The sequence below is a fragment of the Acetobacter tropicalis genome (assembly GCF_030644465.1).
In the GTDB taxonomy this organism is placed as follows: Bacteria; Pseudomonadota; Alphaproteobacteria; order Acetobacterales; family Acetobacteraceae; genus Acetobacter; species Acetobacter tropicalis.
The window spans coordinates 863,197-918,454 of sequence record NZ_JAUYUW010000001.1; the positions used below are offsets into that span (position 1 = coordinate 863,197).

At 56.1% G+C, this 55,258-nt stretch carries 62 protein-coding genes, 3 tRNA genes and 1 pseudogene (2 of these 66 running past the window's edge); 37 read left to right on the forward strand and 29 right to left on the reverse strand.

Annotation, left to right across the window (positions count from 1 at the left end):
- From QWU00_RS03820 to QWU00_RS03835, 4 genes are all read right to left on the reverse strand, one after another.
- On the reverse strand, positions 1-772 hold the 5' portion of the coding sequence (locus QWU00_RS03820) for a M3 family oligoendopeptidase (protein ID WP_035382280.1). 1,064 nt of this gene lie to the left of the window's left edge; the window shows 772 of its 1,836 coding nt (coding positions 1-772); it begins with the start codon at positions 770-772; its stop codon lies off the left edge, out of view.
- A 156-nt stretch (positions 773-928) separates the two neighbouring features.
- Positions 929-5,485 (reverse strand): glutamate synthase large subunit, encoded by a 4,557-nt coding sequence (gene gltB / locus QWU00_RS03825; RefSeq protein WP_035382281.1) that lies wholly within the window; start codon positions 5,483-5,485, stop codon positions 929-931.
- The gene (locus QWU00_RS03830; protein ID WP_035382282.1) at positions 5,485-6,933 is read right to left on the reverse strand and encodes an NAD(P)-dependent oxidoreductase; all 1,449 of its coding nucleotides are present in this window, start codon (positions 6,931-6,933) and stop codon (positions 5,485-5,487) included. The genes gltB and QWU00_RS03830 overlap by 1 nt, the downstream gene beginning before the upstream one ends.
- Before the next feature lie 195 nt (positions 6,934-7,128).
- Positions 7,129-8,082 carry a complex I NDUFA9 subunit family protein gene (locus QWU00_RS03835; RefSeq protein WP_035382329.1) on the reverse strand — a complete coding sequence of 318 codons (954 nt, stop codon included), beginning with the start codon at positions 8,080-8,082 and terminating at the stop codon, positions 7,129-7,131.
- A 294-nt stretch (positions 8,083-8,376) separates the two neighbouring features.
- On the opposite strand from QWU00_RS03835, the gene QWU00_RS03840 reads away from it, so the two are divergent.
- Both QWU00_RS03840 and QWU00_RS03845 read left to right on the forward strand, forming a co-directional pair.
- Positions 8,377-8,463, forward strand: a tRNA-Leu gene (locus tag QWU00_RS03840).
- Positions 8,464-9,141: 678 nt separating this feature from the next.
- On the forward strand, positions 9,142-10,233 hold the full coding sequence (locus tag QWU00_RS03845; protein WP_035382283.1) for a sensor histidine kinase: 1,092 nt from the start codon (positions 9,142-9,144) through the stop codon (positions 10,231-10,233).
- A gap of 226 nt (positions 10,234-10,459) precedes the next feature.
- Here the strand turns inward: QWU00_RS03845 and QWU00_RS03850 are convergent, their stop codons facing one another.
- The 7 genes from QWU00_RS03850 to QWU00_RS03880 form a co-directional block, all read right to left on the reverse strand.
- Positions 10,460-11,230 carry a hypothetical protein gene (locus QWU00_RS03850; RefSeq protein ID WP_035382284.1) on the reverse strand — a complete coding sequence of 257 codons (771 nt, stop codon included), beginning with the start codon at positions 11,228-11,230 and terminating at the stop codon, positions 10,460-10,462.
- Between the two features lie 175 nt (positions 11,231-11,405).
- Positions 11,406-11,528 carry a hypothetical protein gene (locus QWU00_RS03855; RefSeq protein ID WP_254906878.1) on the reverse strand — a complete coding sequence of 41 codons (123 nt, stop codon included), beginning with the start codon at positions 11,526-11,528 and terminating at the stop codon, positions 11,406-11,408.
- Positions 11,529-11,705: 177 nt separating this feature from the next.
- The gene (locus QWU00_RS03860; protein WP_052051546.1) at positions 11,706-12,272 is read right to left on the reverse strand and encodes a hypothetical protein; all 567 of its coding nucleotides are present in this window, start codon (positions 12,270-12,272) and stop codon (positions 11,706-11,708) included.
- A gap of 65 nt (positions 12,273-12,337) precedes the next feature.
- The gene (locus QWU00_RS03865; RefSeq protein WP_052051547.1) at positions 12,338-12,634 is read right to left on the reverse strand and encodes a hypothetical protein; all 297 of its coding nucleotides are present in this window, start codon (positions 12,632-12,634) and stop codon (positions 12,338-12,340) included.
- Entirely contained in the window at positions 12,631-13,047 is a 417-nt protein-coding gene (locus QWU00_RS03870) for a cell wall hydrolase (RefSeq protein ID WP_035382286.1), read from the reverse strand. Before QWU00_RS03870 ends, QWU00_RS03865 begins: the two co-directional genes overlap by 4 nt.
- Complete coding sequence (locus QWU00_RS03875; protein WP_035382287.1) at positions 13,044-13,436, reverse strand: hypothetical protein; 393 nt, start codon at positions 13,434-13,436, stop codon at positions 13,044-13,046. Before QWU00_RS03875 ends, QWU00_RS03870 begins: the two co-directional genes overlap by 4 nt.
- A 252-nt stretch (positions 13,437-13,688) precedes the next feature.
- A complete protein-coding gene (locus QWU00_RS03880; protein WP_035382288.1) occupies positions 13,689-16,007 on the reverse strand; it encodes a TonB-dependent receptor in 2,319 nt (772 codons plus the stop codon).
- Between the two features lie 129 nt (positions 16,008-16,136).
- Between QWU00_RS03880 and QWU00_RS03885 the strand changes: the two genes are divergently transcribed.
- Together QWU00_RS03885 and QWU00_RS03890 are read left to right on the forward strand one after the other, a co-directional pair.
- On the forward strand, positions 16,137-16,469 hold the full coding sequence (locus tag QWU00_RS03885; protein ID WP_035382289.1) for a hypothetical protein: 333 nt from the start codon (positions 16,137-16,139) through the stop codon (positions 16,467-16,469).
- 15 nt (positions 16,470-16,484) lie between these two features.
- Complete coding sequence (locus QWU00_RS03890) at positions 16,485-17,978, forward strand: PepSY-associated TM helix domain-containing protein (protein WP_035382290.1); 1,494 nt, start codon at positions 16,485-16,487, stop codon at positions 17,976-17,978.
- Between the two features lie 457 nt (positions 17,979-18,435).
- Here QWU00_RS03890 and QWU00_RS03895 read toward each other — a convergent pair whose 3' ends face one another.
- Together QWU00_RS03895 and QWU00_RS03900 are read right to left on the reverse strand one after the other, a co-directional pair.
- Positions 18,436-20,109 carry a S10 family peptidase gene (locus tag QWU00_RS03895; protein ID WP_081939149.1) on the reverse strand — a complete coding sequence of 558 codons (1,674 nt, stop codon included), beginning with the start codon at positions 20,107-20,109 and terminating at the stop codon, positions 18,436-18,438.
- Between the two features lie 105 nt (positions 20,110-20,214).
- Entirely contained in the window at positions 20,215-21,012 is a 798-nt protein-coding gene (locus QWU00_RS03900; RefSeq protein WP_231551918.1) for an N-acetylmuramoyl-L-alanine amidase family protein, read from the reverse strand.
- A gap of 817 nt (positions 21,013-21,829) precedes the next feature.
- On the opposite strand from QWU00_RS03900, the gene QWU00_RS03905 reads away from it, so the two are divergent.
- The 8 genes from QWU00_RS03905 (at position 21,830) to QWU00_RS03940 (ending at position 29,266) form a co-directional block, all read left to right on the forward strand.
- Positions 21,830-24,760: an Rne/Rng family ribonuclease gene (locus tag QWU00_RS03905; RefSeq protein WP_035382292.1), complete on the forward strand. Its 2,931-nt coding sequence runs from the start codon at positions 21,830-21,832 to the stop codon at positions 24,758-24,760.
- Between the two features lie 125 nt (positions 24,761-24,885).
- Complete coding sequence (gene hisG / locus QWU00_RS03910; RefSeq protein WP_006560086.1) at positions 24,886-25,635, forward strand: ATP phosphoribosyltransferase; 750 nt, start codon at positions 24,886-24,888, stop codon at positions 25,633-25,635.
- Positions 25,632-26,945 carry a histidinol dehydrogenase gene (gene hisD, locus QWU00_RS03915; protein ID WP_035382293.1) on the forward strand — a complete coding sequence of 438 codons (1,314 nt, stop codon included), beginning with the start codon at positions 25,632-25,634 and terminating at the stop codon, positions 26,943-26,945. Before hisG ends, hisD begins: the two co-directional genes overlap by 4 nt.
- Before the next feature lie 71 nt (positions 26,946-27,016).
- Positions 27,017-27,235, forward strand: a complete 219-nt coding sequence (gene infA / locus QWU00_RS03920; RefSeq protein WP_003622234.1) for a translation initiation factor IF-1 — start codon at positions 27,017-27,019, stop codon at positions 27,233-27,235.
- Between the two features lie 4 nt (positions 27,236-27,239).
- A complete protein-coding gene (locus QWU00_RS03925; protein WP_035382294.1) occupies positions 27,240-27,872 on the forward strand; it encodes a Maf family protein in 633 nt (210 codons plus the stop codon).
- Positions 27,869-28,960, forward strand: a complete 1,092-nt coding sequence (locus QWU00_RS03930; protein ID WP_035382295.1) for a ribonuclease E/G — start codon at positions 27,869-27,871, stop codon at positions 28,958-28,960. Before QWU00_RS03925 ends, QWU00_RS03930 begins: the two co-directional genes overlap by 4 nt.
- Positions 28,953-29,135 (forward strand): DNA gyrase inhibitor YacG, encoded by a 183-nt coding sequence (locus QWU00_RS03935; protein ID WP_006560082.1) that lies wholly within the window; start codon positions 28,953-28,955, stop codon positions 29,133-29,135. Before QWU00_RS03930 ends, QWU00_RS03935 begins: the two co-directional genes overlap by 8 nt.
- Before the next feature lie 55 nt (positions 29,136-29,190).
- Positions 29,191-29,266 (forward strand) — tRNA-Phe (locus QWU00_RS03940).
- A 1,487-nt stretch (positions 29,267-30,753) separates the two neighbouring features.
- On the opposite strand, the gene QWU00_RS03945 is transcribed toward QWU00_RS03940, so the two are convergent.
- Entirely contained in the window at positions 30,754-31,053 is a 300-nt protein-coding gene (locus tag QWU00_RS03945) for a YggT family protein (RefSeq protein ID WP_006558819.1), read from the reverse strand.
- A 116-nt stretch (positions 31,054-31,169) separates the two neighbouring features.
- On the opposite strand from QWU00_RS03945, the gene QWU00_RS03950 reads away from it, so the two are divergent.
- Positions 31,170-31,245, forward strand: a tRNA-Ala gene (locus tag QWU00_RS03950).
- Between the two features lie 69 nt (positions 31,246-31,314).
- On the opposite strand, the gene QWU00_RS03955 is transcribed toward QWU00_RS03950, so the two are convergent.
- From QWU00_RS03955 to QWU00_RS04000, 10 genes are all read right to left on the reverse strand, one after another.
- A complete protein-coding gene (locus QWU00_RS03955; protein WP_052051549.1) occupies positions 31,315-32,256 on the reverse strand; it encodes a tyrosine-type recombinase/integrase in 942 nt (313 codons plus the stop codon).
- A 122-nt stretch (positions 32,257-32,378) separates the two neighbouring features.
- The gene (locus tag QWU00_RS03960; protein ID WP_035382296.1) at positions 32,379-32,630 is read right to left on the reverse strand and encodes a helix-turn-helix transcriptional regulator; all 252 of its coding nucleotides are present in this window, start codon (positions 32,628-32,630) and stop codon (positions 32,379-32,381) included.
- Positions 32,627-33,040 (reverse strand): hypothetical protein, encoded by a 414-nt coding sequence (locus tag QWU00_RS03965; RefSeq protein ID WP_035382297.1) that lies wholly within the window; start codon positions 33,038-33,040, stop codon positions 32,627-32,629. The genes QWU00_RS03960 and QWU00_RS03965 overlap by 4 nt, the downstream gene beginning before the upstream one ends.
- Positions 33,037-33,270, reverse strand: coding sequence for a hypothetical protein (locus QWU00_RS03970; protein ID WP_035382298.1), 234 nt, complete (start codon positions 33,268-33,270; stop codon positions 33,037-33,039). Before QWU00_RS03970 ends, QWU00_RS03965 begins: the two co-directional genes overlap by 4 nt.
- Positions 33,267-33,551 (reverse strand): hypothetical protein, encoded by a 285-nt coding sequence (locus QWU00_RS03975; protein WP_035382299.1) that lies wholly within the window; start codon positions 33,549-33,551, stop codon positions 33,267-33,269. Before QWU00_RS03975 ends, QWU00_RS03970 begins: the two co-directional genes overlap by 4 nt.
- Entirely contained in the window at positions 33,548-34,219 is a 672-nt protein-coding gene (locus QWU00_RS03980; RefSeq protein ID WP_150395612.1) for a hypothetical protein, read from the reverse strand. The genes QWU00_RS03975 and QWU00_RS03980 overlap by 4 nt, the downstream gene beginning before the upstream one ends.
- Before the next feature lie 110 nt (positions 34,220-34,329).
- On the reverse strand, positions 34,330-34,854 hold the full coding sequence (locus QWU00_RS03985; RefSeq protein ID WP_035382301.1) for a hypothetical protein: 525 nt from the start codon (positions 34,852-34,854) through the stop codon (positions 34,330-34,332).
- A complete protein-coding gene (locus QWU00_RS03990; protein WP_035382302.1) occupies positions 34,851-35,192 on the reverse strand; it encodes a hypothetical protein in 342 nt (113 codons plus the stop codon). Before QWU00_RS03990 ends, QWU00_RS03985 begins: the two co-directional genes overlap by 4 nt.
- Complete coding sequence (locus QWU00_RS03995; protein WP_150395611.1) at positions 35,168-35,566, reverse strand: hypothetical protein; 399 nt, start codon at positions 35,564-35,566, stop codon at positions 35,168-35,170. The genes QWU00_RS03990 and QWU00_RS03995 overlap by 25 nt, the downstream gene beginning before the upstream one ends.
- A gap of 5 nt (positions 35,567-35,571) precedes the next feature.
- The gene (locus QWU00_RS04000) at positions 35,572-35,802 is read right to left on the reverse strand and encodes a hypothetical protein (RefSeq protein WP_035382304.1); all 231 of its coding nucleotides are present in this window, start codon (positions 35,800-35,802) and stop codon (positions 35,572-35,574) included.
- A gap of 110 nt (positions 35,803-35,912) precedes the next feature.
- Here QWU00_RS04000 and QWU00_RS04005 point away from each other — a divergent pair, with 110 nt between their 5' ends.
- Positions 35,913-36,134, forward strand: coding sequence for a hypothetical protein (locus tag QWU00_RS04005; RefSeq protein ID WP_150395610.1), 222 nt, complete (start codon positions 35,913-35,915; stop codon positions 36,132-36,134).
- Here QWU00_RS04005 and QWU00_RS04010 read toward each other — a convergent pair.
- Complete coding sequence (locus tag QWU00_RS04010; protein WP_035382305.1) at positions 36,112-36,363, reverse strand: hypothetical protein; 252 nt, start codon at positions 36,361-36,363, stop codon at positions 36,112-36,114. The genes QWU00_RS04005 and QWU00_RS04010 overlap by 23 nt on opposite strands.
- 87 nt (positions 36,364-36,450) lie before the next feature.
- Here QWU00_RS04010 and QWU00_RS04015 point away from each other — a divergent pair, with 87 nt between their 5' ends.
- Positions 36,451-36,684: a hypothetical protein gene (locus tag QWU00_RS04015; RefSeq protein WP_035382306.1), complete on the forward strand. Its 234-nt coding sequence runs from the start codon at positions 36,451-36,453 to the stop codon at positions 36,682-36,684.
- A 32-nt stretch (positions 36,685-36,716) separates the two neighbouring features.
- Here QWU00_RS04015 and QWU00_RS04020 read toward each other — a convergent pair whose 3' ends face one another.
- The 3 genes from QWU00_RS04020 to QWU00_RS04030 all read right to left on the reverse strand — a co-directional run bounded on the left by QWU00_RS04020 (position 36,717) and on the right by QWU00_RS04030 (position 38,991).
- A complete protein-coding gene (locus tag QWU00_RS04020; RefSeq protein ID WP_052051550.1) occupies positions 36,717-37,061 on the reverse strand; it encodes a hypothetical protein in 345 nt (114 codons plus the stop codon).
- A gap of 448 nt (positions 37,062-37,509) precedes the next feature.
- Positions 37,510-38,292: a LexA family protein gene (locus QWU00_RS04025; RefSeq protein WP_166443792.1), complete on the reverse strand. Its 783-nt coding sequence runs from the start codon at positions 38,290-38,292 to the stop codon at positions 37,510-37,512.
- A gap of 426 nt (positions 38,293-38,718) precedes the next feature.
- The gene (locus QWU00_RS04030) at positions 38,719-38,991 is read right to left on the reverse strand and encodes a hypothetical protein (protein WP_035382309.1); all 273 of its coding nucleotides are present in this window, start codon (positions 38,989-38,991) and stop codon (positions 38,719-38,721) included.
- A gap of 93 nt (positions 38,992-39,084) precedes the next feature.
- Here QWU00_RS04030 and QWU00_RS04035 point away from each other — a divergent pair, with 93 nt between their 5' ends.
- The 4 genes from QWU00_RS04035 (at position 39,085) to QWU00_RS04050 (ending at position 41,391) form a co-directional block, all read left to right on the forward strand.
- Positions 39,085-39,573, forward strand: coding sequence for a hypothetical protein (locus QWU00_RS04035; RefSeq protein WP_035382310.1), 489 nt, complete (start codon positions 39,085-39,087; stop codon positions 39,571-39,573).
- Positions 39,573-39,758 (forward strand): hypothetical protein, encoded by a 186-nt coding sequence (locus tag QWU00_RS04040; protein ID WP_035382311.1) that lies wholly within the window; start codon positions 39,573-39,575, stop codon positions 39,756-39,758. Before QWU00_RS04035 ends, QWU00_RS04040 begins: the two co-directional genes overlap by 1 nt.
- A 185-nt stretch (positions 39,759-39,943) precedes the next feature.
- Complete coding sequence (locus QWU00_RS04045; protein ID WP_035382313.1) at positions 39,944-40,366, forward strand: hypothetical protein; 423 nt, start codon at positions 39,944-39,946, stop codon at positions 40,364-40,366.
- Positions 40,363-41,391, forward strand: coding sequence for a DUF7146 domain-containing protein (locus QWU00_RS04050; RefSeq protein ID WP_231551914.1), 1,029 nt, complete (start codon positions 40,363-40,365; stop codon positions 41,389-41,391). Before QWU00_RS04045 ends, QWU00_RS04050 begins: the two co-directional genes overlap by 4 nt.
- Before the next feature lie 4 nt (positions 41,392-41,395).
- Here QWU00_RS04050 and QWU00_RS04055 read toward each other — a convergent pair whose 3' ends face one another.
- Positions 41,396-41,803, reverse strand: coding sequence for a hypothetical protein (locus QWU00_RS04055; RefSeq protein ID WP_187668689.1), 408 nt, complete (start codon positions 41,801-41,803; stop codon positions 41,396-41,398).
- 42 nt (positions 41,804-41,845) lie between these two features.
- Here QWU00_RS04055 and QWU00_RS04060 point away from each other — a divergent pair, with 42 nt between their 5' ends.
- The 18 genes and pseudogenes from QWU00_RS04060 to QWU00_RS04145 form a co-directional block, all read left to right on the forward strand.
- Positions 41,846-43,264, forward strand: a complete 1,419-nt coding sequence (locus QWU00_RS04060) for an ATP-binding protein (RefSeq protein ID WP_187668688.1) — start codon at positions 41,846-41,848, stop codon at positions 43,262-43,264.
- 234 nt (positions 43,265-43,498) lie between these two features.
- Positions 43,499-43,957 carry a DUF6362 family protein gene (locus QWU00_RS04065; RefSeq protein ID WP_231551915.1) on the forward strand — a complete coding sequence of 153 codons (459 nt, stop codon included), beginning with the start codon at positions 43,499-43,501 and terminating at the stop codon, positions 43,955-43,957.
- A gap of 110 nt (positions 43,958-44,067) precedes the next feature.
- The gene (locus tag QWU00_RS04070; RefSeq protein WP_035382339.1) at positions 44,068-44,391 is read left to right on the forward strand and encodes an HNH endonuclease signature motif containing protein; all 324 of its coding nucleotides are present in this window, start codon (positions 44,068-44,070) and stop codon (positions 44,389-44,391) included.
- 168 nt (positions 44,392-44,559) lie between these two features.
- Entirely contained in the window at positions 44,560-44,862 is a 303-nt protein-coding gene (locus QWU00_RS04075) for a hypothetical protein (RefSeq protein WP_035382315.1), read from the forward strand.
- Between the two features lies 1 nt (position 44,863).
- Complete coding sequence (locus tag QWU00_RS04080) at positions 44,864-46,576, forward strand: terminase large subunit (protein WP_035382316.1); 1,713 nt, start codon at positions 44,864-44,866, stop codon at positions 46,574-46,576.
- A gap of 31 nt (positions 46,577-46,607) precedes the next feature.
- On the forward strand, positions 46,608-47,855 hold the full coding sequence (locus QWU00_RS04085; protein WP_052051552.1) for a phage portal protein: 1,248 nt from the start codon (positions 46,608-46,610) through the stop codon (positions 47,853-47,855).
- Between the two features lie 22 nt (positions 47,856-47,877).
- Entirely contained in the window at positions 47,878-48,576 is a 699-nt protein-coding gene (locus QWU00_RS04090) for an HK97 family phage prohead protease (protein ID WP_052051553.1), read from the forward strand.
- A gap of 24 nt (positions 48,577-48,600) precedes the next feature.
- Entirely contained in the window at positions 48,601-49,902 is a 1,302-nt protein-coding gene (locus QWU00_RS04095) for a phage major capsid protein (protein ID WP_052051554.1), read from the forward strand.
- Positions 49,903-49,953: 51 nt separating this feature from the next.
- Positions 49,954-50,199: a hypothetical protein gene (locus QWU00_RS04100; protein ID WP_035382317.1), complete on the forward strand. Its 246-nt coding sequence runs from the start codon at positions 49,954-49,956 to the stop codon at positions 50,197-50,199.
- Positions 50,165-50,812: a head-tail connector protein gene (locus QWU00_RS04105; protein WP_150395608.1), complete on the forward strand. Its 648-nt coding sequence runs from the start codon at positions 50,165-50,167 to the stop codon at positions 50,810-50,812. Before QWU00_RS04100 ends, QWU00_RS04105 begins: the two co-directional genes overlap by 35 nt.
- Positions 50,809-51,126 (forward strand): hypothetical protein, encoded by a 318-nt coding sequence (locus QWU00_RS04110; RefSeq protein WP_035382318.1) that lies wholly within the window; start codon positions 50,809-50,811, stop codon positions 51,124-51,126. The genes QWU00_RS04105 and QWU00_RS04110 overlap by 4 nt, the downstream gene beginning before the upstream one ends.
- Positions 51,126-51,569 (forward strand): hypothetical protein, encoded by a 444-nt coding sequence (locus QWU00_RS04115; protein WP_035382319.1) that lies wholly within the window; start codon positions 51,126-51,128, stop codon positions 51,567-51,569. Before QWU00_RS04110 ends, QWU00_RS04115 begins: the two co-directional genes overlap by 1 nt.
- A complete protein-coding gene (locus tag QWU00_RS04120; RefSeq protein ID WP_035382320.1) occupies positions 51,566-51,991 on the forward strand; it encodes a hypothetical protein in 426 nt (141 codons plus the stop codon). The genes QWU00_RS04115 and QWU00_RS04120 overlap by 4 nt, the downstream gene beginning before the upstream one ends.
- Before the next feature lie 33 nt (positions 51,992-52,024).
- Positions 52,025-53,375 (forward strand): annotated as a pseudogene (locus QWU00_RS04125) (phage tail tube protein).
- Positions 53,376-53,456: 81 nt separating this feature from the next.
- Entirely contained in the window at positions 53,457-53,918 is a 462-nt protein-coding gene (locus QWU00_RS04130) for a hypothetical protein (protein ID WP_035380096.1), read from the forward strand.
- A complete protein-coding gene (locus tag QWU00_RS04135; RefSeq protein WP_052051342.1) occupies positions 53,918-54,292 on the forward strand; it encodes a hypothetical protein in 375 nt (124 codons plus the stop codon). Before QWU00_RS04130 ends, QWU00_RS04135 begins: the two co-directional genes overlap by 1 nt.
- A gap of 3 nt (positions 54,293-54,295) precedes the next feature.
- Positions 54,296-54,937: a hypothetical protein gene (locus QWU00_RS04140; RefSeq protein WP_052051343.1), complete on the forward strand. Its 642-nt coding sequence runs from the start codon at positions 54,296-54,298 to the stop codon at positions 54,935-54,937.
- A protein-coding gene (locus QWU00_RS04145) for a phage tail length tape measure family protein (RefSeq protein ID WP_304651024.1) crosses the window boundary here: on the forward strand, positions 54,937-55,258 show its 5' portion. The gene runs 5,138 nt beyond the window's last position; 322 of the gene's 5,460 nt are visible here — the first part of the coding sequence; its start codon is at positions 54,937-54,939; its stop codon lies off the right edge, out of view. Before QWU00_RS04140 ends, QWU00_RS04145 begins: the two co-directional genes overlap by 1 nt.

Below are 55,258 nucleotides of genomic sequence, written 5' to 3' on the forward strand. Positions count from 1 at the left end.
TAGCCTTATCCTTGGCCAGTGTGTTGGTAATCAGCGCAAACAGGCGAATATTAGCCCCGAACACGGCCCCAACGGCCTTGCCTGCGCGTTCACGCACACCGCGATCAGAATCGGAAAGCCGGTTCAGCGCATCGCCAACCGTCACCTCCTCGCCATCCAGCGTGACACGCAGGGCGGCAATGGTCTCATCAAACAGGCGGGACCAGGACTGCGCTCCGGTAACGGATTTTTCCAGCAGCACCTTTTCCACCTCATCAGAAAGCTGATGCGGGCGGAACAGGCGCGTGTCACGCAGGAAAGGCTTCCAGTGCGCCAGTGCGGGGTCCTGCAACTTCTGCTCCAGATCCGCATCTTCAATGCGGTTCAACTCCAAGGTGAAGAACAGCAGATGAGCAGAGATATCGGTCAGTTTTTCATTGATGGACTGACTGAACCGGCTAATGGCCGCATCGGATGAATTGGCGGCAAACAGCAGGGAGGCGTAGGAGCCTGCCTTGCCCAGAAGCTCCTCAATGGCTTCCCCTTCCGCAATGGCCTTGGCCAGATCCGCGCCGGACAGATCTGCCAGCTTGCCCTGATACTGGGCAGCAAAGGCTTTGGCCTGTTTTTCAGCCGTAGCCAAATCCTGCGTCAGGGCAGGATCATCCATCCCGGCATACAGCGCGGAAAGGTCCCACCGGGGGAGCGCCGGAGCCTCGGCAGAGGCGGGAGAAGACACAGCCGTTTCAGCGGCCAGAGCCGGAAACTGCTGAAAACGGGGGAGAAGCGTCATGTGTTGCATGGGGCCACTGTAACGCGCAATTTTGCTACGCGCGACCCCACAGAATGCAAGACGGATCACACTGCAAACAGAACGGGCGGGGAGAAGGCTTTCGCCCCCTGCCCCGCCCGTTTGCGGTTGACCTGTTCAGTGTGCCTTGCGGCCTGTTCAGGCAGACTGTTTCTGCGCTTCCTGCGGCACCTCAAAGCCGATAATCCGCGCATAATCCTGCGGGACAATCTGCCAGAAGCGCGGCAGAACCTCATCCCACTTGTGCAGCAGCATGGTGGCGTAGGGGGAGCCCGTTTCTTCAACGTGGCGTTCCACCAATGCTTTCAGTTTATCTGCCCATTCGCCCTGTGCAACGCGCGTCCAGAGCAGAGACTCCGGATTCACCTTGCGTTCAAAGCTGTTGTCATCATCCAGCACAAAGGCCATGCCGCCGGTAAAGCCCGCGCCAAAATTGTCACCAATAGGCCCAAGAATCACCACTGTGCCGCCTGTCATGTATTCACAGGCGTTAGACCCACAGCCTTCAATCACGGCAACCGCGCCAGAGTTACGCACGGCAAAGCGCTCACCAGCCTGGCCTGCGGCGTAAAGCTCGCCCGCCGTGGCGCCATACAGCACCGTATTGCCGATAATGGCGTTCTGGTTGCACACCAGCAGCGAGGACGGAGACGGCCGCACACTGATGGTGGCGCCGGAAAGGCCCTTGCCCACGTAATCGTTGGCGTCCCCCAGCACTTCCAGCTTGATGCCCTGCACCGCAAACGCCCCCAGAGACTGCCCGGCAGAGCCGCGCAACCGCACCGTAAGGTGGCCCGGCGCCAGCGTTTTCATGCCAAACTGCCGCACAATCAGGGAGGACATGCGCGTGCCAATGGCGCGCTGCGTGTTCTGCACATTGTAGTGCAGCTGCATTTTCTCCCCGTGGTCAAACAGCGGCTTGGCATCACTGATCATCTGCGCATCCAGCGTGTCCGGCACCTCGTTCCGGCCATCCAGCGTGCAGTAACGGGCAAACGGCCCCGGATCTGCCTGAGAGAGCAGAGAGTTCAGGTCCAGATCATCCAGATAATCCGCACCACGGGAGACCTGCCGCAACAGATCGGTCCGGCCGATCACCTCGTTCAGGGTGCGGAAGCCCAGAGACGCCAGAATATTGCGCACATCTTCTGCAATGAAGGAGAACAGGTTGATCACCTTCTCCGGCGTGCCTTCAAACTTCTTGCGCAGTTCTTCATCCTGAGAGCACACACCCACCGGGCAGGTGTTGGAGTGGCACTGCCGCACCATGATGCAGCCCATGGCCACAAGGCTGGCCGTGCCAATACCAAACTCCTCAGCCCCCAGCATGGCGGCAATCACCACGTCACGCCCGGTCTTGATACCGCCATCCGTGCGCAGCTTCACGCGGTGGCGCAGACGGTTGAGCATCAGCACCTGATGCGCTTCCGCCAGACCCAGTTCCCACGGCAGGCCCGCATATTTCACGGATGTCTGCGGGCTGGCCCCTGTGCCGCCGGAATGACCGGAAATGAGGATGGCATCAGCTTTCGCCTTGGCCACACCTGCAGCAATGGTGCCAATGCCAGACCGCGCCACCAGCTTGACGGTGACAGTCGCCTCCGGATTGATCTGCTTCAGATCATAGATAAGCTGCGCCAGATCCTCGATGGAATAAATATCGTGGTGCGGCGGCGGAGAGATCAGCGTCACACCCGGCGTAGCATGGCGCAGCTTGGCAATAAGCTGCGTCACCTTGAAGCCGGGAAGCTGCCCGCCTTCACCCGGTTTAGCACCCTGCGCCACCTTGATTTCAAGCTCACGGCAGTCATTTAGATACTGCGCAGTCACCCCGAAGCGGCCGGATGCCACCTGCTTGATGGCGGAGGATGCGTTATCACCGTTCGGGCGCGGCTTGGCGCGTGCCGGGTCTTCCCCACCTTCACCGGAATCAGACTTCGCGCCAATGCGGTTCATGGCGATGGAGAGCGTTTCATGCGCTTCGGGGCTCAGCGCGCCCAGCGAAATGGCAGGCGCAATCAGCCGCTTGCGCAGCAGAGTGATGCTTTCCACTTCATCTACCGGAATAGGCGTACGCCCTTCACGGAAATCCAGCAGATCCCGCAAGGCCACAGGGGGCTGCGCCCTCACGGCATCCGCATAGCGTTTGTAGATGGTAAAACTGTCCGTGGCCACTGCGGTTTGCAGCATATGGATCAGCGTGCCATCAAACGCGTGCTGCTCCCCACTGCGCCGCATTTTATACAGGCCGCCCACCGGCAGGGCGAGGGTTGTGGCATCCCATGCCTCGCCATGGAAGGTCAGCACATTGCGGGCAATACCAGAGAGGCCGATACCCGAAATACGGGACGGCATGCCGGGGAAGAATTCCGCCGTCAGCGCGCGGGAAAGACCGACCGCTTCAAAATTGCACCCACCACGGTAAGACGCCACAATGGAAATGCCCATTTTGGACATGATCTTGAGCAGACCCTTGTCCACCGCCTTGCGGTAGCGTTCCATGCATTCACGCAGGCTGAACGTGCCAAACAGGCCCCGGCGATGCCGGTCTGCGATACATTCCTGCGCCAGATACGGGTTAACCGTGGTGGCCCCTACCCCGATCGTGACGGCAATGGCGTGTACATCAAGCGCTGTGGAGGTCCGCACGTTCAGGGACGTGAAAGTCCGCAGGGATGTACGCACCAGATGCGTGTGCACCGCGCCAGTGGCCAGAATCATGGGAATATAGGCACGGCTGGGAGACTGGTTCTCGTCACTCAGGAACACATGCGTGCACCCGCCGCGCACGGCTTCTTCCGCCTCACGCCGGATACGGGCAATGGCTTCGCGCAGCCCTGTCTCGCCATCCTTTACCGGGAAGGTGCAGTCAATCACGCAGCCAGAAGCACCGCAGAACGCCCGCAGGGATTCATACTCGCCAGAGGTCAGAACCGGGCTGGGCAGTTGCAGCATTTCACACTGGTCAGCAGACTGATCCAGAATATTGCCCAGATTGCCCAACCGGGTGGCTAGGCTCATCACCCGTGATTCCCGCAGGGAGTCGATCGGCGGGTTGGTAACCTGACTGAACCCCTGACGGAAATAATGCGCCAGACCCCGATAACGGGGAGAAAGCACGGCCAGTGGCGTATCATCCCCCATGGAGCCAATGGCTTCCGTGCCATTTTCAACCATGGGTTGCAGGATGGTTTCCAGATCTTCCAGCGTGGTGCCAACGGCCAACTGGCGGCGGCGCAGTTCCTCGCCCTGATAATTCACAGGCTCGGTCACATCAGAGCGCACAATGGAACCAATTTTCTGGATACGCCCCACCCAGGAGGAAAATTCCTGACGGGCGGCCAGAAGATCCAGCAGTTCTTCATTGCCATACAGTTTGGGTGTTTGCAGGTCCACGCCAATCACGTCACCCGGCCCAAGGCGGCCACGCTTGACCACATTGGCTTCGGGCACCCGCACCATGCCGGTTTCAGACCCTACAATCAGCAGGCCATCAGCCGTTACGGTATAGCGCAGGGGGCGCAGGCCGGAACGGTCCAGTCCGGCAATCACCCACCGGCCATCCGTGGCGCACAGGGCAGCGGGGCCATCCCACGGTTCCATCACGGCGTTGCAATAGGCAAACATGTCCCGGTGGGACTGCTTCATGGAGGAATTGCCCCCCACGCTGGCAGGCACCATCAGCGCCTTGGCCGCAGGCGCGTCCCGCCCGGAGAAGGTCAGCAGTTCAAACACGTTATCCAGAATGGCGGTATCAGACCCACCCGCCTGCACCAGCGGTTTGATATCCTCCATCCACGGGTCAAGCTCTGGATGAGACAGCCGTGTTTCATGGCTTTTCATCCAGTTGACGTTACCGGAAATGGTGTTGATTTCCCCGTTATGGGCCAGCCGCCGGAATGGCTGCGCCAGCTTCCATGTGGGGAAGGTGTTTGTAGAATAGCGCTGGTGATAAATGGCAAACCGGCTGACAAAGCGCTTGTCCAGAAGATCCGGATAGAACTCGGTCAGATGCTCGGCCAGGAACATCCCCTTGTAGATGATCGAACGGCAGGAGAGCGAGCAGATATACAGGTCCACCTGCGCCGCAATGGCCGCTTTCTCGATCTTGCGCCGGATGACGTACAGATCACGCTCAAACGCATCTTCCGCCTTGCCGGGCAGATTGCGGATCATGATCTGTTCAATTTCCGGCCGGGTGGCGTTCGCCTTTTCCCCAATGCAGGACGTATCAATCGGCACCTGACGCCAGCCGTAAATGCCGTAACCAAACGCCAGAATCTCGGTTTCAATAATCTGGCGGCACTGTTCCTGCGCGGTCAGGTCCGTCTTGGGCAGAAACACCTGCCCCACAGCAATAATGGTGCCGTCTTCAGGCTGATCACCCGTACTGGTGATGGCATCGGCAAAGAAATCCTGCGGAATTTCAACGTGAATCCCTGCGCCGTCACCCGTTTTGCCGTCAGCATCCACCGCGCCACGGTGCCAGATGGCACTCAGCGCGGCAATGCCAGCTTCCACCACATCACGCCGGCTTTTGCCATCAAGGGCGGCAATCAGACCAACGCCGCAGGAATCACGTTCATCCGCAGGGTCATACAGCCCTTCAAGCGCGGCAACGTTGTTGTCCCATGCTTCCAGAAAAGCCTCGGCGCTTTCACCCATTCCGGTGTTCGGGAGCTTGTCCATATCCATTACCCCTGCTCCGCCACGGCATCGGCCGATGCGTTTGCTTTAATCCATTTATGAATGCGTTCGGCGGCATCCCGCCCATCCCGGATGGCCCACACCACAAGGCTGGCGCCGCGCACAATATCACCCGCGGCAAACACGCCCGGCAGGGTGGTCATGAAGCTGTCCTGCCGCACCTTGAGCGTACCCCAGCGCGAAACTGCCAGATCAGGCTGCCCCCACAACTGCGGCAGGGGTTCCGGATCAAACCCCAGCGCCGTGATGACCAGATCCGCATCCAGCGTGAAAGAACTGCCTTCCAACGGCTCAACGGACTGACGGCCCGTAGGGTCCGCCATGCCCAGCTTCATGCGGGTGGCGCGCACGCCTGTCACATGGTCATCACCCAGAAACGCTTCCGGGGCGGCCAGCCAGACAAACTCCACACCTTCCTCTTCCGCATTTTTTACTTCCCGTGCGGAGCCCGGCATATTGGCCTTGTCACGCCGGTAGAGGCATTTCACGGATTTTGCCCCTTGCCGGATGGCGGTGCGCACGCAGTCCATGGCGGTATCCCCACCACCCAGCACCACCACGTTCTTACCTGCGGCATCCAGCCCTCTGGCATCATCAGGCAATGTATCACCCAGAGAACGACGGTTGGAGGCGGTCAGATAATCCAGCGCGCGTTCAATGCCGGGCAGGCCAGCACCGGGGCCACCAATTTCACGGGCCTTGTACACGCCAGTGGCAATCAGCAAGGCTTCATGCTTCTTGCGCAGGTCCGCAAACGGGATCTCGCCTTCCGCGTCTCCAACACCCTGCCCCAGATGGAAGGTGACGCCACTGTCTTCCAGCAGCCTGTGGCGGCGGGAGACAATGTCCTTCTCCAGCTTGAAACCGGGAATACCATAGACCAGCAGGCCGCCTACGCGGTCATACCGATCATACACATGCACCTGATACCCAACGGCGCGCAGGCGTTCCGCCGCAGCAAGCCCTGCCGGGCCAGCACCCACAATACCAACGGATTCCGGCCGTTCGCGCAGCGGGCGGGTGGGCTTGACCCATCCGTTCTCAAACGCGGTATCGGTAATGTACCGCTCCACAGCACCAATGGTCACGCTTTCAAAACCGGGTTCAATCACGCAGTTGCCTTCGCACAGGCGATCCTGCGGACAGATGCGGCCACAGATTTCAGGAAACGTGTTGGTGGCGGAAGAGACCTCATACGCCTCCTCCAGCCGACCGTTTGCGGTCAGCATCAGCCAATCGGGGATATTGTTGCCTAGCGGGCAATGCACGGAACAGAACGGCACGCCGCACTGGGAGCATCGGCTGGCCTGTTCCGCTGCCTTAACCGGTTTGAAATCTTCATAAATCTCATCGAAATCGGCCCGCCGGTTCTGGGCGGTCCGTTTTTCAGGCTGCTGCTGCGCAACAGAGACAAATTTCAGCATCGGTGTGGTCATGCGGCAATTCCCGAAGAAAGGGCGCGTCAAGACAGACCTCGCCCCCAGACAAGCGAACCTCAGGTAGCGCCTTACCCCATGCAATGAAAAGACAGCATTGCTGTCCTTTCTTTCTTTTTTGCCGATTCAGATCAAAATAAACCAAAAATCCTATATGATTTAAGTATCAAAACGGACCTATATACCCCTAACCTCTTATTCTGGAACCATAACACCAGATCGACCGCCGCCAGCCCGATATCGGTCCAGATAGAAGGGCACGGTGTTCTCAATACTGCGCGGCGCGATACCAAGTTCCTCAAATCCCGGCTGGTCGGGGGGCACCACATTATCCTCGGACAACATCCGCAACTGATCACGCGTGATCAGCTTGCCCGGCAGCCGCTCAAAAATACTGGCCTGCAAGGATGCCAGCGCAGAAGGCACAGTAAACAGCAGGCGGTCACGCTGCGTTTCCTTGAGCACCCACTGATAAATCTGCCGCATGGTGAGAACTTCCGGCCCGCCCAGAGACCAGATTTTTCCCGCAAGCGTGGTATCCAACGCAATGCGGGCCAGTGCCTGCGCCACGTCTCCTACAAAAACCGGCTGCACACGGGTGTTGGCGCCATAGACCGGCAAGATCGGCAGATAGCGGGCCATCGTGCCGAACAGGTTGAAGAAATGATCCTCCGGGCCAAAGATAATGGAGGGCCGCACGATCGAGGCGTGCGGAATATGGCGTCTGACAGCATCCTCCCCGGCAGCGCGACTACGCCCGTAAGCGGAAGCGGCTGAGGGAGAAGCCCCCAGGGCGGACATCTGAACAAAACTGTCCACACCGGCAGCGGCGGAAAGACGCGCCACACGCTCAGCGCCCAGCACATTCACGGCCTCCAGCCCCTGCCGGGATGTGGAGCCCAGCACACCTACCAGATTGACGACGATGGACGCGCCTTCCACCACGCAGGCCACGGAAGCATCATCCAGCACGGAGGCATAGAAAGGCGCAATCTGCCCCACCCGCCCCAGGGGGCGCAGAAGAGTTGCACGGTCGGGCCGCCTGCTGGCCACCCTTACGGTATAGCCGGCCTCGGCCAGATTCTGGACCACATACTGCCCAACAAAGCCATTGCCACCCAGAACTGTTGCTATCTTACCTGTGCTCATTCCCAAAAAACCTTCTGCTTCCCTCATCAGGGCTGGGGGCGTCCGGCACGCCTTAATCTTTTAGTGCGCGCCGTCACGTTTCGGTCCGCCCTCTGGCTCCTGCCCACCCCTTTGAAATACGGCCAAAAGCCTTTGGCAGGCGGGCGTTTCAGACTGTGTTCCATTCCACTCCACAGGGCCAGAGCGCGGCACCACACAAATCTGTCAGATATTTTTCATTTTCTCTGTTGACGGCCCCTTAAAGGCAGAGTAAATCCCCCTTCACCACCCCGGAACACTCCGGGTTGCCTCTGAGCCCAGATGGCGGAATTGGTAGACGCGCAGGTTTCAGGTATCTGTGGCCGCAAGGTCGTGGAAGTTCGAGTCTTCTTCTGGGCACCAACATATCGCAGTTTACTGCGAATGTTTACAGGGTTTGGTGTAATTTGGTCGAGTGACTGGTTCACTTACCAAATTACACCCACCCCCTCTTATTTTACAATTTTGATTTCGTAAAATGTGCGTAAGACACCCTTCGCGCCTCTGCGTGGTTGACTTTGTCTGGGTTAACCTGTCCCGCGTAAGTCAATGACAGCATAGCACTCTCCAACCCAAGACACTGCGTAAGACTCTGTCAGGTCAACCAGAGGCTATTTTTTACCACTTAGAAGCGCCAGCTTTCCCTGATGCTTTCCGGACTCCAAGCTCTCAACTCCTGTTTTTCCGCCCACAAAATCCAGCCCCTCTTTTTACGGCTGATTTTTCATACAGACTCCGGCACAGAGAGACGTAAGTTGCCTACTCTGAACACCCTTCCGGCTATGCTGACAGTGCAGATGGAATATTCATAATAAAAATAAACAAAAATAACGGATCTGCTGACATTCCGCGTCATTTCCCGATATTCTTGACTATGTCATGAGAAATTTAATCAGTGTTTATCCATAATGAATATAACGGAAACTAATTTTAATATTTTCTTTACTCTTTCTTTACCTGCAAAATATTGCCATTTTTTCATGAAACCCTAATATTCAAAGGTCACCGCGTCCTCTCCCGCCTATCCACACAGAGCTGAACATGGAAAATATGGAAAAAGCAGCCGAGACATATGCCAAGACTCTTTTTCCTGCCTTGAAGACGGCCTCTCCCATTGCGCTTCCTGATATGCAAAACGCCATGCTTGATGCCACACCAGACTGCATCAAGGTGTTAGCGCTCGATGGCACTCTTCTGATGATGAATCGCGCAGGATGTCAGGCACTGAATGTTCCGCAACATACGGGCTTTGGCATGCCGTGGCTGTCCCTTCTGCCGCCCGAAGTCCATGAGGAAGGAGAAAGGGCGCTCAAGAAAGCCGCACGCGGTGAAAAAGCCCGCTTTCAGGGCAAAAGCCGTGTGAAAGATGGATTTATGTATTGGGATAATATTCTCATCCCCCAGATTGCTGCTTCTGGAAACACGGCCACTATTTTATGTGTCTCCCGTGACATCACGCAAACCACCACACTGCGGCTGAAACTGGAGCATGCGCTTGAGCGGGAACGCATGCTGACACAGGAAATGCATCACCGCATTGGCAATCTTTTTGCCGTTGTAAACGGGCTTGTCACCCTTTCTGAAGAAGAAGCCTCACACCCTGACGCCACGGAAAGCGCAACCCATATTTTAAAAAGAAAACTCTGTGCCCTTGCCCGTGTCTCCTCTCTGGCGCGCCATGCAAAAGGGGATGATCCGCTTCAGGCCGAGGCCATGGATTTACACGGCATTCTGCAAGCCGTGCTGCAACCTTACGGAACACGCTGTGCACTGCATGGAGCCCCCATCAGCGTTGCCAAAAATGAAGTCACCCGGTTTTCCCTCATTTTTCATGAACTGGCGACAAACTCCATGAAGTATGGCGCTTTGAGCAGTTGCCATGGCCTTGTCTCCCTCGAATGGGCGCAGGAAGACCATCACCTACGTTTCAAATGGAAGGAAACGGGCGGCCCACCTGTTTCTGCCCCTCCGCATGCAGTCGGCTTTGGTAGTGGCTTGCTTGGGCGCCTTATTTCTTCTGCAAAAGGAGAGGTTACAAAAGACTGGCAGCCGAAAGGGTTGATTGTCACTCTCTGCTTCCCCCACCAACCTACGCTCCCCTCCGCAGAGCGCGTCTCGTCGGAGGCGCTCTGAACACAGGGACCAATACTCTTTCAGGTACAGGGACCATACCTCCCTTCCGATCCCGTTTGCACGACAGATTTCAGGTTTGCAGAAACCACCGCGCCAACGCACTCCCTAGCGCTGGGCACGCCAGCCTGCCCGAACAGAGCAGGCAGCTTTTCCACTTATCCCCAGATTCTGCGGATGGTTGCGTGGGTAAGCCTGTGGATAGCGGGTACAGTTTTGGGGGATTATGTCAGCAGCTTAAAACCGCCCCCAGAAAAGCAGCATTCTCAGCCCGCAGCTTTTCCAGATCATCCCCTGTTGGGTAAAGGCCGCCCGGCAGCATGAGTTGCGGCCATAACACGCCATGCACTTCCATCAGGCGGGAGCGCAGCCAGCGCCATGTGCATTTCTGGCGCGTCCCCCACGTAAGCAGCGTGACCAGCTCATCATCCGCCGTTCCGGCATAATCCCAGACCAGCACACAATGCCCACCCCAGGAACCGGGCCGCTGGTCTCCCGGCGTAAGAGTGTCCCACACGCCCGGAGCCTGATCAGCCAGCGCCAGTTGCACCCCCACGTAGGCCGCACCAAGGCCCGCAACAATCAAGCGTAGGGTGTTAAAGTCCCCCTCCTCCGCCGTGCCCCACAAAGGGTAGAACGTCTGCGTGGCCAGTCCGTATCCGGTACGCCCGGCACAGGCCAGAACATCCACCTCCATTCCCCCTTGATCCGTTACGGGGCGGGAGGGGTCATAGCCTGTAGAAAGACTATAGAAACGAAGGGCATCCTGCTCTGTTACGGCCACCTGAAATCCGGCAAGCGCTGCCGTGGCCCGAATATGGTTGGCCAGCCCGACCGATGTGCAGTCCCCCACCCGGTCGTTCCCCAACAAGAGAGGGGCCGGATCAACATGGTCACGCACCAGACGCGCGGGAGCCTTTCGCGCCATCATCCGCAAACCGGACAGCCGCGGTTGCCCGGCCCGACGCTCCGCAGGCCGACATCCCAATTTTCTTTGCATAGGTATCCTGAAAAAAAATAACGCCGCATCAAGTGTCAGGCTGACATCTCTTTGCGGCGCAGAATCAGACAGGCAGCACACCTGCCTGTCCGGCTACGTTTCTCTGATAAAAACGTAGTTTAAAAAGCGGAAATACTCTCCGGACAAGGAAAGCATGGTCACACTTTCGAGGGCCTTATTTATTCCGTAGTGCCTTGGCCACCATCATGAAGAACACGGCCAGCGCCACGCTCACGGACACAATAACCCGCGCGGCTGGTTTCTGCCGTTTCTGAAAATCTTCAGAGAGTTTTTCCATTGTCTCATTCCTTGTTGCTATCATGACACAACGTTTGCCTGCACCTGTTGTTCCCGCCCCTGCAATCACATCAGGCATCCGGCCATTGCTGCTGACGCCGACACAAGACAAACAGAATAACCAGCATGGTCTGGCTACCCATACCTGCCAAAGTACATAGCAGAGCATGCAGCCCCATCACAGACGCACTCCGAGCACAGCAAGGGCTGCGCTCTCACTCATACGCGGCACTCTTTCCTCTGCCCGACTGCTCATGCTCACCATGGCCTGCATGAGAGACACAATGGTTTCCGCCGCAGTCACGCCAAGGGCAAGTCTGCTCTGAACCGTGGGGGAGAGGTCTCCCTTCACCTGTGCGTGCAACAGCGTTGTAGCAGCCGTAATGACGGTTTGAAAATCAGCCAGAATGGACTGAAATGCCTGTTTGACAGAGGCCGAATTGTAAGAAACAGTCAGGCTTCCATGCGCATCTTTTTCTAGAACATCCAGAGCAGCCAGAACATTTTTCGCACACACTTCTACAACTGCAACGGCGGGTGCGCCCAGCGCCTGCACCACATTGGGCACAGCCAGAACCATCTGTGCAAAATTATATCCAGCCTGCGCATAGGCCTCCACTTTGCCTACATCCAAAGTCAAGGATGTTACAGCCCCTTTGGTGGTCACCGTGCAGGCTGTCAGCACACTCCCCAGGCAGGCCAGACCACCTGACCGTATCACCCCGCGGCGTGAAATCTGCTTCATACATCTTGCTCCATAAAAAAAGCCGCCCTGAGGCGGCCTGTTATTGTGCATCTGAAAAAGGAAAACTACTGTCTGGCTTTGCCTGACGTATCAGGTGCCTGCGGCTGCGGCACCGTATGCTGCCCCGCCGCAAGATGGTTGGCGGCCCACCCAAAATTCAGGCCGATAACAGAAACCAGTTTATAGGCCATCATCCAGCCAGACCCGGTCTGCGGCGCGGGTACCGCCGTGGCAATGGCCCCGCAGATAATCACGATTGTGCATAAAACTGTATCCCACGGTGCGGGAACTTCAGAAACCAGAAGGGGAACAAGCGCAACAATACCGCTGATCTTCCCTCCGGTGACAAGAGCCTGCTTCATGATCCATCCCCCTTAAGGCCCACCCGATAAAACGCGTGATGACCAATTGTTTTTCTGTAAAACCTGCCACGCGCCCAGAAGGGCGGCGGTGTACGGCAATCAAAGTAATGATCCGCGCCATCTGTCAGATCCGGCAGTTGCCCCAGCTCCATCTGAAACGCTAGTAACAGGGCTTCATGAAACTGTGGATTTTCTGCAGTTACGGTCAGAAGTTTTGTCCGGTTTGGATCCTGTGTTCTCCAGCAGGAAAACTGGGATGGCGCACGGCAGACAGAGATTACATCCCGCCCCCACCATCCCGGCTGGGCCACGCGGTTATGCACCACGTTCAGTACGGCCTGCATACCCTGCGCACCCTCGCCTCTGGCTTCCCCCCATGCCGTACGGGCGGCAATATCCACAGGCGTCCTCATGCACCACCTGCCAGAAAATGCGTCCAGAAACGCCACAGGGCATCCCCCATCTGCGCCCAACTCAGCAATGTGGTTGCGCCTGCAATCACCGTTACAGTAATCCAGTTTGCCAGACGGATTCCGCCTTCTATGCGGGCAAGCCGATCAGAAACTTCCGCATCGCGCCGGTGTGTATTGCGGCTCATGGCATCAACACGGCTCATAATCTCCTGCCGCGTGCAGGCCGCATTATCATCTACAGCCTGTGTCAGATCCCGCCGCAATTCAGAAAACTGGCGCGAAAGGATGTCCAGACCATCGCGCAGATGATCATGGCCGCCTTCCACCCGCGCCACACGTTCACGCAGAACAGCGACTTCCTCCGCCGTTGCGCATCGATTATCTTGCATGATGTCTATCCAGAAACAGAAAAACCACCCCGAAGGGTGGTTTCAAAAACAGAAGTGTCTGTAACAGACATCTCCCAATCTGGTTCTGTCCTAAGACTGACCACGCGCGGGCTCAAGCTTATTGTTGAAATTGCTCGCACGGTAGGGAGACACCTCCCTGGAGCAACACGGCAGGGGCCGGGGGGCGACTGTCAAAAAGAAAGGCTGAAAAGCCGCCCGTAACGTATGCGCCTGATACTGTCTTCCCGTTTTTTACAAATCTGCCGTGAAGGAGAATTTGAATGTTCTTGGCAGGCCCTGCAATAGATAGCCATTGAACGCGGATGACCAGTAACGGGTGTTTGCAATGTTATCCACGCCAAAACGCAAGGTAAGCGGTTTATGTTGCACCGCAAACGTATAACGCACGCCCAGATCAAACCGTGTCCAGACAGGCAGATGCAGCGTATTGGCGGTATTGACCCACTGTTTGCCGGTATTGACCACCCGCCCGACCACAGTGCCCCCTTTCAGGAAAGGCAGATCATATTCCAGATTACCGTTAATGGTATAATTCGGCACACCAATGGCGCTATGGCCATTATTTTCTCCCCCTGCCGTACGCCGCAACTGTGCATCAATCAGCGTTGCACCACCGTTAAACCGCAGGCCGGGCAGTATCTGCCCGTTAATATTCAACTCCACCCCACGGTTGCGTTGCAGGCCGTCTGCACGGAAAATCAACGCCCCCTCATTCCCATACGGTTCCGTGTAGGAATTGGGCTGGGAGGTTTGATAAAAAGCCAGTGTGGTCGTGAAACGTCCAATATCGTATTTAGCCCCCACTTCATACTGCACGCTTTTGTAAGGCGGGAAAATCTGCCCCAGATTGACAACATTCGCGCCGGTGGCTCGTGGCCCCTGTGCCAACCCTTCTATGCGGTTGAAATAAAGGGAGGTGCGACGTGTTGGATGAATCACCAGGCCGACAACAGGCGTAATGGCACCACGATCATAATGGGCGGTCAGCCCACCGCCATTATAGGCGTAGCCGTTGATCAACATGTTCTGATACCGGAAGCCCGCCGTAAGCGCGATGCGATCATGCCAAAAGGACATGGTGTCTGAAAAATACAGGCTGTAGAGGCGTGTCTGGCTGTTGCGTTTGGGATTATTGATGTCCCCACCCACCAGATTCTGCACCAGTGGCGCCGCATAATTGGGATGATACAGATTGGTCGCCACGGAGGAGCCCCACGCCATGGCATAAGCAGTGTCAAACTCCTCCCACAAGCCAGACCCACCGGCATTCATTTCGTGCTTGACCGGCCCTGTAGTGAAATGGGCCCGCACCCCGGCGCGCGTACTCTCATTGGTCTGCACAACGGGCACATACATGCTGCCGCTGGTGCCTGCGCCGGTTCGACCATCAGAAAGAGTGAGGGAAGAATAGTCCCCCTTTTCGTTCCCTCCCATGCCGCCAAAAGCAGCATAGGCTGTAAGATGTTTTGAAAAATCATGCTCTACGTTCAGCATGCCGAAAATGTAATTGAGTTCGTTATATGTCCAGGCCTGCCCATAATTATGGGCGGGAGACGGCACGCGGGGCACATGGGTTACGCCACTGCCCAGAAACACACCGGGCCGCCCCCAGTCCACGCCCTGATTCTGGTAATTCATATCCACGGAAATACGGGTGCGATCATCATGCCAGTCAAAATCTGCGCCCACTGCGGCGCTGTGTCTGCGTTCATGATCAATGGATGTCTGGCCGGAAAGCCCGGCCACGTTCAGGCGCAGCCCATAGGCTTTATCCTGCCCAAAACGCCGCCCCACATCCAAACTGCCGCCCCCCGTGGCCTTGCTGGTATAATCTCCCGTTATGCGAGTAATGGGCGTATTTTCCGCATGTTTGAACATGAGGTTAATGTTGCCACCAATACCAGTGCCGCCGGGGGCTGCCCCGTTCAGAAACGCACTGGCTCCGTTGAGCACCTGCACCTGATCATACAGTTGCGGAGAAACAAGCTGACGCGGCGTGATGCCATACAGACCATTGATTGCAATATCATCACCATACACAGGAAAGCCGCGTATAATGAACATTTCAGAGAAATTGCCGTAGCCGTAAGTGGTGCGCACGGACGGATCATTCTCCAGCACCTGCCCGAGTGTCTGCGATTGCTGGTTGAGAATAAGGCTGGACGTATAACTGCGGATATTGAAGGGCACATCCAGCCCCTTCTTGGTACCCAGAGCCCCCAACTGGCCGCCGCTGATAACTTCCATCTGGTTCCGGCGCTTGGCCTTGACCACAATCTGCTCGTCCGCACTGGCGGAGGATGATACACCGCTCTCTCCCTGCGGGGCACCTGCGGGCGCGGGCGGAGGAGCTGTGTCCGATCCTGCGGGCTGCGAATTGCCCGCATGGGAAGGTGTCTGCGCTACAGCAGGGATTGCTTTGCCCTTGGACGCTGGCGTTTCCGCCGCGCCCGCGCGGGCAGTTCCCGCACCTGTTACAATGATAGCAGTCGCCAACAGGAGGTGACGCCTATACCGGCCAAGGGAGAACAGGCATCGCGTCATGATCATTCAAACCTTCACAAAGAGCATCTTGATTGACCCCCTCATACGCAATTGATAGCTATTCGCAAAATTGATTTATTGTCATACACTCCACAAACCCTGTCCTCCTCCTTTCAAACGCTGTACCACACCCCCATGCCAGACGCCGTCAGAAAGCCCGTTTCCCGCCCCGCAGCGCCTGCTTCGCGGAGGCGGATTGAAAAACGCCATGCCGTTTACAAACGCATGGCGCAGTTGGCCACTGCTGCCGTGCTCGCCTATCTGAGCGCTCATTTTATTGTCATGCATGCGGTGCTGCGCGACGGTGTGGAAAACAGGGTGGCCATTACAGTGGCAGAAGCGGTTGCCACGGCAGCGTTGCCGCTTTTGCTGCTGCTGGGGTATGGCGCACGCACCCATGGGTGGGGGCTGTGGATTTTGCTGGCGCTGTGCGGCCTGATCGCTGCGTGTAACCTCATCATGCCATGAAAGACACCGCTCTTCATGCGTGACACATTTCGGGTTCATATGGGATGGCTGCACAGCTGGGTCGGGTTTCTGGCCGGGTTGGTGCTGACATGCGTGTTTGCCACCGGCACGCTCAGCGTGTTTGACAAAGAAATAACCCAGTGGATGCAGCCGGAAGTCTCTCTGGACAAACCGCCTGCGCCCACTGCCGTGGCGCTGCAACGTGCAGCAGAGACCATGGTGGCGGAGCAGGAGAAAGACCTGTTTGCCTTTATAACGCTCCCCTCCCACCGGGACCCGGTTATCCGGGTGCTACATTATGATGGGCATGAATTTATTGGCCCGGTGCTGGACCCTGTGGATGGTCACCGTTTTCCGGCACGCCAGACAGCAGGCGGCCAGTTTTTCTTTGATTTTCACTACGCCTTGCGCAATGGCCCGGTACTGGGCTGCACCATTGTCACCCTGCTGGGCGTCTGCCTTCTGCTTACGGTAGGTTCTGGCATCGCCATTCAGATCAAGGCCATGTGGCCGGATCTGATCCTGTTTCGTCCCTTTGGCGCACGCCCCCGTGCGTGGCTGGATGCTCACCTTGTGACCGGCGTTCTATTTCTACCTTTTCTGATCATGATCACCTACACAGGCACAGTTATACGTGCGCGCGATATCCTTCCGCCGCACCCCTTCCTGCCTGCGCAACAGGCGGCTGTTCCGGTTCCTGCGCCAGCCACACCCCCGGCAAAAGGAAACACCCCGGCTCCCACATCGCGCACAGGCCCCATGCCGCCCCCACTGGGGCCGTTGATCAGCCGTGCGCAAGAGATCATGCATGCCGAACGGTGCGAACTGATCATATTTTCCAAAGACCAGATCCGTATTTTTCGCAATGATGACGCCAGTCTGTTCCTGACACGTGATCTGGTAACATTCAGCCGTACAGATGGACATTTCATCAGTTCCCTTATTCAGAAAGGGGCAGCTGTCCGCACGGTAGAACTCCTGCACGGCCTGCATTACGCCCGTTTCTCCTCGCCTCTCCTGTCCTGGCTTTATTTTCTCTCCGGTATGGCCTGCACCGTGCTTATGGGCAGTGGGCTGGTGCTGTTCCTGATGAAGCGCCGCAAAACATCCGGACAGATGATCCTGTTCCAAACAGCGGAAGGCCTGACCATAGGGGTTCTGGTTGGTCTTCCGTTAGCCATTGCAGGGTTGTTATGGGCCAACCGCCTTTTGCCCGCCCCCATGCCAGACCGCATGCACGCGGAAATTCAGGTATTCTTCGCACTCTGGATGCTTTCTACCCTTCATGGGCTTGTCTGCGCGTTCAAAAACACGGCCTCCTCCTGCTGGCGCACGCAGCTTACAGGGCTGGCCTTTGTGGCGCTCGGCCTGCCGGTGGTTGACGTTCTTACCCACAGTTATGGCTGGCGGCATGATGCAACACGCTATTACACGCTGGACGCGCTGATCATACTCATGGGGCTGGTAGCATTGATCATAGCCAGAAAACTGCACAGGCACGCGTCATGATCAGCCTATGTATGTTTGTTGCGTGGGCCTGCGCATTCTGGGCGCATGAACGCCTCCAGCCCCGCACCTGCAAGCTTTTTCCGCTCGCCCAGAGCCGGAGAAAAGCGTATCAGGTTCTCCGGTTCTGCGGGCCTGTTCTCGCACTTTTTCTGTGTCTGTATCGGGACTTTGAGAAAGGTCTTCTATACTGGTTTGGTTTGGGAGCATTGGCAGGGCTTGCCGTCAGCGTCCTCATGGCCATCCTGAAGCACACGCAAAGCAGGCTACCTTAACGGAAAGAGACGTCTACGCCCCAATTTCTGGAGATATGGCCCCTCCTTTACCACATCAGATGTCAGGCACGCAGGGTAGAACGCCGCAGCGAGACGACTGATTAAGACAAGCCACTGCTTTCACATATAAAAAACCCGCCAGACTGATCTGACGGGCTTTTTCAAAATAGGCTGAACGGACTATTTTATTTACCAGCAAGCGGTGAGTAGGTGCCGGTAATGAATTTTGCCACGTTATCATGCAACTGGGCCAGAGAGTCCTGATGCGCATAGACCATGTGCCCGGATTCATACTGCACAATCTGAATATTCTTGCTCAGATCATGAGAAATCGGCAGATGCCGCATTTCATAAATCCCCTCGAAATACGGGGTTCCCAGATCATAATAGCCCTGGTTGAGCATCACTTTCAGGCTGGTGTTATGCTTCATGGCCGAGGCCAGATCAGGCAGCACGTTCACAGCCCCATGGATGGGGAAATCCGTATTCGGCTGCGCGTGTGAGAAATCCCACTTTGTAATGGCGTCTGAGAAGAATTTGTATTCCTGATACCCATCACCCACCACGGAGCTATTGCCGTAATGCAGCGTGTTGCGCGCGTAATCATTAAACGCAGCAATATAGGCGGAAGACATGGCCGAAGATTGCGGATCATAAAACGGATATTGGGAAAGCTGGTCCATGGTGGGGCCAGAGAAGCGGCTATCCAGACGCCCTGTATCAACCCCTTTATCCCCAAGAAGGGTTTTTTCAAATTCTCCGCCATTTACGCGCAGATCGGCCTTTTTGATGTAGTCTACAGGCAGGCCGGTATAGTCATGCAGTTTCTGGGCAATGGCATCCCGTTTTTCTGGCGTGATGCTGTTTCCATCCTGCAGGGCGGCCGTATAGTCCGTTAGCGCAAAGTGCTCTACTTCCTGCAAGAAACCCTTCAGATCGTTCGGCTGATTGGGAATACGCTTGTGATACCACGCCGTGGCGGCATAGCTGGGCAGGGCCAGCACATAAGGCTGATCCACCGAGGGATTCATCTGCGCGGCATCAATATCGTTATCGTAGTTCAGAATTTGTGAGAGCAGGATAACGCCGTTCAGATCAATGCCTTTATCATCCGCCAACTGGTTGGCAACAATGGCGGAACGGGTGGTGCCGTAGCTTTCCCCAAACAGATATTTGGGGGAATTGTAACGCCCATAGCGGGAGAGAAACTGGGCAATGAAGTCCGTAAAGGCACGGGCATCTGCATCCGTGCCAAAGAACGTTTTTTCCTTGTCCGTGCCGGTCAGACGGCCATAGCCGGTGCCGGGCGCATCAATAAACACAAGGTCAGATACATCCAGCAGACTGTCATTGTTGTTCACAATGGCATAGGGCGCGGCAGGGGTGTGTGCATCATCCGCCGTAACAACCTTTTTGGGCCCAAACGCACCCATATGCAGCCATACGGTGGAGGAGCCGGGGCCACCATTATAAATGAATGTAATGGGGCGATTTTCCGGGCGAACACCTTTCTTGAAATAGGCCACATAAAAAATGGAGGCCGCCGCCGGTGTTTTTTTATCCTTGTCTTCATCAGGCAGAACGGCGTCATCCCAGCCTTTGGGATGCACAATCAGGGTGCCGGAGACAGCCTGATAGTCAATATGCGCCCCATGCACCGTAACGGAGCCGGTGGAGGTCACGCTCTGCGGTTTGGTAAAAAAGTCTGCCGCGCCATCCTTGGCCTTGGCAGTTTCAGCGGCGGGTTTAGCGTCTTCAGCCCATGCGGCTGGCTGCGCAACCAGCATACCGGCCCCCAGCAGGGAAACACTGGCCAGAAGGGAGGCCAGTTTTACGCCGGCACGATAGCTCTGTTTCATCTCTTTGCATCACTCAGTCATGTTATAATATTTCATTTTATAAACAAACCGAGCCACCCGCCAAGAGGGTTCCTTTCCGTTTGGTAACAATTTTACCGTTGTCTTTTACCCCAACCCAACCCCGGCGGAGGCAAAATACCGGTTGACCGCGTTACACATGGCCCCCGCCACCATGGCCCGATGCCCGGCCTGCCGCAGCGCGGCTTCATCCAGCCGGTTGGACATGAAGCCCATTTCCACCAGAACAGATGGAATCTGCGCCGATTTCAGCACGGCAAATGCGGCATGCCGATGTGGGTGCGGTAACAGCGCAATACGCGTTTGGAAGGAAGACACCACGGCACTGGCCATATGGGCCGAACCCCGGCGCGCCTCTTCCGTCACCAGACTGGCCAGAATCTGCTGCACTTCTGGCGATGCCCCCTGCACCAGCGGGCCGCCAAACCGGTCCGCACTGTTTTCTGTCTGGGCAAGGGCCGCAGTCTGACTATCAGATGCGCCATGGGAATGTGTGTAAACGCTTGCCCCCCGCACGGAGGCATTATGCAGCGCATCCGCATGCATGGAGATAAACAGGGACGCCCCATGCTGTTGCGCCAGTTCCACGCGGCCATCCAACGGAATGAAGCGGTCAGACGTGCGCGTCATCGCCACGCGGTAGCGGCCCGTGCCCACCAGTTGGCGTTGCAGTTCCGCCGCCGCAGCTTCCGCCACGTGTTTTTCATACGTGCCAGAGAAGCCAATGGCTCCGGGGTCCTTCCCGCCGTGGCCGGGGTCCAGCATGACCAGAGGCAGGGCTGGCTTGGCCTTGCCCACAATGGCAGGGGCTGACAGCGTATGCTTTGCAGCGCTGCTACCACCATGCGCGGCGGCCTGCGCTACAGAACCAGCCGCCCCCAACATCACCAGACCGGCCCCGCCCCTGATGAGCCCGCGCCGCGTGGGCAACAGAAGGGAACCTGCCGAAAAACCGGCCTTGGCATGATATGGGAACACGCTGCTTTGCTCCTTTGGCTCCAGCCCTGCGACATCCCCTTCAGCAGAACTGCCCGGAGAGACGCCTGAGGCGACCTGACACAAACCGCCCTCTGCAGCACAGGGGCCTGCGGCCTCCCCTGCCTGGCCTTTCAGCCCGGATGCCATAGCTCTATCGCTGGCCCGCACAGGGGCTGGCGCTCCCTCCACCGTATGGAACGTGGGCATGAAGAAAGGCTGTAATGGCTGGTGCTCTGGCGGCATGATTTCTCGCACCCTGAAAATTGCGACGATACTGAAGAAAGATAATGTCCAAACCATGACACCGTAGAAAGGTCTAAAAAACAGTTATTCTGAATGGCTTGCGGTTTGTTGCACTTTGCGTCATGGTGAGTAGGCATGGCCCAAGGCAGATTGCCCGTCATGCATCCTGTTTCCGCTCCTTTTCACGTCAAAGGGCGCGGCTGGCGTTACAGCGCCGCCCCGCGCGGATGGGAGCAGGAAATTTTGGTTGAAGGATACATGACCATCGCCCGGAGCCTATACGTTGAGCGCATGACCAGAGGGGAAACAGACTCCTGTTTTCGTGCCTCTGCCGTCACCTCACTGTCCGGGTTGGCCGCTGCCCCTCATTATGTCGTAAATACCTATTCTCGCCTGCCGGAAGAGCCCCCGTTCCGTGCCCACCCGCCCAAGCGGACGCACCGGACAGGCCGGCCACCGGCACACCGGAGTTTTTCTTTTTATGTCAAAGCGTATGCTGATCGATGCGACGCACGCGGAAGAAACGCGCGTTGTCGTTATGGATGGAAACAGACTTGAAGATTATGATGTTGAAGCGGCTGCAAAAAAGCAGCTCAAAGGAAACATCTACCTTGCCCGCGTTGTTCGCGTAGAGCCCAGCCTTCAGGCCGCCTTTGTTGAATATGGCGGCAACCGCCATGGTTTTCTGGCCTTTAGCGAAATCCACCCGGACTACTACCAGATTCCGGTTGCCGACCGTGAAAAGCTGCTCGCCCTGCAGGCCGAAGAAGAAACCCTGCTGGATGATGCCGACAACGGGACCGATGAGACCGAAACCGAAACGGATCTGACGGAGTCTGACGAGTCCGAAGACGCGGAAACCGAAGCCTCCGCCGAAGGGAACGAAGACGCTCCCCGCGCCAATGGCCGCAGCAAGACCCCTGATTATGTCGGCGGTGAAACCGATACCGGCGAAGAAGCGCTGATCCAGAAGCGGATTGCCCGCTTCATGCGCAACTACCGTATTCAGGAAGTCATCCGCCGCCGCCAGGTGCTACTGGTTCAGGTGGTCAAGGAAGAACGCGGCAATAAGGGTGCAGCCCTTACCACTTATATCTCGCTGGCTGGCCGCTACTGTGTGCTGATGCCCAACGCGCTGCGTGGCGGCGGGGTTTCCCGCAAGATTACATCCGTGGCAGACCGTCGCCGCCTGCGGGATATTGTGTCTGACCTCAACCTGCCCCGTGGCATGGCCATGATTGTGCGGACGGCAGGCGCCCAGCGGCCCGGCCCGGAAATTACGCGCGACTGCGAATATCTGCTGCATTTGTGGGATGATATTCGTGAACTCACGCTTCAGTCGGTCGCACCTGCGCTGATTTACGAGGAAGCAAGCCTTGTAAAACGCGCCATCCGCGATGTGTACACGCGTGAGATCAATGAAATTCTGGTGGATGGAGAAAGCGGGTGGAAAGCCGCGCGGGACTTCATGCGCCTGCTCATGCCCCAGCACGCCGAGAAGGTGCGTCTGTGGAACAAGGAAAACCAGCCGCTCTTTACCCACTATCATGTGGAAGGGCATCTGGACGCCATGTTCTCGCCCGTGGTTTCCCTGCGGTCTGGCGGGTATCTGGTTATCAACCAGACAGAAGCCCTTGTTGCGATTGACGTGAACTCCGGCAAGGCCACAAGCCAGCGCAACATTGAAGAAACAGCCTTCCGCACCAATCAGGAAGCGGCTGATGAAGTCGCGCGCCAGCTCCGCCTGCGTGATCTGGCTGGCCTGATTGTGATCGACTTCATTGATATGGAGTCCCGCCGCCACAACACCATGATCGAGCGCCGCCTGAAAGACGCGCTGCGCCATGATCGCGCCCGCATCCAGATGGGCTCCATCTCCCATTTCGGGCTGCTGGAAATGTCCCGCCAGCGGCTGCGTCCGTCCGTGGCGGAAGCCGCGTTCACGCCCTGCCCGCACTGTCAGGGCACCGGCATGGTGCGTGGCATTGAAAGCTCGGCCCTGCATGTGCTGCGCGCTGTGGAAGAAGAAGGGGCACGCCGCCGCGCGTCCGCCATTACGGTGCATGTGGCCGGAGAGATTGCGCTGTATGTGCTGAACAACAAGCGCGACTGGCTGGCGGAAATTGAAAAACGCCACCACATGGAAATCCTGTTTGCAGCGGATTCCTCCCTGCCTATCCCGGAAATCCGGATTGAGCGCCGCCAGCCCCCACGGATAAACCGTGCGCCAACCGTTCTGGCACCCATTGAAAATGTGGTGGCAGATGAAGCGCCGGTGATTGAAGCTCAGGCCGAGGCTCCTGTCGCTGCCGCTGCTATTGCAGAGACAGCCGCCGTGCCGGAAACGGCTGCCGCAGGTGAGGACGAGCCGCGTCGCCGTCGCCGTCGCCGTCGTCGCCGTGGTGGCAACGGGAATCGGGAGGAAGCTCAGCACAACCAGGATCAGGCTCCTGAACAGATTGCACCGGTTGCCGCAGCAGAACAGCCTGCCCCCACACAGGCAGATGCCGACTCCGAGGCAACAGATAATCTGGTTCCGGGCCGTCGCCGCACACGTCACTCCCGCGTGCAGCGTGAAGAGCAGCCCCAGATCCGGGTTGCGATTGAGGAAGGTCCGGCTCCGCGGCCGTCCCGTCCCACATGGCAGGGGCCGACCCCCGCCAACCCGTTTGGCGGCAGCATCGATATTTTCGATCTGATCGAAAGCAGCATGGCCGAGCCGGAACCGGCTCCGCAGCCTGCCCGCACCCCGGCCCCTGCCAAGACGTCCGCTCCGGTTGAGCCCATAAAGGCTGCCCCGGTCATTGTGGAAACGGAAGCAGTGGTGGAAGCCGAAGCGCCTGCGTCAGTCTCCGCTGCCCCGCAGGTGGAAGAAACGGTGGAAACCGTTGCTGTTGAGCCGGAAGAGGCAAAGCCTGCCCGCAGACGGCCCACACGCCGCCGCCGCACGGCAACGCGGACCGCAGAAGAGGAAGCGCCCGCAACTGCGGCGGAGGCTCCGGAACCTGCTGCTGAAAGCGTTGACGCAACAGCCGAGGAAGAAGCCCCTAAACCGCGCCGCCGCCGTGTGACGCGCAAAAAGGCCGACCCCACAACCGAAGCCGAAACCGCACCTGAAGCGGATGCTGCGGAAGAAGCCAAACCTCGCACCCGCCGCCGCACCACGCGGAAAAAGGTGGAGACGGCTTCCGTTGCAGACGCTGCTGAAGCTGAAGCTCCGGCAGTGGAGGCCGAAAAGCCGGCACCGCGCCGCCGCCGCACGGCAGCCAAAGCGGCCTCTGTCGCCACAAAAACCGAGGCGGCTCCGGCGGAAGACAGCAAGGACGCGACTGATCCTTCCGTGGTGCAGCCGATTGTCATTGATGATGAGCAACCTGCTCCCCGCCGCCGCACTGGATGGTGGCGCCGCTGAGCTTTCTGCCCGGAGAGACGCATTAAGTCTCTTCGGGCAGGTGCTCTGCCTTTGATACCGGGCCGCCTTGTGCTAGGAGTGCCGCCGTCACGCACTCTTGCCCCTGCTGCCCGACCGGAGTTTTCATGACCGTGCCTCAGCCTGACCTTCAACCCGTACGCCCTTTGGGCACGGAAGAACGGGCCCCCATGGTGCTGGCTCTCCCCAAAGGCCGTATCCTGAAAGCGGTTACCCCCCTGCTGAAACAGGCAGGGCTGGCGCCCAGTGATGATTGTCTGGGCGATAACAGCCGCAAGCTGCGTTTCCCCACGCAAGACCCCTGCGTGGATGTTGTGCGCGTGCGCTCCTTTGATGTGGCAACCTTTGTCGCCTCTGGCGGGGCGCAGGTAGGCATCTGCGGCGCAGACGTGCTGATGGAATTTGACTACCCTGAAATCTATGCCCCGCTTGATCTGGGCATTGGCGCATGCCGGATTTCCATTGCCCAGCCCAACACCCTGCCGCATGACCCCGCCGAATGGGCGCGCTGGTCCGAAGTTCGGGCTGCCACCAAATATCCCGCCGTCACCCGCCGTTATTTTGCGGCTCGCGGCATCAACGCCAATATTGTCCATCTGCATGGCGCGATGGAACTGGCCCCCATGCTGGGCCTTTCCCGCCTGATTGTGGATCTGGTGGATACTGGCTCCACCCTGCGCGCCAATGGCCTGCGTGAAGTGGAAACCATAGCGCACGTAACCAGCCGCCTGATTGTAAACAGAACGGCGCTGAAAACGCGGCCTGAAGAGATTTCAGCCATTATCAACAGTTTTCGCACCGCCCTTGAGGCCAACGCCCGACAGACCGAAAAAGCTGAGGCAGAACAGTCTTCATGAAACGCCTTGATATCCGTGACCCCGGCTTTGAAGCCGCTTTCTCCTCCCTGCTGGATGCGCGGGAAGAACAGGGGCAGGAAGTGCATGCCCCTGTTGCGGACATTCTGGCCCAGGTGCGGCGTGACGGAGATATGGCCCTCTGCGCGCTGACGGAAAAATTTGACCATCTTCCCCTCACGCCTGAAAAACTGGCGTTTACAGCAGAGGAAGTGGAAAAAGCCCGGGCGCAGGTCAGCCCGGATCTTCTGGCTGCGCTGGATGTTGCGGCAGACCGCATTGAATCCTTCCATAAGGCCCAGATGCCACAGGATATCCGCTACACGGATGATGTGGGGATGACACTGGGGCTCCGCTGGATTCCCTTGGATGCCGTGGGCCTGTATGTGCCGGGTGGCAAGGCGGCCTATCCTTCCTCCGTGCTGATGAACGCCATTCCCGCCCGTGTAGCCGGGGTGGAGCGTCTGGCCATGTGTGTGCCCACACCTAACGGTGTGATCAACCCGCTGGTTCTGGCCGCTGCACACCGCGCTGGCGTGACGGAAATTTACCGTGTAGGCGGGGCACAGGCCGTAGGGGCCATGGCGTTCGGCACCAAGACCATTCGCCCGGTTGACCGGATTGTGGGCCCCGGCAATGCCTATGTGGCGGAAGCCAAGCGGCAGGTGTTCGGCCATGTGGGAATCGACAGCATTGCCGGGCCGTCTGACGTGGTGGTGATTGCCGATTCGGCAACAGACCCGCGCCTGATTGCATTCGATCTTCTGGCGCAGGCTGAACATGATGAACTGGCGCAGGCCACGCTGATCACCCCGGATGCCGCGTTTGCTGATACCGTTATTGCGGCAGTTGAAACGGAACTGCGTACCCTCACCCGGTCTGCCATTGCGGGCGCAAGCTGGCAGCGTAATGGTGCTGTTCTGATTGTGCGCTCGCTGGAAGAAGCCGTCACATTGGCCAACCGTCTGGCCCCGGAACATCTGGAACTGATGGTGGATGATCCAGAAAGCCTGTTTGCCCGTGTACGGCACGCTGGCGCGGTTTTCCTTGGCCGTTTCTGCCCGGAAGCGGTGGGCGATTACGTGGGTGGGCCCAACCATGTGCTGCCTACATCACGCACCGCGCGCTTTGCCTCTGGCCTGTCTGTTTTTGATTTCATGAAACGTACCACGTTCCTCTCCGGCGGGCCGGATGCGCTGCGGCGCATTGGCCCTGCCGGGGTGGCGCTGGCACATGCGGAAGGGCTTGAAGCCCACGCGCTGAGCATCTCGGCCCGGCTGGATGTTCTGGCAAAGGGAACACCTAACGCTTGACCGGATACGGTCCCTCACCCATATCTGCTCATCCCAACTGTAACGAGGCTTGAAAATGAACGAAGGACGCCATGTCTAAAGAAGACATGATTGAATTTAGCGGCACAGTGACCGAACTGCTGCCCAACGCGATGTTCCGTGTGAAACTCGACAACGAACACATGATTCTGGCACACACCAGCGGCAAGATGCGCAAAAACCGTATCCGCGTTCTGGCTGGTGACCGCGTGAACGTTGAAATGACACCGTATGACCTTTCCAAAGGTCGTATCACTTTCCGCTTCAAGTAAGACGATGACCGCCTCCGGGCCTGCTGGCGCGGAAACAGCGGTGCGTCCTGCATTTGTGCTGGCTTCGGCATCGCCCCGTCGGCTGGACCTTTTGGCCCAGCTGGGGCTGACGCCAGACCGCGTTTTTCCCGCCAATATTGATGAAACACCGCAGCGTAATGAACAGCCGCGCCCATACGTGCGCCGTATGGCGGCAGAAAAGGCTGCGGCTGTTGCCCATCAGATAACAGAACCTGCCCTTGTGCTGGGGGCTGATACGGTTGTGGCCCTTGGCCGCCGTATTCTTCCCAAGGCGGAAGACCGGGAAACGGCACGCAAATGCCTGACCCTGCTTTCCGGCCGCCGCCATACGGTGCTCACAGCCTTGCGCTGCGTACCTACCGCTGCGTGGCCTGATGGCCGCACGGGAGAGCGCGTGGTGGAAACGGCTGTCACTTTCTCCCGCCTCACCGACCATCAGATTGAGGCCTTGCTGGATGCCGGAGACTGGCAGGGCAAAGCGGGGGGGTATGCTTTGCAAGGGCATGCTGCCGGGTTTATCCGCTTTATTTCCGGTAGCGCCTCTGGTGTCATTGGTCTGCCCCTGTTTGAAACGGCGCAACTGCTCCGTGGTCAGCCGGGCCACTGGCTTCCGTGAGCTCCGTTCTCCGCGTTGCCTTCTTTCCCGGCGAGCTTCGGCTTGCCGTTACCCAGCACAACACCCTTCTCGATTACGCCCTGTGGCGGCCTGCCGCCCCTGATGGGGTAGGAGACGTGTATCAGGCCCGCATCAGCGCCCTTATGCCCGCCATGGGCGGTGCTTTTGTGGATCTGGGCAAAGGGGAAAGCGGCTTCCTTCCCATACAGAACGGCAAGAACCCCGTTACGGAAGGCCAGATGCTTACCGTGTGCGTAACCCGTGCGGCGCAAGGCGGCAAAGGTCTGCGTGTGCAGGCACAGGAACCACCTGCCACGCCCTTGCCAGACAAACCCTGCCTGCTAACCCGTGGCCCAACACCACTTGAGCGGCTGGCAGACCGCTGGCCACAGGCGCGCATCACAGTAGATTCCGCGGCGGCGGCGGCACTGATACCCCCAACCTTGCGAGACCGTCGTGAGCAGGCCCTCAGCCCTTTCCCTGAAGCCATAGCCCACGCCTGCGATGCACTGGCGGAGGCAAGCGTCTCCCTGCCCGGCGGCATGACGGCGAGCATCACGCCCACGCCTGCGCTGATCGCCATTGATATGGACGCGCCCCCAACGGCAACAGGCTGGACGAAACAGACCGCCCAGTTTGCCGCCAACCGGGATGCACTGCCCGCCCTGTTTCAACAGATCAGGCTACGCAACCTCTCCGGGGCCATCCTGATTGACCCTGCAGGCCTTTCCACCCGCAAGCGTCAGGCCCTGCTGGAACCCATTAAAGCGATGCTACAGGCAGACCCATTGCGCCCACGCTGCCTTGGCATTACGGCGCTGGGGCTTGTGGAAATTGTCCGGGCCCGTACCCACCCTTCCCTGCCGGAACTCCTCTCCTGCCCGCATGGGCAGGCTCTGGCAGCCTTGCGCATTATTCTTGCCAATCATCCCGACGCTACCCAAATTCGAGGTGGGCTAGGGATCATCACCGCGCTGGAGAAAGACCCGCAGGCACTGGCGGACTGCATTACCCAGCGCGGCAAGGCTCTGGCCGTAAAACTTGATCCTTCCCTGCCGGATTTTTTCTGGACGACTGACCATGACTAAAACAGCTTCCTGCCCCGTGTGCGGCAAACCTACCCAGCAGGCTACACGGCCGTTCTGCTCCCAGCGCTGCGCGGATATTGACCTCGGGCGCTGGTTTACCGGGCAGTACCGCATCCCCGGTCCCCCGGTTGACGAAGAAAATATGGAGAAAGACGAAAGAAATGACGAAAGGTGACTTGATCCCGCACGCAGGCTGAGATAAACCCCCTCTCACGCCGCGAGGCTGCGGTGCCCAAGTAGCTCAGTTGGTAGAGCATGCGACTGAAAATCGCAGTGTCGGTGGTTCGATCCCGCCCTTGGGCACCATTTTAGACTCCCCCTAAAATCGTGAAGCTTTGATGTGTATTTCCACAGATGTTTGTGCATCTGACGTGAAATACTTCCTCAGGCTTTTGGCCATAAGCGCGTCGCACAGACACAGTCCGTTTTTTGGTGCTCTTCCAATGGCGTCATCTCCCATGGAAAACGCATAATATTCTCACGCCAGGATGCACGCCTGAAGACGTCCCATAGCCCTCACTTCGGGCGTTCTGCCCTGACCATCAGCAGGAACGCCGCGAGGTCACGCCATCTGCGAAATCGTGACGCTCTTTTACAGGTGTGTTCAGTTGGTTGAGGCTCTTCTATTCGTGTGATGCGAAAGCCGGCAGAAGCAACGGCATTGAGATAGTCTCCGATAGTCCTTGGAAAACGAGGGACAGAGAACGGCATTACATTCTCATCTTTGGGGCGATCCCCAAATTTCCAGTTCTCTATAAAACTTTGTTTGCTGAAATAGCGTGCAACGCAGAGGCCGGTTGTCTGACCGTGGTCATCCTTCTGCCATTTCAAGCCCGGTGTAATAAAACAAGGATGCAGCACACTGAATGCAATGAACCCGCCCGGACGAAGTAGAGCGTCTTCTGGATGCTCCAGCCCAGCTTCATGCGCCTTACCGGAGTATGTTACCTTGCTACCCCTCTGTCTGCCTACACATACGCAATTATATCACTCCTTCTGCACAATGCCTGACCAGCAACGTTCGCATCTGGAGTTGCGATGATGAAATCTGAAAGAAAGCAGATTTTATAGACAATATTCTTGAAGACCCCCTCCTCTTCAATTATCACAAGCATCCTGTTCTTGAAAAAAACTGGGTGTTACCATGATCAAAAAGAACAAAAAATGTTTGACCAAAAAACATAATATGCAGAATTTTGAAAATTGGCATATCTGTTGATTGCGCCTTTATGGCCTGCAATAACACCATGAAAATCCTCACCTAGAGAGTTCTAAAAACCCCTATTTTAATTTTTCTAATAGTAGAAATATCAATGGGTTACGATTTTTATACAGGCGGGAAAAGGTTTTTTTTGGAATCCTCCACCTCCTCTGGTGAAGCCTATAAAATCAGGACAGACAAAATATCGAAACTGTTTTCGCAAACAAAACCCATTCGGAAAATTAAATAAATAACAAGAATATTATAAAAATATTTGAAACGCTATGGCAGAGTAAAAAACGTTTCTCATAAGACCTGATCAGGAAAAGCAGGAAATCGTTTTCCACACCCAAAACACTCAGGTCCGCATGATACAAACTGCCCCAAAAGCGCTGGTGTTTGTTCCTACCTAAGAAGAGTGGCCTTAGCCTCCCTTTGCAGTTGTATGCTTGTAAGACAGAAAAGAAGGTGAGCTACCCCTGTTTAATAGTAATGGAAAACCCTGCACTCACAAAAAAGGGCGTTCGTGACCGAACGCCCTTAGGATAAAAAACAAGGCGATGCGAACTGCTTCACATCGCCCCTCTGTGGCCTAACGCATTATCAGCATTCTGAACAATTCAACCAGAATGGGTTGCACAACATATTGAATACCCAGCAACACAACCATGGGGCTAAAATCTATTCCCCCTGGCATGGGCAGTAGGCGCCGCACAGGTTCCAGCACCGGTTCTGTCAGGCGATTAAAGAACACGCCCACCTTCCAGACCAACTGGTTACGGCTATCCAGAATGCCGAACATGCAAAGATTGATGAAAATGCAGGACAGGAGCAGAATCCAGCAATAAATGTTCAGCAACCGCATCAACAGTGAAAAAAGGCCAAACAGCAAGCGGCAACTCCTTTGAATTCACAGCATTGAAGGCGAACACCTCCATGCCAAAACCATGCCACAATACAGCTTGACACGCTATTAGTAAGCCCTATACACCCAAAAACCATACAGGCGGGGCTGTAGCTCAGTTGGGAGAGCGCCTCGTTCGCAATGAGGAGGTCAGGGGTTCGATTCCCCTCAGCTCCACCACCCGCCTAGATAAATCATTGTTTTAATTATATTTTCTTGAAGAAAGTGAAAACTTTTTTCACAAAGTTTTCACACCCCCTCTTTTTTAGGCCCTTTTTGGGGCGTTCCCGAGCTCATACTCCCCAGCTTTTTCCATGCGGATTCGGCCAGCAATTTTTGATTGGCCTCTCTGGTGTAGCGCTCCACCTCTGACAGCGTATTGTGGCCAGTAATGGCTTGGATCTCCGATGGTGTGCATCCTGCCTCAGCCAAGCGTCTGGCTGCTGCCTTGCGCAGTCCATGCGGCCCAAGTTTAGCCTGCACACCGGCCTTGATGGCGCAATCCTTAAACCAGTTATAAAATGCATTACCTGATGCAAAAGGTTGTCCTGCTTGCGTCATCAGGAATGCTGCGCCTGGATGGTCATGTGCGCTGAGTACCTCGGCCAGATCCGGGTGCATTGGTATCAGCAGATATTTCCCGGTCTTGATCTGCACAACCTCAATACTGCCATGCTTTAGGCGGGCGGGACCCATGCGGATCACATCGCTTCGGCGTTGTCCCGTGTACAAAAAAAGCGCCAATGCCAGGCGTGCCCGTGATCCGATCGGCCAGAAAGTCTCAAATATCCGAATATCCTCTTCCGACCATGTTGGAAAAGGAGTTTTTCGGTATTTCAGTTTTTTGATGTCCTTGACTGGATTATCCTGCCGCCACCCATGCTCAAAGGCATATTGAAACATCTGCCGCAACACATTGCGCAGCGCATTTGCCTGGGCCGGAGTATCACTCATACTCTCCAATATCCCCAGGATATGACGCGGCTCGGCCGTGGCAGCAGCTTTATGGCCATGGCGATCAAGAAAGTTTTCCATCAGCCGGTTGTAGGTCTTTTGAGATGCGGGTGTCAGCCCCTTGAACTGGCTTGATGCCCGCCAGGCAATAGCAAGCGCCTTCATGCTGCGCGGTATTGTCCTCGATGCGCCAACCTGCTCCCGCTCTATTGCCAAGGCTTGCTGGTAGGCAGCCATAAACTCCTTAGAGCCCGGATGTCCTGGCAACCTGATGCGTGGATACCCACGCCTGCGAAAATAGTAATAAACCTCGCGGTCTTTCAAAGTTGTCTGCACATATTTTAGATGTATGCGCGCCATTAATCCCAGTCGCTTTTGCTGTCTGGCAGTGTGCGCTGGTCCTCAATCCAGGCATCCAGATCATCCCGCACCCACCCTTTTATGCCTGCCGTAATCGGTATAGGTCTGGGCAACTTACCAGCCGCCACTTCCCTGTCCAAAACGCCTGGAGAAATATCGAGATACTGAGCGGCTTTTTCACGCCGCATGATGCGCGGCCAATCAGGCATAACTGCCTTATGTCTGATACGTTGCTCTGTTGTCTGGCTCATCGTGCCTCTCCTAATTTGCGGATTAGATATCCAGCACTGTCATAGGCCTTGGCTGTGCGTTCTACTGCGGTAGTGGAAAGTCCAATCCCGTGTATTTCCCTCTCACGGGCTTTCAGTGTGTCGCAAACATTTGCACATCGCTCCCGCTCCCCCGCCAGCATGTCGCTGATCTGGGTAGGGGTGAGACAGGGGCCGACATAGGCCCATCCGATCAGGTCATATTCCTCAAGAGCATCATCCGGGCCTTCGTGATCGTATGATACCCAGACTTGATGCTCCGCTTTCCAGTAATAGACCAGTTCGTTTTTTTGACCATCTGGATCAACGTCAATGACGTGCTTGCCATCCCGATTGGGAAACATCGGCACGCCGGGCTGCTCTGGGGTGGGCCAGTTGGTAGGGGTAGTCATGACTGTTTGTCCTCATGCTCTGCAACTTTGAGCGCAACGGGTGGATGCGATCGTGTCCCAGCGCACCACAATTCAACGCTTCCGCCCTGATTGAGAATTTTGAGTTCTTCTGGCGTCGGCTCCCAGCGAGTAACAAGGCAGCCGTTTACACGGCGGGCAAACAAGTCGCGCACGCCGTCACGGCCTCCTCGCAAAACAACATCCGAGCCGGCAATGTTTAACGGGATCACGCCTTCTCTCCTGCGCGGGTGTTTCCTCTTTCTTGTGCGCGCACGGCAGCATTGTGCATTTTTGTAAATGCCTCCTCAAAAGGCATTCCTGACAAGACATTTTTCAAAACTTTAAAAATTATTGCCGCTTGCTCTTTCTCCGCCTTCGGCGGGATATTTTCACCTCCACAGTTGAAGGCCCGAGCATATTGGCCACATTCAAAGCACATAATTCCGAGCGCTTTCTCAATGTCTTCCGTCATAGCTTCGGGAAAGATCAAAGCCTTCAATTCCTCGCTCACGCTGCCTCCGCTTTCAAGGCTTTTGGGTTTGCCTGGGCAATGGATGCGATAATCTCCACGCCGCCCTTGCACAGTGCCCTGAAGCCAGGCGCGCAATGCTTGCTTTTGAATTCCTCCAGTTGCCACACTGGCAAAGTATCATCCCAAAACTCACGGGCATGAGCCGCCATTGTATCGGACAAAAGGCGCATGGCCTCGTTGGTTATGATGGAATCACTTTTGACAGCAGAGGCTGTGCTGACAATGTCCCAAACCTTGGGTGACTTCACTTCTCTTGTGCGGATGTGTACCACCCATGGATCCTGCTCCTTCTCGTCCAGGCTTGCACGGGAGGAATAGAGAACGCTGCCATCGTGGTCTTCGGGCGGTTGCTCCCGGCCGCAGATATAGGCGCCGCAGTAGAAGACATGCACGGGGCCGGGCTGCATGAAGGCCGGAATGCTTTCTTCCACCTCATAGATTTCCTGATTTTCAGTAAACATTTTCCCGAATTCAGGGCGGCGGCATGCCTCCAGAAATTTCTTTGGGAAGATGATATTGACTGGCTCGGTCACAGAGCCTTTTGGATCCCTGACCATTACCCAGGAAAAACGCGACTGGGCAGAGAGGATGATGCCGCCATCAGGATGCGGTGCGACATCAATGCCGAAAAACTGCTCGTTCCCCATATAGAGCAGAACGCTCCCTGTGGAGCACCACTCCGCCAACTGGACGGACGGAATCAGGAGTGCAAGATACCGCGCATCCGTTACCAGGGAAAATTTCTTGGTTTCTTCGGTCATTGATCATCCTCCAGTATTGCTTTGGCAGTACGCATCATTTTGACAGCACACCTCACGCCGGAAGGCTCTGCAATCTTCTCTAGCCCTCTGCGTAGTCGGCCGATGCGAGAATAGAGATCTGCAATAAGGACTTCTCGGGCAGCCATGTCCGCTGCATGATCTGCCTCCAGGACTACAGCTTTCCGTCCTAACGGAGATGCCTGCCGGTAAAGTCCTGTCATGGAGGGCTCAAGATTATTCCAGGGTAACGTGTCTGGCACATAGCCAATAACATGCGTTCTTGGTGCGCAGACCTCTGTCATAGGGTGACGTGTTGCGTCATTCTTGAATATCCAGACTTTTATATTCTTCCTGTATTCAAGAAATGATTTTACTACCCCTTTTCTATCGGTCCATTTGGTTTCAAACCGAATATTGATCTGGTTTGAATTGGGTGCATTATCGGCCCGCAGGATATGTACGCTTGCATATATAGATCGCGGATTTTGAGACACGAACAGGTCTCCGCTCATAATTTTCACGCTGCCTCCTTCTCCGCCGCCAACGGCTCTGCCTGGTTGCACCAGCCAATGATGCACTGGCGGCCGTCTTCGGTGTCCAGTTCGCACTCTTCAAAACGGATGCGCCAATGTGGGGCGGCCGTCAGGTCAACCTGATAGTATCCGTCTGCCTTTTTCTGCATTTCTAGCATCCATAGGCTTCGGCCATCCGTTTGCGGGCCTGCGCAGATCTGCTGGCTGCCACGTACTTCTCTGCGGCAATCACCAAACACGATCTGCCAGCCGGTAGCGTGGTCGGTCATGATGGCTTCAAACCGGCCACGGCCCGCGCCGGTTAGTGTAATTTGGTATCTGGGCATGCGCTGTAGTCAGGTAAGAGTATCAGGCTCTTTACCTTGTCGATATAAGCAGAGGTGACCGGCGTTTCGTTTCCCTTGCGCTTTCTCCTTACAGTTTCCGCAATAATCACCATAACTCTGAACAAAACCCTATCCCGCTCATCATCGGGAGCCATCATCACCACCTGGACGAGAGACTGACCTGCGGCGGTAATCAGTGCATTGAAAGTTCCGAGCGTATGCATGCCAGCGCTGGAAAATCCTGACGGATTTACTATTGCTGCTGTAGAAAGGAGAGCGACCTGATCATCAGGTTTTGCATTTTTGATAAGCTTGATGGTGTCCTTATAGGCATCCTCAAGAGCTTCAAGGGCTTCCTTCTGTTTCTTGCTCATGCTCATCACGCCACGCCTTCCACAACGCCCAGCACAAACCGGCTTAAGGGGCTGCGGCGGCGCACATGGTGCAAGCACAGGGCAGCGTCTGTATTGACGCTTTCTGCGTGCATGGCCGCGCCCATTTGCGCAATGTGTGCCAGCATCACCTGGCGGATATCGGGATCTGTCACCGTGCGGTGGACATGCTGCTCCAGCGCAGCCCGATACTGTTCAAATTGATAAGTATTTTCCACTTAAGCTTCCTTAACTAATTGCAAACAAAATATTTTTGTAATGTTTTCGTTTTTCTAACGTCTATGTTTGGGCATTTTGCCCAAGTCAGTGAAATAAGCGGAGATATTCCATGCCCCCATACCTCACACCGACCACGGAAGCCGCCTTGATCAACGCAGCATCCAGTATGACAGTAGAGTTTATGCGTCAGATGCACGATTTTTCTTCAAGAAACCCCGAAAAACGGAATGATTACCTGAATGAGAAATTTATCTCCTATTATTTCCGCAATATTCTGGCCGCATTACGTCAGAATTACATAGACGATCTTAGAGATGTAATCTCTCCCTGAGTGATCCATCCATCAGGCGGCCAGCAATAAGCGCCGCCTGAGTGCGGTAATTCTTTGCCACGGCAAACCAGACGCCCTCGCCATAGGGCATCTTGGCCTTGCGGCATCGCAAAGCCTGCCGGTCTGCTTCCTCCGCATGGGCCATAAGCTGCTGGGCAATGCCGCCATAAGTCAGGCCGGCATCGTCCAGGTCATCGCCGCAGGGCGTTATCAGAGCATGGCGTGTCATTCATTCCTCCATATAGGCGGACTGGTTGCCCAATCCGCCCATTTTCCCCATTCTCGTTGCGCCAGCAGAGTCGAGAAAGGAAAACCAGTGTCTAAAAAAGACCTCAAAACCGAAATTGAAGCAGCGCTTATTCAAGCGGCTGCAACAATCACTGCTGAATTTCTGCGAGCACATGAGAGAAACGAGCGCGCAGAAGATGATGGCAAAACAGAAAACAGGTCGAGCGACCTTAGCGTGATTTACAAAAAGGAAGCATTGAAGCAGACCTATAAAGAGCATTTTGATGCACTTCGTGAGGCTTACCTCGAAACCTACAAATAATATTCTGCCGATTTAACTTTTAACCTGCAGAATTACTCTGCCTGCGGCAAAATGCATTCCGTCTGGCTACGGATTTCAGCGATGGAAACCGTAACCAGATCTTCTACGCTCTCTCTTACAGCAAGAAGGGCAGAAGCCTCCAAACGATCGCTCTGAATAAACAGGCGTGTTATTTCTCGGGCCAGATCAAGCGCTTTCATTTTGCGATTGCTCACCAGAAAGGCAGCAGGGCTGGACGCTGCCCTCAAGCCACTTTCTGCTTCCTGCTCAATGGAATAGGGCACTTGCGTTTCTGGGCGGCCATGGCCGCTTTTTTTTTCAACCAGGACAAAGCCGCCATCGGTCGCTTCGATCAAATAGGTCCGTGACTCAGTCATTCATTCCTCCATCGCGTCGTGGCGATGGGACATAATGAGCAAAAATGCATACACTTTTCAAGAGCAAAAATGCTCATATCGGCAGAATCATCAATCCGCTAAAAAATTAATGTCAAATTTGACATTAAACCAAAAGGCTTCGTAGGACGGTAGAATGCAAAGATTTCAAGGGAATAAAGCGCTTATTTTAGCGCTGATATCTTTTACTCTAGGGGGGTGCGGATTTTATGAGCACAAACAGCCTCCTCAGTTCTATGGAGTCAGTGACCAAGATGCTGCCGCTTGTCGCTTGCAGGTGGCTCAGGCACTAGGTCCAGCACCTGAAACATTGAGTCGCACATTGGATCAGGTTGGGCAAAGGAGGTCTTTAATGAGTGATTGCTTAATATCAAAAGGCTATAAGCCAAATTCCATAGAATAATAATTTTACAAAATAAATTGTTATTGGTTACTCAAGCTTTATACTTTGAGTAACCAATCCAACTATACGGTATTCTGGGTGGCATCCATTATCGGGGAATTCATCTGAAAAACTATTCACCGGAAGAATTAGAGCTTGTGAATACTCAGGGTTTGTGCTTCGGGGCCATAATGCAACACGCCCATCTGCAAGTATTTCTATTTCTTTTATGGTGGCTTCCTCGTAGCCATCTACCTTCCTGACAACAATCACTTTTTCGCCAGTCTTAGGCCCACGGCCTAAATCATAAAATGAGACGGCTATCACTGTTGTTCCCGGCGGATAAAGAAGATTCATCGAATCTCCCAACACCTTGAACGCGCTGCGCTGCAAGCCTGCGTATCGCGGATCTGGCCCTACACTCACAAATTCGTCTGCCATCGCAAATGGACGCGCATATTCAGCTTGCCACAAACCTGCCTGCACAATGCCGACAACCGGGATCGCAGAGATCGGAACTGGAATAGCAGCGTCAACTTTTTCTGGGTTATCGCCAAAACGCGCTTTGATCTTTGCCTCAGTTGCCGCGCTCAGGCAATGGTCTGATTGGTCGCCCATAAAACGATACACTGTGCTGGCTGCACAGCCGCTTTCTCTGGCGATTTCGGTATAGCTTTTTCCGGTCGCCTGTTTAATGCGTTCTATCCACGCTTTTTGGCGGTTCCGTAGCTCATCTTGAATGTGCTGTTTCGACATATGAGCATTTTCGCACATACAAAAGGCGGAAGTATCGCTTAAAAAATGCTCTTTACTATGATCGTAAATGCTCATATCTAAGCAATTATGCATATCGTAACGCACTCTGACATTGAAGCTAAGGCTAAAGCCAATGGCATCTCCATGCGGCAGATATGTCTGAGGGCGGGTGTATCCGAAAGCACCCATACGCGGTGGAAATATGGGCGCTTGTCTCCACGGATCTGTGTCGTGGAACGTCTCGTCAACGCGCTCAATGATATCCTGGGCGAACAGAAAAGCAGTGATGAAGCAGCATGAAAACTCATGATCTCAACCGTACGCCTGCTGCCCCAGCCTGTCAGCCGGATGTTGTCCGTAGGCTCTTCCGCCACGCAGTTCTCAAGGTCCAGCGTGGCGGGTGCAAGATTATCTTATGGCTCTTACAGCCAGAGTTTGAGGACGTATCTGTCGAGCCTCGTCGCGTTCAGGCCTCAGTAAAAGAATTAAAAGAAACAATGATCAGGGAGTTTCGGTGATGCCTTTAAACGAGGCCGCTATTTGCTCGAATATCTCCCTGCCTTCAGCGTCTTTCTCGTTCTTGGCGAGTTCTTCTAAAGCTTCTGTAGCAGTGTTTATAGCTTCAGGACTTGCGTGCGTTACCAATGCACCAAGAACTGCTTTTTGCGCGAAATTAAACCACATGAGACGTTCCATCATAGAGCGCAAATCCTCGATCGTTTCCCATATCGCGCGGGTAGCGGGCGGTAGGCTGCTAAAGTCTTTTTTTGCCACGGAATCGTCCTTTCATGTTTGTTGCAATCACATGATGGACGGCGTGGGCAGCGGTGACAACACTGCTGCCCACAATGCTGGGGAGTGCCGCTGATGCACGTTGCAGCCATAAAAACAGCCACCATAGAAGCCATAGAGCGCAATGGAGGCCCATTCGCGCTGGAACATTCATCGGCCATTCGTGTCGGTAAATCCCAGATAAGCGACTACCAGAACCGCAATAAACCGCAGGTTGTTCCGGTTGATGTTGCTATTGAGCTGGACCGGCTTGCTCAGGCGCCGCTCATCCTTGCAGCCATGGCACGGGCTGAAGGATATGATCTTATCCCGTCCAACCTCAAAGCGCATGGATATGTCCCGCGTGATCTTGCCAAATATGCCAAGTCCACCAGCGAGGTTTTACAAGTAGGTTTGGACAGCATTGCAGATGGCGAGGTGAGCGTGGCAGAGGCGCATGAGATCCTTGACCAGATCAATAAGTCACGCATTATCTCGGACCATATTGGTGCCGCCATGCACAAGATTATCCGGGATAACAAGCCGCACATTATTTCCAGAAGCTCGAACAGTGGTGCAGTCTGATGGTGCGCCCAGCCATAGAGTGGCGTGAACTGGACGGCACACTCCGCCGGATGGATCGGGCTGGCCTGAGCATCAAGCGTCAGGCCCGCAAACTGCAAGTTTCGGAACGCGCCGTTTATCAGCGCCGCTCCGCTCTGGGGCTTGGTCGTAAACGCAAAAATCAGGAGCCAACGGCTCATGCTTAAAACAGCCATAACGGTCCGCACATTTGGCGAGCGGGCTTTGCCTGGGCGGCATCTTATTATCTGTCGGCCTCTCAATGCTGATGCATTAGCCAAAAGTTGCCGGATCCGGCCTGATCAGTCGCAGCAGGTCCGTGTGTCCTCCGGCTTTAGCTGGCGGCCTCTGTCCTTGGGTGGAGGTCGTGAAAATGGATGATCTTCTGCTCAAGGGTTTGGATTTTGCAGCCCGTATCAATGCCGCAACGCGCAAGGCTGGTGGCGCAGCAGCCTTTGCGCGCCAGCATGGCTTAAAGCCGCAGGCCGTGCGTGATGCTGTGGCGCTCAAGGTTATTGGGGATGATGTCGCCAAAGCCCTTGGCCTGATCAAGGTTCTGCGTTATCCAGTCCTAGCTCAAGCCAATCGCCTTGCGACAGGGTGGGAAATTCAAGAAAATCTGAATAGTTTTATCCGCAGATGCGGCTCTCAGCGTGCGGCCGCACCAGAATTTGGCATATCTGAGCAGCACCTCTCCAACATCCTCAACGGTGTGCGTGGCTTTGCGCCTGTTCTGGCTCGCCTGGGCTACGGTCCGCCTGTTGTCCGCTTTGCCCTGGCGAAGGTCGCGGCATGAGCAAACAGAAACTATCTGCTGCGGAACTGTCTGCCATGCTGGCACAAGGCATGGAACAATTGGCCCGTGAGGTGCTGCCGGGTGGTCGCAGAAACGGTGCGGAATGGCAGTGTGGATCTGTGGCGGGTGAAGCAGGAAAATCTCTGGCTGTGCATCTGTATGGGCCAAAGGCAGGCATCTGGAAGGATTTTGCATCTGGCCAGTCGGGTGATGCGCTGGATCTGATTGCCGCCAGCCTGACAGGCGGAGATCTGTCAGAGGCTTATCGGTGGGGATCAAGCTGGTTGGGGCTGACAGATGAGACAGTTGCCGTCCGCCGTGCGGAAATTAAAAAGAAATGCGAAAAGGCGGAGAAAGCCCAGCAAGAATATGAAAAAAACAACCGTGCGACGGCCCGCAAACTATGGCTGGACGCCCGGCCGGATATCATCGGTTCGCCTGTCGATGCCTACCTGAAAGGCCGTGGCATAGACCTGCGCAAGCTGGACCATGCGCCAGGTGCGCTCCGATTTGCGCCTGAGCATTATTGCCATGAAATCCGTGCTCCATTGCCCGCCATGCTGGCTGCCATCTCCAATCTGGAGGGCAAGATCATTGCCTTGCACCAGACATGGCTCGGCCAGCATGGTGGTCAATGGACCAAAGCCAAGCTGCAATGCGCCAAAAAGGTGCGCGGCAGAATGTCTGGCGGGTTTATCCCGCTCCGCAAAGGTGCAGCAGGTACCACGCTAAAACAGATCAAGCCGGGCGAAACAGTAGCGATTGGGGAGGGTATCGAAACCTGCCTGTCAGTTGCACTGGCCTGCCCGGAACTGCGGATCCTCGCCGCAGTCTCTCTCTCAAATCTCGGCTCAGTCCAACTGCCAGATACGGCAACAGATGTGCTGATACTGGCGGATCGTGATGAAGCGCCCGCTGCGCAGCAGGGTCTCCGCAAAGCAATAGATCAATTCTTGCAGGCGGACCGCAGCGTGCGCGTAGCAAAGCCGCCCAAAGGTAAGGATTTTAATGATGTCCTCGGGTGATGCATTATCGGATATCAGGGCCGCCGTTCACTCGGCCGATAGGCATTTTCAAATCATTGATGGTGGCAAAGACAAAAAAGGCGGCGGTGGCCCGCCTGAAGCGCCGCAGCAGGAAGAAGATTGCCCGGTTGTGACAATCGGCCATCTGGACGGTGCTTTTTATTTTCTGGATCGCGTTGGCCAGTTGCGTGTGCTCAAGGCATCGCAAATGACGCGCCGTGCCGATCTGGTGGCGCTGTTCGGCGGTAATATCTCGTGGCTCAAAGCCAAATTCCCAAAAACAACCAAAATAAAAGAGAAAGGTCAGGACGGTGAGGAAACTAGCCGCGATGTTGTTGTTGATTTTAAAATCAATCATGCCGCCGAGTATCTCCAGCGTGAGTGCTTTCGCGCCGGTTTGTATGGTGATCATATCCAGATCAGGCGTCCAGGCGTATGGCCTGATCCGAAAGGTATGCCAATTGTGCATTGTGGTGATCGCGTGTTGGTTGGTGCCAGGTTGGAGCGGCCGGGCACGCGCATCGGCAATCAGATCTGGGCCGCAGCCGCACCTGAGCCGCGCCCCGCAGCCCCATGTGGTGCAGTGGAGGCGCGTGCGCTCCAACAAAGTATCCGTGATCTCTGGAATTTCCGTATTCCGGGCAGTGATGTCATTGTTATGGGCATGCTGGCGTGCGCTTATTATGGTGCGGCTATTCCGTGGCGGCCAGCCGGTTTCTTAACTGGTGGCGCGGGTTGCGGTAAATCATCGCTTCTGGAGGTGCTGAAAAACGCTATCCCTCTCAAGTTTGCAACCAATGATGCCTCAAAGGCCGGAATTGAACAGACGGTTGATGGCCGTGCAATACCGATGCTTGTTGATGAGGCCTCAGACCGCGTTGATCAGCGCGCGGCCCGTGCCCTGCTAGATCTAGTGCTGTCTGCTACGGGCGGCGAAGGTACTAAAGGTGCGCGTGGTGGCTCGGATGGTATCGCCCGCAAGATCTCTGTGGCCGGTAGCATCATCATGGCATCCATCAGGCCACCAGACATGGAGGCACAGCATCTGGGCAGATTTACGATTGTTGAGATGGTTGCTGCCCATAAGGGGGCTGATCATACGGCAGAGCATCGTGATCTAGCAGCATGGGGTAAGGATATTGGGCCAGCCATGTGGGGCCGCGCCATCGCTGCGTGGGAGCGTTACCGCGAGGCGCGTATCATCCTCCGTGCCGCCATCGGTAAGGCAGGGTGCCAGCCACGCGAAATGGATCAAATGGGCTCCCTGTTGGCCGGATGGTGGACTCTCACCCACGATCATGTGCCTGCAGAAAGCGAGGCTGATGATGCTGTGCAGGGCGTGATTGGATATATCCGCAGTGCTGATCAGGTCATGACGCAAAGCGGCACGCAGCAGATGATTGATTTCCTCCTGTCCCAAAAGGTGCAAATGAACCGCTCCACGGACAGACAGCCGCTCAACGTGCTGATCAGCCGGATGTTGGAGCCTGATAGGCCGCGCATGCAAGAAGATGCAGAATTTCAGGACGTGGGCTATTCGCGTGATAATGTTGCGGCGGTCCTGGCAAGTTACGGTATCCGGGTTGTGAGAGCTGATGAGCCAAAAGGACGAAGTGGGAAACCTGCATTGCGGGCAAGTGATGGTGATGGATTGTGGATATGGCCGCGTAACGCTATGCTGGCCGCTTTGTTCAAGGATACAGTATTCGCTGGCCAAAAATACATGTATGAGTTTACCAGGCTGGAGAGTTACCGTCCCGCGCCCAAAAACAAGGATGGGACAGAGAAGGCTGTTGGCATCGGCAAAATGAAGCACAAGGGCTGCTTCTGGGTTCGGTGCTGCGAATTGGGCCTGTCAGATGATGGCGAATAACGCCGAAACGGAACTAGGGAACTTAATGGGAACGTAACGGGTTCCCTTTAGTTGCTGTATTTTCCTAAAGGGAACCAAAATCCACTAACGGAACCAATATCCGCGCCTCACGGAGAAAACTGTTTCTCGCCCTCTTGTTCCGTGAGAGAACAGCGGTTCCCTTGGTTCCTTAGTTCCCTTTCTTTCTAACTTATTGATATATATAGATAATAAAGGGAACCGAAAGGGAACCAGATGGGAACCAACGGAACGCCAGCAGAAATGATTGCCTGCAAACCAATGAGCGGGGCCGAAATGGCCCATGCAGTGGAGCATCGCCTGTTTGAGGCCGGATTTACCCTGGCCTGCCTGCCAGCCCATGGCATCCGTCCGTCCAGTCGCTGTGCTGCATGGGGCGAAACTCTGATGGATCTGGATGATCTGCTCTCCCTCACTGCTGAAAGTGAAATCCGTCCGCCGATGCCCTCAGCCGCTGCCATCAGTCGTATGGATGAGGCATTTGACTGGGTGCAGTCCATTCAGGACGCCGGGCATCGCCGCGTCGTTCTGCTCTGGATGATGATCCACCCGCTGACACGCCGCCATAGATACAGTTGGCGACAGATTGGTGATACGATGAGCAGCAATCATGTCACGGTAAAAAGCTGGTTTCACAAAGGGTTATCGTCCATCACGAAAAAAATTTACGCCTGACTGCATTTTTCTCTTTCCAAACTTTCCAAAATGCAGTGTTTTAAGGACCATGATGTGGGGTCGTGCAGCCAAGAGGCTACGCGGCCTTTTTTTATGCCCGGAGCACAGCAATGGCACCACGCCTCAAATGCCTGCCTCCTGGACTAGCCACCATAGACACGCGCATTGCGCAGCCGCCGCCAAAGCAGGCTGATCCGTTTTATCTCACCAAGCCTTGGCGGGATCTGATGCGTCAGCTCACTGCCGCACGGGGAAATGTCTGTCAGGAATGTGGCCGGTCAGGTGTCCGCCTCTTTGGCGACCACGTCCAGGAACTCAAGGATGGTGGCGCTCCGCTGGATCCAGCCAACATCCGGCTGGTCTGCGGATCGTGTCACACCAAAAAAACGGCCAAAGCCCGTGCCGCCCGGATGCGGGAACGGTATCATCGTTGAAAAACGGCAGAAATCTCCGGATTTTCATGATCTGACATGGCCGCTCGGCTAGGGGTGGGGGTGGGTTAAATCTTCACAGCCCCATGGGCACCCTAACCGCGCCAGGGGCACGCGCAGATTTTTCAGACAGTTTTGAAAACAATCAAAGAAATCAAAGGAGATGTTTAGATGGCACGCGGTGGTGCTCGTCCTGGTGCTGGCCGAAAGAAAAAGGTCATCGCGCCGGAATATAGCGGCCCGCACATTGAAAACTATGCGACCCTGACACCATTCGCCTATTGGCTGGCGGTTTTGCGGGATCCACTTGCGCCTCCTAGCTGGAGGCTAATGGCGTCAGACAAGCTTGCTCCTTACATGCATGCGCGCCTAGCGCCGAAACAATCTGAGATGGGGCAAGGGGAACTGCCCCTTGAAGATCAATCTGCGGAGAAGTCAGTCTTTTCGGCGCTCCCCGCACCTATGAGGCACTGATATGCTGAACATGAGCCGTCCAGACTGGCGCGAACGTATCCGCGCGGGTCGATCTCTGCTGCCTGATATCGATCCGGTGAACCCGGTTCAAGCAGCCCAGGCGGTAGAGTTTTTCGATAGCTTGCGCCTGCCGGATGTCGGTGGCACGCCGCTGCTGAAGGATGCAAGTGGACCATGGTTTCGTGAAATCGTTGCCATGCTGCATGGCTCGTTGGACCCCATGACCAATAAGCGGCTGATCCGCGAACTTTTTCTCCTGGTCCCAAAGAAAAACTCCAAGACCACCTATGGCGCGGCCTTGATGCTGGTTTCCGTGCTTCTTAACACGCGGCCAAATGCAGAATTCCTGATCGTGGCCCCGACGAAGCAGATTGCGGATCTCTCCTTCAAGCAGGCATCCGGTATGGTTCTGCTTAATCGTGAACTAAAAAAGCGCTTCAGTTTGCAGAACCATCTCAAGTGCCTGACCTATTTGCCGACTGGCGCAACCCTGACCATCAAGGCGTTCGACACCAATGTTGTGACGGGGGTGAAGCCAGCCGGAGTCCTGGTGGATGAAGAGCATGTTATCGCTAAAAGCTCTGCGGCCGATAGTGTCATGATCCAGTTGCGCGGGGGTATGATCAGCCAGGAAGAAGGCTTCTTGGCAATCATCACGACACAAAGCGATGAGCCGCCGCGTGGTATTTTCAAGGCTGATCTCAAGCAGGCTCGCGCCATTCGTGATGGGGCATCATTCTATAAAGATGAGAATGATGAAGAGATCCCGGTCGCCAATGATGTGTTGCCGGTACTTTACGAGTTCCCGGAAGATGTCCAGAAGCCGGCCAAGGTTCTGGGTGAACCTGCGCCCTGGGAAAATCCTGCCATCTGGCCCATGGTATTGCCCAACCTTGGCCGCCCCATCACTGTTGAGCGCCTGAAGGCAGATTTCGACAAGGCCAAGAGCAAAGGCGTGGAGGAACTGGCCAAGTGGGCTTCCCAGCATCTTAATATCGAAATCGGGATTGCCTTACGGGATGATCGCTGGGCGGGCGCGGATTTCTGGCAGTCCCAGGCGCGTCAGGATCTGACGCTGGATGCGATAATTGAGAGATCTGAGGTTATCGTGGCCGGTATTGATGGCGGCGGCTTGGATGACCTCCTGTCCCTGTCCATCCTTGGCAGAGAGGCTGGAAGCGATGTTTGGATGCATTGGCAAAAAAGCTGGGTAACCAAAAAGGGAATTGAACGCCGCAAGCGCGAGGCTTCCCTTATGGATGATTTTGTTAAGGATGGTGACCTCGTCATTGTCGATGAGGTTGGTCCTGACATCATAGATCTGGCTGAGACGGTCGCTGACGTTGATCAGTCTGGCAAATTGTATGGCGTCGGTCTGGATCCGCAAGGGGTTGCTGACATTGTTGCTGCACTTGACGAGCGAGGCATCCATCGGGATGAGCGTGTGCATGGCGTGTCCCAGGGCTGGAAGCTCACAGGGGCAATCAAAACCGCAGAACGGAAACTTGCTGGACGTACTCTGATCCATTGTGGGCAGCCCATCATGGCATGGGCAGTCGGAAATGCCCGTGTGGAAGCGAAAGGAAATGCCGTTGTCATAGAAAAGCAGGCCGCAGGTTGGTCAAAGATAGACCCTCTTATGTCGCTTTTCGACACAGTAGTGCTCATGTCTCTCAATCCAGTCGTCCAGGGGAAATCTTGGTGGGAGAATTGATCTCCTCAATCATGAAAGGAAAGACCGAAAAATGGGGTTCTGGAAACGCCTGTTCGGCATCGGTCATCAGGAGCGCGGTGCCCGTATAGGACCGGCTGAACTGTTCCGGGATCTCTTTGTGGGCCGCCCAGCGAAATCCGGAGTTTCCGTTACTTGGGAAAACTCATTGGAAGTCACCACTGTTCTGGCGTGTGCGCGTGTCATAGCCGAAGACGTAGCGGGTATGCCCCGTGGCGTTTATAAAAAGTCTGGCCCGAAACGTCTTCTTTTTTCAGATAGTCCGCTCCAGGCACTACTTGATTTTCCGAATGACTGGCAAACAGGAGAAGAGCTTGTCGAGCAACTGACAATGCATGCCGTCCTGACTGGGAACGGTATTGCAGTCAAAAACCAGGTGAAAAATCCTATAACAGGTCTTGTGGAGATCAAGGAACTCCTCCCACTGCAACCGCGCTGGTACCGTATTGAGCAGGATGACCAGTGGAACGTTGTGGTGAAGGTCACTTTGCCAGATGGCGGCGCTCCCATGCAGTTCTCGGCATCAGATCTTCTGATCGTACGCGGCCCGTCCTGGAACGGCTTTGCTGGTCTGGATATTGTCCGGGCCGCACGTGAAGCAATAGGACTCTCTGTGGCGCTGGAGGAAAGCCATGCACGGCTCCATAAGAACGGGGTGCAGGCATCTGGCGTATTCTCGGTGAAAGATCAACTGAGCGATGACCAGTATAAGCGGCTGAAAGCTGCAATTGAATCTCAGCATACTGGCCTGGAGCAATTCAGTCCGATCATCATGGACCGTGGTGGAACGTTCACCAAAGTCACGATGAGCGGTGTGGATGCGGAGCATATCGCCACCCGGAAAAATCAGGTCGAGGAAATCTGTCGCACCATGCGGGTGTTTCCCATGATGGTGGGGCATAGCGACAAGGCATCAACCTTTGCCTCGTCGGAGCAGTTTTTCCTGGCGCATGTCAAATACTCACTTCTGCCGTGGGTAAGACGGTGGGAATCATCATTCCGGCGGGATCTGATCGGAAGATCTGCTCCTAATGTGTATGTCAAACACAATGTGGCGGCCCTTGAGCGAGCGGATATAAAAACCCGTTATGAGGCCTATCAGAGTGGCATACAGGCAGGCTGGATGCTGCGCTCCGATGCCCGTGAACTGGAAGATATGCCGCCCGTGTCGGGTCTGGATCGGCCCGTGCTGCCCATGAACACATCAGTTCTGGATGCCCAGGGTAATCCGATCAGCAACAAACCGGCCGGTAATAGCTGATCCCAGCATTTTTGAGGACAATATGAGAGTTCCTTACCTTTCCACACGGTCAGGCGCTGGAAAGCCCTGGACGCGTGAGTGCAATCTGCGCTTCGACTGCCGCAGCATTGCTGATGATGGCACCTTTGAGGGCTACGCATCAGTTTTTGGCGTTCTGGAGACCAGTTACGGCACGCAGTTTGCGCCCGGTGCGTTCTCTGCCAGTCTCGCCGCCAGCAAATCAGCCGGCACAATGCCCAAAATGCTCTGGCAGCATGATTGGACGCAGCCGATCGGTGTTTACACCGAAATGTCGGAAGACAAGCGGGGCCTTCTCGTCCAGGGGCAACTGATCCTGTCTGTTCCTCAAGCAAAAGCAGCTTATGACCTGCTGAAGGCACGGGCGATTGATGGTCTGTCGGTCGGGTTCATCATCAATTCGTATGAATATGACGCCGATGATGACGTGATGACAATCACGGAGGCTGATCTATGGGAAGTCTCCATTGTCACCTTTGCGGCCAATCCGGAAGCGCGGGTCGGCAATGTGCGCAATGCGGAGAATATCCGTACAGAGAGAGATTTTGAGAGGTTCCTTCGGGAGGAAGGTGGCTTTTCAAACAACCGGGCGAAGGCCATTGCCTCGCGTGGTTTCCGGGCAGCAGACGCCCATCGGGATGATGGTGCGCTGGACAGCGGGATCCTTGAGGATCTTGAAGCCCTCAGACAGACATTTTCCTGAATTTTTTCCAATCTGGAGCAAAAAATGAGTTTGAAACGCAACCTGATGTCTGGTGGCGCACGTCTGCATGTACGCGGCGCTGGGTCCAGCTCCCCTGATAACACGACTGATGTGCGCAGTCTTCTTCAGGGTATCCAGCAGGCATTCTCCGAATTTCGGCAGCAGAATGACCAGCGTTTGCAGCAGCTCGAACAGCGCGGCACATCAGATGTTGTCACGGAAGAGCATGTCCAGCGTATTGATGGGGAAATCCGGCGTCTATCTGATGCCCTGACCGAGATTTCTACCCGGTCCGGTCGTCCCGGCCGTCCGGGAGGATCGTCTGGTCAGGATCCTGTACAGGTAGAATATCGCACTGCATGGGATCGCTGGGCGCGTCGTGGCGAGCGAGAGCATGAGCTGCGGGATATTGAGCGGCGTGCCAATACCACCCAGACAGGAGAAGATGGTGGTTACCTCGTCCCTGACACGGTGGACCGCAATATTCTTGATATCCTGGGCGATCAGAGTGATGTCCGTTCGCTGTTTACGGCCATGACAGTGGGGGCTGATAGTTACAAGCGCCTTGTCGGGCTGCACGGAACAAGCGCAGGTTGGGTCGGAGAAACTGACGCTCGCCCTCCAACAAATGGCCCTCAGTTTACCGAGGTTGAGGCGACATTTGGTGAAATGTATGCCAACCCGCAGATTTCCCAGCGGCTGCTTGACGACAGTGCTGTCGATCTGGAGGCCTATATCGGCAATGAGCTTGCTCTCGCGTTCGCGGAGAATGAAGCTCAGGCTTATCTGTTTGGTGATGGTGTCAAGAAACCAAAAGGCCTCTTTTCCCAGCCAACTGCCGCAGATGGTGACAAAACCCGCACGTTCGGGACTTATCAGCTCCTGACCAGTGCAACAGCGGGAAGTCTGGGCACCAATGCGGCTGCATCAGACAAGCTGCTGGACATGATCTACGCGACCAAGAGCACGCTCCGGCAGGGGGCAACCTGGTTGATGAACAGCACTACAGTTTCCGCAGTTCGGAAACTGAAAGATGGTCAGGGCAACTATCTCTGGCAGCCATCATCTCAGATCGGTGAACCGGCAACGCTGCTGGGGTATGGCGTGAACGACATGGAAATCATGCCGGATATTGCAGCAAGCGCTATCCCCATTGCGTTCGGCAATTTCAAGCGGGCCTACATGATCGTGGACCGTATTGGCATCCGGACGCTTCGGGATCCCTACACCAACAAGCCGTTTGTTGGGTTTTACGCCACCAAACGCACCGGTGGGATTAGCCTGGACAGCCGTGCTGTGAAGTTCTTGCAGATCGCAGCATCCTGATCTGTCTGACGGCCTCTTTCGGGAGGCCGTTTCCATGTCTGGAGTAGGAATATGTCTGAAAAACCCCGGAAACTGTCGTCAACCGAAAAACATGATGAGCGCCTCAAAAATGCCCGTGCGGTTGAAAAGCTTCGGTATGACCTGGAAAAAAGGGGGCTCTCCCCCTCAGAAGCCCTCGTGGCAGCGCGCCATACGGTAAAGAGCCGGAATACTACCTCATCCAGTATGCCGGAACAGGAAAAGCCAGAGCAGGAGCGGGATAATGGCGATAACGATCAGAGTGGGGGCACCGCCTAATCAGGTGCCGCTTGCCTCCCTGTCTGACCTCAAATCAGACCTCAAAATCACTGATGATACGCAGGATGCGGATTTAACCCGCAGGCTGCTGGAAGCCTCCAGCGCTGTGTTGGCCTATATCGGCCGCCCCATCCTGTCGTCAGACTGGCGGGACATCATGGATCTGCGGCAGGATCAGCCACGCATCAGTTTGGTGTTGGGGCGGTATCCTGTCACGGCGCTCAAGGTTGTATCCATCAACAGCACGGCCATGGGCGGTGATGATCTGATCAACGTGTTTAATGCCATGGATACCTCCTGCGGTATGCTCTATCCGCCGGATGGTGGCCCCGCTCTCTGGCATCCTGCCCGCTACGTTGTCACCTACACGGCAGGCTACAGTCCACCAGGATCTGATGGCACAGGGGGCACCATCCCGCTGGAGATCCAGCGGGCCATCCGCATCACGGCGGCAGCGAGTTGGCATGGTGGCGACCGAGACCCAAATCTTAAATCAGAATCAGAGCAGGGTGTCGGATCCACGTCATGGGTCGCAACGGCCTCTGGCACAGGCGGCCTCCCGCAGGATGCTGCCAATCTGCTGGCCGGGTATCGGTCTGGTGGTATCCGGTGAGCTACCGCACAGAGCGCCGCCGCCGCCAGATCAGCGCCAAGGGGCGTCAGATGGTGCTGAGCAGCAATGGCACCAGCGTGACGCTCAAGGCGTATTCTCCGCCTCCACAGGCAGCCGAGATTCAGGATGGCGTGGCAAAGGCGGCATTCGTGGTCGAGATCATGGCTGATGAGGTGAACGCCCAGGGCCTGACGCCTGCCGCTGACATGGAGATCACGGACGGCCCGAAATTCTACACGCTGACCGATGCCGTGCCGATCTATGACGGGGCGACCCTTTGCGGCTGGCGGCTGATTGCCGCAGGAGGCCAGTAATGACGAGCGATGCCGTCTGGAATGACGCCTTCAGCCGTGCCACGGTCGTCTGTCAGGCCAATGGCCTCCAGCTGATTGACCCTCTTGTCGCCAAGGTGGCTGACCGCCCGGACTGTTACTGGGTGCTGGATATCGCAAGCTCGGTCTCTGACCGGCTTGGCATGGGCGAGGCAGCGGACGAGGAAACCGGCCAGATCATGCTGCACCTGATGGTGCGCAAGGCGTCCGGCATCAACACGCCCACGGCGCTGTCTCATGTCAAAGCCATGAGCACGGCCTTCCGGGCCTCACGCATCAACACACAACCGCAGGGCTGGCCGGCAGGCCTGTTCTATCGGGGACAGAGCAATGTCCCTCCCAACCTTGATGATACCGGCAACTGGTACGCGCTGACCCTCATGGTCGATTACACCTATCAGGATGCCTTGGAGCAACAGCCATGAAGTTTTTCCCTCTCATTGAAACAGCACCCGGATCCGGCAAGTTTCTGCTTGCCAGCGCGGCGGTAGAAGCGGCCAGCACCACGGCTGCCCTGGCTCTGATCGCGCCATCTGTTGGCGCAGGCCTGCGCTATGGCGCATGGCTCAATCGTGAGGTGCGGGGCCTGCCGACTTTTACGCCCGCACCGGCCGAAGAAACCGGAAAAAGTTACAAGGTGCTGGCGGAAATCGGCGGGGCGGACCAGCCGTTCATCCTGACCGGCTCCGTGCAGACGTCCCTGCCGTTTGACGCCTCCCTCATGTGTCTGGCCATGCAGCAGGGTGCAAACTTCCGTTATGGGCTGATGCCTGTGGATGAGCAGCCTGTCGCTTCCCCGGAAAGCACAAGCGGCACTGAGAGCTCCGGCACGCCCGCCAGCAGCTAACCGGCGTTCCACATCGCCCTGATCTGTCAGGGCATCGTTTCCCGATACAGGCCGCCATGTGCGGCCTTTTTTTATGAGGTGACCTATGGCGTTCACTGGGGCCACATCCGGCCTGGCGGCAGGCGCACAGACCAATGACACGCGCATGGATTTTGCGCTGGAGACACTCTACGCCACGCCGCCAACTGGCAACTATCAGGCGCTGCGCATCACGGGCGAGACGTTCTCACGCGCCCAGACCACATCCCGCCCACAGGAAATCAATGACCTGAAGCAGGTCTCGCAATCTGTTGTCACGCAGGTGCAGGCTTCAGGAACAATCTCCGGGGCGCTGTCCTCTGGTACGTTTGATGACCTGATCGGCGGTGTCATGGGGGCAGACTGGGCTGGTGTGCCTATGGGAAGTATCCCCCCCATTACGGCCAGTGCAGCACAGTTGATCCAGATCTCGTATAATCAGGCCAGCAATACAGGACTGGATGCAATCTGGGCGCATGACACAAGCGGCGCAGGGCTACCTATTTTCAAATCGTGGCCAAATACAGGCTACGTGATCATTTCTGATCCCGTGAATAAAGTATCTCTTTTCGCTCAATATATTGGGCAAGCCAATGAAAATTCGACCCTTTTGTTTGCTAAGGGGGCATTTGCATCCGTCTATGGTCTGATTGGAGACAAAGGCAGCAATGATATGCTTGACCTGTCTGCGCAGACTTCAGTCAGGCCGCTGGACATCTTCAATTCCGGTCTCGACAAAACTTTCACCATCCGCAAGAAACTGCTCGGAAAGTTCCTGCATTATCCGGGCAGCCTTATCACTCAGGTGCAGATCCAGTTGCAGCAGGGCCAGTTTGGCACGATCAGCATGGATGCCATCTGTGCGGATGAGGTCAAATCCGACACGGACATCGCCAGTTCGGTTCTGGCTGCTCCTGGCGGGAAGGTCCACAACACCGTCAATAACTTTCTTGGCGCCACCATCAACGGGCAGGCTCCGGCCGGGTGCGTCACCCAGTTCACCTGCACGCTGGCGCGTGATGGCAACGGGAATGATTATGGTAACGGCCACGCCAGTGCCTGCGGTGTGCGCACGGGACAGTTCACGGCATCCGGCAGTATCGAATTCTATTTCCGCACATGGGATGAATATGACGCCGCTCTTGCTGGTACGCAGGGGCAGATTGTTGTCAAATCCGTTGATGATAGCGGCAACGGTTATGCCTTCATGTTCACCAATGCCGCGTTGCGGAACGCCAAGATCAACACGTCCGAGACCAACCAGACCGTGAAGGCTTCCTTTGATATCGAAGGCAATCCCACGGAAGATGGTGGTCCCACCTTCGCCATTTTCCGCCTGACAGGTGTTGCCGCGACCGGCTCCTGATCTCGCCCTTTTTCACCATAACTGGCCGCTGCGTGCGGCCTTTTCTGTTTCAGCCCCTCATATCAATCAGGAAAAATGACCATGGCAAAAGCTGCCCGTTACATGCGTGATGAATCTGCTCTCGATAATGGCCAGGCCATTGATGTCGGTCCCGAAGGGGACAAGTTCACCATCACCACACGCGGTTTCACCACCGCCTATATTGACCGTCTGGCTGCCTTGCAGCGCGCGGCCGCCATCCGGCTCAATACCGGTCTGCCGCCTGCCTCCACGGATCGTGTCACACCGGACACCCTGCCGCCATCCGTCCAGGACGAATGCCAGGCTCAGGCGCTGGCTGAAAAATGCCTGCTGGATATCTCCGGTCTGGAAAACATGGACGGCTCCCCCATGACCATTGAGCAGTTCAAGGCCGCCATCCTCAAGCGCGCCAATATGGGGCTGCTCGTGCTGGCTCTTCAGGCCGCAGGCAGTGTTGGCATGGCCAGCAAGGCGCTGCTTGAGGATGCGGAAAAAAACTCTCAGCCGCCCTCTGCTGGGTGATGATGGATGCGCCCCTTGTCGCAAAATATCAGGGGCGCGCCATACCGGATACGGACTGGGAAGCGCTGGATGCCCAGTCCCGTTATGTGGCGGTAGAGCCCTGGCTGATCACGCCCTGGCGCTGCTGGAACGAGCTGGCGGGCGAGCGTCTTCATACACAGGATGTCTTCGGGGGCGGCATGGGGGCTGTTCGTGGCATCCCACGCCCGCAGGAACTCCCCTATCGGGCCGTGCAGGAATGGTGTGACCGCAACCGCCTGTATGGAGAAAACCGTGAGTTCGTGATCGCCTGTGTCCGTATTCTGGATGCGAATTTCATCAGGCTGAGCACCATCCAGATCAAGCAGGAACTCAAAACCATTTTCGGGAAATAGGTCATGGCGAATGGTGCAATGTTTGCGCGCTCCGTGCGCCTGTTTGCCCGAAAGACCCTCTCTCCGGAGGCTCTGTCTGCCCATCTTGCCACCAGGGCCATTCAGATCCGTGATGATCTGATTTCCAGCCATCAGGCTCCTAACGCCTACACCACCTATGTGGACGGCCAGAAGGACGCACGGGAAGCCGTTGTGCAGCCTGATGGTGTGATCCTCTATCGCTTCCACTATCTGCCGCAGGCCACGCTGCTGGCGGTAGAGCAGGCCATGCGCCTGTCTCCCGTCCGCTCAGGCCGCTTTCGGCGCGCCTGGTGCGTGGTGGTGGATGGCCGGGTCTGGACGCAGGATCTCGCCCGCATCCCGGCCGGGAGTGAGGTCATGGTGCTGAACCCGGAGCCTTACGCCCGCAAGATCGACACGGGCGGCATGAAAACATCAGTGCCACCCGGCATTGTGGAGGCCACACGCCAGATCGTGCAGCGCCAGTATCCCAACATCAAGGCGGAACGGAAGTTCGTCACCATCCCGGCCGGTGTCATTCCTGGTGCACCGTGGATCCTCCGCCAGAACCACGGCCGCAGCAGATCGCGCTCGGCCGGTCAGCCCATTACCTATCCCGCCCTTGTCCTGAAGGAAAAAGTCTGATGCCCAATGAAGAGTCTTTGCGCATCTCGTACGCCAGCAATGTTGCAGGACTAGTGGAAAAGGATGCGGCTGCCCTGGAAAAACTGGGGGATGTTGCAGAAGTCACAGATCGGGTCATCAAGAAAACCTCTCAGACGGCCGACGGTGTGCAGCGTAGTAATGATGCAGTGGCACGTTCCACACGCACTCTGGAAACCCTGCTGAGGAAGCGGGCAGAAGCTGAAGAGGTGATGGCCGACGCCATTGCGCGGGGCGAAAAGACAGAAGAAGACCGCCAGCGCACTCTGGCCGGGCTGGACCAGAGAATTGAAAAGGCGACAC

What these genes read in the sequence shown, in the direction of transcription:
- QWU00_RS03845 (WP_035382283.1), top strand. Translation starts at nt 9,142, where the DNA reads ATGGAAAATATGGAAAAAGCAGCCGAGACATATGCCAAGACTCTTTTT.
- QWU00_RS03980 (WP_150395612.1), bottom strand. Translation starts at nt 34,219, where the DNA reads ATGGGGAACGAGCAGTTTTTCGGCATTGATGTCGCACCGCATCCTGAT.
- QWU00_RS03835 (WP_035382329.1), bottom strand. Translation starts at nt 8,082, where the DNA reads ATGAGCACAGGTAAGATAGCAACAGTTCTGGGTGGCAATGGCTTTGTT.
- gltB (WP_035382281.1), bottom strand. Translation starts at nt 5,485, where the DNA reads ATGGATATGGACAAGCTCCCGAACACCGGAATGGGTGAAAGCGCCGAG.
- QWU00_RS03870 (WP_035382286.1), bottom strand. Translation starts at nt 13,047, where the DNA reads ATGAGGACGCCTGTGGATATTGCCGCCCGTACGGCATGGGGGGAAGCC.
- QWU00_RS03830 (WP_035382282.1), bottom strand. Translation starts at nt 6,933, where the DNA reads ATGACCACACCGATGCTGAAATTTGTCTCTGTTGCGCAGCAGCAGCCT.
- QWU00_RS03860 (WP_052051546.1), bottom strand. Translation starts at nt 12,272, where the DNA reads ATGAAGCAGATTTCACGCCGCGGGGTGATACGGTCAGGTGGTCTGGCC.
- QWU00_RS04135 (WP_052051342.1), top strand. Translation starts at nt 53,918, where the DNA reads ATGATGGATGCGCCCCTTGTCGCAAAATATCAGGGGCGCGCCATACCG.
- QWU00_RS03900 (WP_231551918.1), bottom strand. Translation starts at nt 21,012, where the DNA reads ATGTTGGGGGCGGCTGGTTCTGTAGCGCAGGCCGCCGCGCATGGTGGT.
- QWU00_RS04105 (WP_150395608.1), top strand. Translation starts at nt 50,165, where the DNA reads ATGGCGATAACGATCAGAGTGGGGGCACCGCCTAATCAGGTGCCGCTT.
- QWU00_RS04010 (WP_035382305.1), bottom strand. Translation starts at nt 36,363, where the DNA reads ATGACACGCCATGCTCTGATAACGCCCTGCGGCGATGACCTGGACGAT.
- hisG (WP_006560086.1), top strand. Translation starts at nt 24,886, where the DNA reads ATGACCGTGCCTCAGCCTGACCTTCAACCCGTACGCCCTTTGGGCACG.
- QWU00_RS04025 (WP_166443792.1), bottom strand. Translation starts at nt 38,292, where the DNA reads ATGAGCATTTACGATCATAGTAAAGAGCATTTTTTAAGCGATACTTCC.
- QWU00_RS04035 (WP_035382310.1), top strand. Translation starts at nt 39,085, where the DNA reads ATGCACGTTGCAGCCATAAAAACAGCCACCATAGAAGCCATAGAGCGC.
- QWU00_RS04100 (WP_035382317.1), top strand. Translation starts at nt 49,954, where the DNA reads ATGTCTGAAAAACCCCGGAAACTGTCGTCAACCGAAAAACATGATGAG.
- QWU00_RS04050 (WP_231551914.1), top strand. Translation starts at nt 40,363, where the DNA reads ATGAGCAAACAGAAACTATCTGCTGCGGAACTGTCTGCCATGCTGGCA.
- QWU00_RS03880 (WP_035382288.1), bottom strand. Translation starts at nt 16,007, where the DNA reads ATGATCATGACGCGATGCCTGTTCTCCCTTGGCCGGTATAGGCGTCAC.
- QWU00_RS04080 (WP_035382316.1), top strand. Translation starts at nt 44,864, where the DNA reads ATGCTGAACATGAGCCGTCCAGACTGGCGCGAACGTATCCGCGCGGGT.
- QWU00_RS03875 (WP_035382287.1), bottom strand. Translation starts at nt 13,436, where the DNA reads ATGCAAGATAATCGATGCGCAACGGCGGAGGAAGTCGCTGTTCTGCGT.
- QWU00_RS03955 (WP_052051549.1), bottom strand. Translation starts at nt 32,256, where the DNA reads ATGGCTGCCTACCAGCAAGCCTTGGCAATAGAGCGGGAGCAGGTTGGC.
- hisD (WP_035382293.1), top strand. Translation starts at nt 25,632, where the DNA reads ATGAAACGCCTTGATATCCGTGACCCCGGCTTTGAAGCCGCTTTCTCC.
- QWU00_RS04020 (WP_052051550.1), bottom strand. Translation starts at nt 37,061, where the DNA reads ATGACTGAGTCACGGACCTATTTGATCGAAGCGACCGATGGCGGCTTT.
- QWU00_RS03850 (WP_035382284.1), bottom strand. Translation starts at nt 11,230, where the DNA reads ATGCAAAGAAAATTGGGATGTCGGCCTGCGGAGCGTCGGGCCGGGCAA.
- QWU00_RS04005 (WP_150395610.1), top strand. Translation starts at nt 35,913, where the DNA reads ATGCCCCCATACCTCACACCGACCACGGAAGCCGCCTTGATCAACGCA.
- QWU00_RS04045 (WP_035382313.1), top strand. Translation starts at nt 39,944, where the DNA reads ATGGATGATCTTCTGCTCAAGGGTTTGGATTTTGCAGCCCGTATCAAT.
- QWU00_RS03885 (WP_035382289.1), top strand. Translation starts at nt 16,137, where the DNA reads ATGCCAGACGCCGTCAGAAAGCCCGTTTCCCGCCCCGCAGCGCCTGCT.
- QWU00_RS04070 (WP_035382339.1), top strand. Translation starts at nt 44,068, where the DNA reads ATGGCACCACGCCTCAAATGCCTGCCTCCTGGACTAGCCACCATAGAC.
- QWU00_RS03960 (WP_035382296.1), bottom strand. Translation starts at nt 32,630, where the DNA reads ATGAGCCAGACAACAGAGCAACGTATCAGACATAAGGCAGTTATGCCT.
- QWU00_RS03965 (WP_035382297.1), bottom strand. Translation starts at nt 33,040, where the DNA reads ATGACTACCCCTACCAACTGGCCCACCCCAGAGCAGCCCGGCGTGCCG.
- QWU00_RS04085 (WP_052051552.1), top strand. Translation starts at nt 46,608, where the DNA reads ATGGGGTTCTGGAAACGCCTGTTCGGCATCGGTCATCAGGAGCGCGGT.
- QWU00_RS04115 (WP_035382319.1), top strand. Translation starts at nt 51,126, where the DNA reads ATGACGAGCGATGCCGTCTGGAATGACGCCTTCAGCCGTGCCACGGTC.
- QWU00_RS04130 (WP_035380096.1), top strand. Translation starts at nt 53,457, where the DNA reads ATGGCAAAAGCTGCCCGTTACATGCGTGATGAATCTGCTCTCGATAAT.
- QWU00_RS04120 (WP_035382320.1), top strand. Translation starts at nt 51,566, where the DNA reads ATGAAGTTTTTCCCTCTCATTGAAACAGCACCCGGATCCGGCAAGTTT.
- QWU00_RS04065 (WP_231551915.1), top strand. Translation starts at nt 43,499, where the DNA reads ATGGGAACCAACGGAACGCCAGCAGAAATGATTGCCTGCAAACCAATG.
- QWU00_RS03905 (WP_035382292.1), top strand. Translation starts at nt 21,830, where the DNA reads ATGTCAAAGCGTATGCTGATCGATGCGACGCACGCGGAAGAAACGCGC.
- QWU00_RS04060 (WP_187668688.1), top strand. Translation starts at nt 41,846, where the DNA reads ATGCCAATTGTGCATTGTGGTGATCGCGTGTTGGTTGGTGCCAGGTTG.
- QWU00_RS04055 (WP_187668689.1), bottom strand. Translation starts at nt 41,803, where the DNA reads ATGATCACCATACAAACCGGCGCGAAAGCACTCACGCTGGAGATACTC.
- QWU00_RS03855 (WP_254906878.1), bottom strand. Translation starts at nt 11,528, where the DNA reads ATGGAAAAACTCTCTGAAGATTTTCAGAAACGGCAGAAACCAGCCGCG.
- QWU00_RS04095 (WP_052051554.1), top strand. Translation starts at nt 48,601, where the DNA reads ATGAGTTTGAAACGCAACCTGATGTCTGGTGGCGCACGTCTGCATGTA.
- QWU00_RS04040 (WP_035382311.1), top strand. Translation starts at nt 39,573, where the DNA reads ATGGTGCGCCCAGCCATAGAGTGGCGTGAACTGGACGGCACACTCCGC.
- QWU00_RS03865 (WP_052051547.1), bottom strand. Translation starts at nt 12,634, where the DNA reads ATGAAGCAGGCTCTTGTCACCGGAGGGAAGATCAGCGGTATTGTTGCG.
- QWU00_RS03990 (WP_035382302.1), bottom strand. Translation starts at nt 35,192, where the DNA reads ATGCCCAGATACCAAATTACACTAACCGGCGCGGGCCGTGGCCGGTTT.
- infA (WP_003622234.1), top strand. Translation starts at nt 27,017, where the DNA reads ATGTCTAAAGAAGACATGATTGAATTTAGCGGCACAGTGACCGAACTG.
- QWU00_RS03935 (WP_006560082.1), top strand. Translation starts at nt 28,953, where the DNA reads ATGACTAAAACAGCTTCCTGCCCCGTGTGCGGCAAACCTACCCAGCAG.
- QWU00_RS04075 (WP_035382315.1), top strand. Translation starts at nt 44,560, where the DNA reads ATGGCACGCGGTGGTGCTCGTCCTGGTGCTGGCCGAAAGAAAAAGGTC.
- QWU00_RS03895 (WP_081939149.1), bottom strand. Translation starts at nt 20,109, where the DNA reads ATGAAACAGAGCTATCGTGCCGGCGTAAAACTGGCCTCCCTTCTGGCC.
- QWU00_RS03925 (WP_035382294.1), top strand. Translation starts at nt 27,240, where the DNA reads ATGACCGCCTCCGGGCCTGCTGGCGCGGAAACAGCGGTGCGTCCTGCA.
- QWU00_RS03995 (WP_150395611.1), bottom strand. Translation starts at nt 35,566, where the DNA reads ATGAGCAAGAAACAGAAGGAAGCCCTTGAAGCTCTTGAGGATGCCTAT.
- QWU00_RS04090 (WP_052051553.1), top strand. Translation starts at nt 47,878, where the DNA reads ATGAGAGTTCCTTACCTTTCCACACGGTCAGGCGCTGGAAAGCCCTGG.
- QWU00_RS03890 (WP_035382290.1), top strand. Translation starts at nt 16,485, where the DNA reads ATGCGTGACACATTTCGGGTTCATATGGGATGGCTGCACAGCTGGGTC.
- QWU00_RS04140 (WP_052051343.1), top strand. Translation starts at nt 54,296, where the DNA reads ATGGCGAATGGTGCAATGTTTGCGCGCTCCGTGCGCCTGTTTGCCCGA.